The sequence below is a fragment of the Bradyrhizobium sp. Kon56 genome (assembly GCF_055807635.1).
Window position 1 is genome coordinate 1 of the sequence record NZ_JBVVOU010000030.1, and the last position, 57,052, is coordinate 57,052.

The window sequence follows — 57,052 nt, forward strand, 5'->3', positions numbered from 1 at the left end:
CCAAGCTCGCCGGCGGTGTCCACCGTCTCGACGGCCAGCTCATGGTCGTCCTCGACGTCGATCGCGTCCTCGAGCTCAAAACCGAAGTGCAAATGGCTGCGTGAGCCCCAAAAACATCGAAGCCGGAGAACCCAAATGAAGACGTGCTTGGTGGTCGATGATTCCAGCGTCGTGCGCAAGATCGCACGCCGGATCCTGGAAGGCCTGCAATTCGAAGTCACGGAGGCCGAGGACGGCTCCAAGGCGCTCGAGGTCTGTCAGCGCAAGCTGCCCGACGCGGTGCTGCTGGACTGGAACATGCCGGTGATGGACGGCTTCGAGTTCATGGGCCACATGCGCCGCCTGCCGGGCGGCGACCAGCCCAAGGTTGTATTCTGCACCACCGAAAATAACGTGGCTCATATCGCTCAGGCGCTCAGCGGCGGCGCCAACGAGTACATCATGAAGCCCTTCGATAAAGACATCATCGCCGACAAATTCGCAGAAGTCGGCTTGATTCCGGTCGGACAAGCCATGGTCTGAGTGTCTGGCGGAGTGTTCCAGCCAGAGTGTTCCCAGTACAGCTTCCGAGAGGCCTATCCGTGACCCCGACCGAGTATGAGTATCTGCGTAAGTTCCTGAGGGATCATTCCGGGCTCGATCTGTCCGCAGACAAGCAATATCTGATTGAAAGCCGGCTGTTGCCGCTGGCGCGCAAGGCCGGGATCTCCGGCATCGGCGAGCTCGTGCAGAAGCTGCAAGGCGCTGGCTCGGGCGCGCTCGTCACCAGCGTGGTCGAGGCGATGACCACCAACGAGACCTTCTTCTTTCGCGACAAGGTCCCGTTCGATCATTTCCGCGACACCATCATGCCGGAGATCATCAAGGCCCGCGCCGGCCGCCGCAGCGTCCGCATCTGGTGCGCCGCCGGCTCCACGGGGCAGGAGCCCTATTCGCTCGCGATGAGCCTAAAGGAGATGGGTGCGGCCCTAACCGGCTGGCGCGTCGAGATCATCGCGACCGACCTGTCGCAGGAGGTGCTCGAGAAGGCCAAGGCCGGCATCTACAGCCAGTTCGAAGTGCAGCGCGGACTGCCGATCCAGATGCTGATGAAATATTTCAAGCAGATCGGCGAGACCTGGCAGATCAATCCCGAGCTGCGGGCGATGATCCAGCACCGGCAGCTCAATCTGCTGCACGATTTCGCTCAGCTCGGCACCTTCGACGTCATCTTCTGCCGCAACGTGCTGATCTATTTCGATCAGGACACCAAGATCAACATCTTCAACCGGCTGGCTCGCCAGATCGAGGGAGACGGCTTCCTGGTGCTGGGCGCGGCCGAAACGGTGGTCGGACTGACCGACACGTTCAGGCCGATTCCGGAGAAGCGCGGTCTCTACAAGCCGAACGACCCGCGCGCGGCGGCCGCCAAGCCGGTTCTTGCCGGCGCAGCGCCGCGCCTAGCGGTCATGGCGGGACGATAGGCATGGCCGAGGATGGCAAAGGCGCGGAACGCGTGACGTTCAGTCGCGGCTATGATGTCTGCATCATGGCCATCGACGGCACTTGGCGCCGCGACTGCAAGCTCAACGCGATCTCCGACACCGACGCTATCCTGACGGTGGAAGGCTCGATTCAGGGCCTGAACCTCAAAGAGTTCTTCCTGCTGCTGTCGTCCACCGGCCTTGCCTACCGCCGCTGCGAATTGGTGCGCGTCAACGGCGTCGAAATGGACATTCAATTCCTGCGGGGCAAGAACCGGAAGAAGCGCGCCGTCGGTGGCCGTGACGAGGCGGCGTGATCTTCACGTGCGTCGCGTCGCCGTTTTCCGCGACGTTGGTTCGCATTTGCTGAAACATCCGACTGAATTTGCCGTCGCGGCTTTACGTCGCCTAAGCGCGAACGGTGTATCCATTGCCGGTCTCAATCTCAGGATACGGCAATGCCCAGAAGCTCTTTCTCCTCTCTCCCGTCAAACCTGCCCGACGGCGCCGAGCGGCGCGCGCTTCAGCTTCTGGTGGTCGATGATGACGGCACACAGCGCAGCCTGATCACGGTCGCGGCCAAGCAGGCCGGCCACGAAGTCACCGTGGCGCCGTCCGTGGCCGAAGCGATCGAGAAACTCCGCACCGCGCGCTTCGACTGCGTGACACTCGATCTCGTGCTCGAGGATGGCGACGGAATGGACGTGCTGGGCGAGATGGCCAAGGCGAAATTTGGCGGCGCCGTGATCGTCGTCAGCGGCATGGACGGCAAGCGCCGCAGCGCCGCCCGCAGCTTCGCCCGTTCCGTCGGGATCGAGCTCCAGAGCCTGCCCAAGCCGCTGGATCTGGCCGCGTTGCGCATCAGCCTCGCCAATCTCGGCAAGACCGCGATGGGCCTGCCGGCGATCCACACCTGGGGCGGTGTTGCCACCGACGCGATCGTGGAGCGGCACCGCGCCTGATCCGCGGCCGGCCATGCGATGAAAGAATGCGGTCGCCGCGTCGCAGCGATCGCGATCTACAGCGTACCGCTGGCCTCCGACAGGCATTCCAGGGCGTGGCCAAGGCCCGCCCGGCAGGCGTCGAGCGCGGCGATCGCCCTGGCATACCGGGGTGTGACATCGTCGAGCACGAAGACGTCGGCGGAACTTTCCGGATCGCTCCCGTGTTCTTGATCCATGGCTGTGGCGGTCCGGCGCATGCTGCTCTCGATCTGCGAGATCAGCACGCGAAGGTCGGCCGCAATCAGCTCACGGCTCTCGACTTCGGGCATTGCCACGAAAGGCGGTAGCGGCCAAAATTAGCATGGATATTCTCCGTCCTCTGCAATTAGGCGCCTCGCCGCTACTTGTGCGTCAAGTTCATGTCCCGTACAAATACGGTGGGCCGAATCCGCGCCGAACGCCATAACGGTTGGGGCGGACGCGAGTCCTTCATGCCAACCGGATGTGTGGCACATGGCCGAACAAAGCTCTCGCGGTGAAATCTTCGTGGTCGACGACGACGCTGCCGTTCGCGACACCTTGTCGATGGTGTTGAAGGCGGCGGGCTATGAGGTGATCTGTTTTGCGGACGGCGCAGCATTGCTCTCCGTCGCGCGAAGCCGCACACCTGCAGCGGTCCTGCTCGACGTGCACATTCCCGGCAAGTCCGGGCTCGATATTCTCAATGAGCTGCACGGCGAGGACTATCCGGCACCGATCTTCATGATCTCCGGACAGGGCGATATCGCGATGGCGGTCGGGGCCATCAAGAGCGGCGCGCTCGACTTCATCGAGAAGCCGTTCCGCGGCAGCGAGATCGTCGGCCGGCTCGACGAGGCGATCGGCGCCTATGCCCGCAGGCAGTCGGAGAACGCAGCGCCGAAGTTCGGCTCGCTGCATTTCCCCGGGCGCGAGCCGTTGACGCGCAGGGAGCGCGAGGTGCTTGAGCAGTTCGCCGCCGGCGCTTCCAACAAGGAGGCCGGCCGCACGCTCGGCATCAGCCCGCGCACCATCGAGGACCATCGCGCCAACATCATGAAGAAGCTCGGTGCGCGCAATGCCGCCGATCTGATCCGGATCGTGATGACCGCGGCGCAGCGCGCGTCGTAAATTCCGTGGGCGACATTTCGTAGCCCGGATGAGCGAAGCGACTTCCGGGACGTGGCTCGTGGTGTTCCCGGGTATCGCTTCGCTCACCCGGGCTGCGGGCTCTCACCCGACGCGCCATCAACTGTTCAACGCCTTGCGGATGGCCCGCGCCAGATCCGATTTGCGATAGGGCTTCGCCAGCAGCAGAACGCCCGAATCCAGCCGGCCGTGATGGATGATCGCGTTCTCGGTATAGCCGGACGTGTAGAGCACCCGGAGATCGGGACGCGTTCTCTGCAGTTCGTCGGCGAGCTGCCTTCCGTTCATCTTGCCGGGCATGATGACGTCGGTGAACAGGAGGTCGAACGGTTTTCCGGCGGCGACGATTGCGAGCGCCTCCGCGGCGTTCGCAGCCTGCAAGGTGACGTAGCCGAGCGAATGCAGCTGTGCCAGCACGTAGTCGCGCACCAGCCGGTCGTCCTCGACCACAAGGATCGTCTCGTGTCCGCCCTCGATGGTCGCCGGCGTCACGCCCTCGCCGACCGCCGTCGGCGTCTTGCCGGGCGGCAGGTACATCTTGATCGTGGTGCCGTGGCCTTCCTCGCTGTAGATCTTGATATGGCCCGCCGACTGCTTGATGAAGCCGTAGACCATCGAAAGCCCGAGTCCGGTGCCCTTGCCCGGTCCCTTCGAGGTGAAGAAGGGGTCGAACACCCTGGCCAGCATGTTGGCGGGAATTCCGCTGCCGGTGTCGCTCACGGCGATCAGCACGTAGTGTCCCGGCGGGACGTCGTTGACGCTGGCATAGACCTCGTCGAGATAGGCCGCGCCCGTCTCCACGATCAGCTTGCCGCCGCCCGGCATGGCATCGCGGGCATTGAGCGCGAGGTTGAGGATCGCGGTGGTGAGCTGGCTGGGATCGACGATCGCGACGCAGTTCTCGTCCTCGAACACCGATTCGATATGGATCTGCTCGCCCAGCGTCGGCCGCAATAATTTCGCCGTGTCGATGATCAGCGCGTTGACGTCGATCTCGCGCGGCTGGAGCGGCTGCTTGCGCGCAAACGCCAGCAGGTGCTGCGTCAGCTCGGCGCCACGCCCGGCGGCCTCGTCGATCATCTTCGTGATCGCCGCGAGCTCCGGCTCGTTGGCCACCGCGTCGGCCAGGATCTCGATCGTTCCGGTGATGACGGTGAGAATGTTGTTGAAGTCGTGCGCCACGCCGCCGGTGAGCTGGCCGACCGCCTCCATTTTCTCGGCCTGGCGGATGCGCTCGTCGGCCGCGATCTTGTCGGTCAGGTCGCGGTAGAACGAATTGAAGAGAACGCCTTCGCGTCGCTGGAGCGCCGTGACGCTGAGCTCGGCCCTGAACTCCTTACCGTCGCGTCGCCGCACCAAAAGTTCGCGCCGTGGATTAGCCAGCGATTGTTGCTCGGATTCGAGAAAGAGCTTCAGTCTGGCCCTGACGCTTTCGCGCTCACTGGGGGCGACGAAAAGCTCAATCGCATTCTTGCCGATCGCCTCCTCACGGGTCCATCCGAAGAGCTTCTCGGCCTGCGAGTTCCAACTCAGGATGGCCCCGGTGTGGTCCGTCTGGGTGAAAGCATCGAGCGAGGTCTCGACGATGTTGCGCGCAAGCTGTTCGCTCTCCCGCAAGGACTCCTGTGCAAGCCTCGCTTCTGTCATGTCGCGCCCGACAAAGAAGTAGCGCTGGGCGTGGTCGGACCAGCTGCCGAGCCAGGACAGCCAGACCTCACGACCGTCCTTGTGGAAGCAGCGGGTGTCCGCGAGCTTCAGCCGCTCGCCGCGCCTGAGCGCGCGCATCTCGTCGCGCGACTGGTCGAGATGGCCGGAATGAATGAAATCGGCGCCGCTGCGGCCGATCATCTCCTCCGGCCGGTAGCCGAGAATGGCCTCGCTGCTCGGACTGATCTGCGCGATGTGGCCGCGCGCGTCCATCACCATGATCAGATCCTGGGAGGTCTCGAAGATCTGTCGCCGTTCCTCGAGCTGCTGCTGCAGCGCCCGCTCGGCCCGTCGCGCCTCGGTCAGGCTGCGCGCGGTGCCGGAGGCGCCCACGATCTCGCCCGATGGGCCCCTGATCGGCGACAGGCTGAGTGAGAGTTCGACCGGCGTGCCATCCTTGCGCAGGCGCACCGTCTCGAACCGTTCCATCGGTTCACCTCCGGCGATCCGCCGCAAATAGTCCTTGCCTTGCTCGCGTCGGTCGGGTGGGACGATGATCGAGGTGGATTTCCCGATCGCCTCATTCGCCGAATAGCCGTAGAGGCGCTCGGCGGCGGCATTCCAGCCGGTGATGATGGCGTCGAGCGATTGCATCACGATCGCTTCGTCGGAGGATTCGACGGCGGCGCTGAACAAGCGCTCGCGCGCTTCATGATGGCTTCGCGCGGCCTCGGTGCGGCGATGCTCCTCGATCTCGCGTTCAAGCGCGGTCGTCTTCGCTCTCGTTTCTTCGACCATTTGCGCGAATGCCCGCGCCAGCACGCCTGTCTCTCCGCTCGCATCGACGGGAATCTCGGCGCGCCGTCCGCTGCCGATCGCTTCCACCGCCGCGGTCAGACGCCCGATCGGCCGCGTCAATGAGCGCGCCAGCAGTACCGCAAGCAAAGCTGCGGCAAGGACAGCAAGCAGGCCGACCAGTGAGGAGGCTTTTTGAATGGCCGCCGGAACGCTACTGAACACGGATGGTGGGGCCGTCTCGATGACTGCCAACCACTCCTTGCCGGCCAGCAGTGCCGGTGCGAGCGCCGCTCCACTCGGCCGGCCCGCTTGGTCGCTCGTAAGCTGCGTGGATCCTTGCGGCAGGCCGGCCCGGGCTGCAAAGAAAGGAAAGTCCCGGCGCCAATCGTTGGCGTTGCCAAGCAATGCACCGAATTCCCGCGCACGATCAGGGTGGACAAGATAGTCGCCACGCGAATTCACGACATAGATTTCTCCTCCTGCGCTCGTGGTCGAGCGGACGCGGTCGAGCGCAGGACGCATGTCGATATTGGCGATGACGATGCCGAACGGCTTGCTATCAGGCGTGAACAGCGGAGTCGCGACGCGCAACGTCGGAATGTGAGGGTCCGTGGTTCCTCCCTGCCGCGTGGCGAGATCGACGGGCGAAACATAGATGTCGCCCGGCGCCAATCGAATCGTCTCCTGGAAGTAGGTTCGGTCGCTCTTGCGTTCCAGTTCGCCGTCGGGGACGATCCGTGCTGTTCCGTTCGGGCCGGCGCGATCGACGCGGACCAGCTCGCGCTGGTCGTCGTCAAGGCCGATGATTCGAAATTGCCCGTAGCTCGGTTTCGCGTCGATCTCGGCTGCGAGCCGGGCTGCGATGCGCTCGCGCCAGGTTTGCTCGGAAACGCCGTCGACATCGTCGAGGCCTCCACCGATGTGGGCACGGATCAGGCCGTTGATGGCCGCGGCGGAGCGATAACCGAGCAGATCGCCGCGCGCGCCGGCAACGTAGGATTCAAGATGGGTGGCCAGCAGGCTCGACTGGGCTTCAATCCGTTCCAGGACCCGCGGAATGACGGCCTGGGTGATATTGCGATAGCCGAGCCAGCCGACTGCGGCCACGGTGACCGCCACCAGCAGGATCATCGCGATGGCGAGCCGCGTAGCGAGTGTCATGGGGAAATCTGCACCGCTTCCTGAATGGCCTTGCCCGCGCTCGGTTGGAACAGAATGAAGGTTCTTGTCATCGGCGGCCGGTGCTGACATCCGGATTCCTCACCGATGCCGTCCGCGCCGCGTCCAGGCAGCCAGCGACCGCGGCGAGCAGCGCGTCGGCCCGGAACGGCTTCTGCAAGCTCGCCACCGCGCCGAGCTTGGTCGCCATCTTGAGGAAGTCCGGCTCCGCATGGGCGTCCGGCGTGAACGAACGGCCGGAAATGACGACGATCGGAATCGCCGGCTGCAGCGCCCGGATGTGGCGCATCGTCTCCAGGCCGTCCATGCCGGGCATGAAGATGTCGAGAAAGAGAAGGTCGAACTGGCCGGCCTCGAACAGCGCAAGTCCCTTGCGGCCGTCTCCGGCGACGGTGATTTGATGACCGGCCCTCTCCAGGAGCAGCCGAATCATCATCTGCACGGCCGGATCGTCATCCACGATCAGGATGTTGACCACGTCTGGTATCCTCCCGGGCCGGATGGGGTGTCCCAGCGACCGCAAATCAAACCATCAACTCTGAAATTGTTGCGCGGATTGCATCTGGCCTGCAAGCACTTCGCCATCGATCCCAAGATTGCTCGCAAAAGGCGAACTCGGTTGCGTCAATTTATGCACGGTGACGTGCACAAGCGCTCGCGACAACCGCGCGCCATATGCCTAGTCGGTCAAATATTCCGGATAGTGGCTTCGGATCGTGTCGAGCTCGCTCAACGTGCCCGACAGGTGCTTGCGCAGATGCTGTTGCGCAGCATCGGCGTCGCCGGCCTCGATCGCGCGCGTGATCAGCTTGTGGTGGCGGACGATGTTCTGGGCCTTGCCGGGTGAGGGCAGATGCATCCGGCGCAGCCGGTCGATATGTCCGCTACGGCTGCGCACCAGCGTCCAGAGTTCCTGCTTGCCGGCCGCGGCATAAAGCTGCGCGTGAAAATCATTGTCGCCAGCGATGAAGCTCTCGAAGTCTCCGGCCTTGGCGAATTGCTGCTGGAGCGCGATCGTGTGGTCGAGGCGTATGACCAGGGCTTCGCCGTGCTGCTGCGCGAGCAGCCGGACGATTTCGAGCTCCAGCGCCTGGCGCAGGAAATGGGCCTGCTCGGCCCGACCGACGTCGACGCGGCTGACGACGGTGGCGTGCTGCGGAAACACGTCGACCAGCCCTTCTTCCTCAAGCCGCATCAAGGCGTCGCGGATCGGCGTCGAGCTGACGCCGAATTGTGCGGCGAGATCCGTGCGCGACAGCGGCGAGCCCGGCGGCAATTCGAGCGCGAGAATGGCATTGCGCAGCCGCTCGAATACTTGCGGTGCGGCCTGCCGGGCCCGGTCGAGCCGCGCGCCGGGGCGGGGGGCTACGCGGGGCGCGGGTTCGGCTGGTTCCATGCGAAGCCCTCCGGCCAGCTTGCCTTTGATACACTAATGCATTAGTGCATTAGCAAGATCGCTCGTCAATGGCGGCCGGAGGAAACGAACAACAATGATCAAGCAATTTCAGTGTGGCCTCACGGCCGTCGCCCTGATCGCCGCAGCGGCGCTGACGGCTTCGCCAGCAAAGGCGCAGCAGAAGTCCGAGATCTCGCTGTCTCGCCAGCCCGGCATTTTCTACATGCCGAGCCACATCATGGAAAAGCAGAAGCTGATCGAGAAGCACGCCGCTCAGCTCGGGGTGGCCGGCGTCACCACCAAATGGGTCACCTTCTCCGGCGGCGGTGCGCAGACCGATGCGCTGCTCGCGGGCGGGGTCGACATCCTCAACACCGGCACCGGCAATCTGCTGCTGCTGTGGGACCGCACCCGCGGCGGCGTCAAGGGCATCGTCGCGACCTCGGCGCAGCCGATGACGCTGATCAGCCGCGACGCCAACATCAAGTCGATCAAGGATTTCGGCCCCAACGACAAGATCGCCGTGCCGACCGTAAAAGTCTCGACCCAGGCGATCGTGCTCCAGATCGCCGCCGCCGAAGCCTTTGGTCCCGACCAATGGTCGAAGCTGGACGTCAACACGGTGCAGCTCGGCCATCCCGACGCCTATGCGGCGCTGTCCAACGCCAAGCACGAGGTGCACACCCATTTCTCGATTCCGCCGTTCACCTTCCTCGAGCTGAAGAACGTGCCGGGCGCGCATGTCGTGCTGTCGTCGCCTGACGTGATGGGCGGCCCGCTCAGCCAGGCGCAGTTCTTCACCACCACGAAGTTCGCTGATACCAACCCGAAAATCATCCAGGCCGTGCGCGATGCGACCAAGGAAGCTCAGGATCTGATCCGCAGCGACACCAGACAGGCGGTCGAGATCTACAAGGAGATCACCGGCGACAAGACCTCGGTGGAAGAGCTGCTCGATCTCCTCCAGGAGCCCGGCATGATGGAGTGGAATCTCGAACCGCAGGGCACGATGAAATTCGCCGCCCATCTGTTCAAGACCGGCACGCTGAAGACTCAGCCCAAGGCCTGGACTGACTATTATCTCCCCGTCGCCCACGATCTGAAGGGCAACTGATGGCGCTGCTCGACGTCAGCTCCGTGACGCTGCGCTACAAGACCTCCAGCGCCGTCGTCACGGCGACCGAACGGGTCAGCTTCACAGTCGACAGGTCCGACCGCTTCGTGCTGCTCGGGCCGTCCGGCTGCGGCAAGTCGACCCTGCTCAAGGCCGTCGGCGGCTACATGGCGCCGAGCGAAGGCCGCATGACCATCAACGACCGCGAGATTCACGGTCCCGGCGCCGATCGCATGATGATCTTCCAAGAGTTCGACCAGCTGCTGCCTTGGAAAAGCGTGCTGGCCAACGTGATGTTTCCGCTGCTGACCGCGCGAAAATTGTCGCGCAAGGATGCCGATGCGCGGGCGCGGGCCTATATCGAGAAAGTGGGCCTCACCCGCGTGGTCGACGCTTATCCGCACACGCTCTCCGGCGGCATGAAGCAGCGCGTCGCGATCGCGCGCGGCATGGCAATGGAGCCCGACATCCTACTGATGGACGAGCCGTTCGCCGCGCTCGACGCGCTGACGCGGCGAACCTGCCAGGACGAGCTGCTCCAGCTCTGGAGCGAGACCAAATTCACCGTGCTGTTCGTGACCCACTCGATCGCGGAAGCGATCCGCATCGGCAACCGCATCCTGCTGTTGTCGCCGCATCCCGGCCGCGTCAAGGCCGAGGTGGTCGACGTCGACAAGGTCTCCAATGACGATGGCAGTGCCGGCCGGCTGGAGAAGGAGATTCACGATCTCCTGTTCGCCTCCGAAGCAACGGCGCATTGAGGGAGCCTCTCATGGGCGAAGCGAGAATAATGCTGCGTGACGCGCCGGTCGTCGGCAGCGCAGCCGAGGTCGAGCGCAAGCTGAGCGTGCCCGAGCTGTTGTGGAACGACGGCTTTGTCCGCAAGACCGTCATCATCCTGTTCCTCGCGGCGGTCTGGGAGGCCTACGGCCTCGCCCTCGACAATCCCCTGCTGTTTCCGACGCTGCACGACACGATCCTCACGCTCTACGATCGCGTCAAGGACGGCACGATTCCCATGCGGGCCTGGGCTTCGCTAAAAGTGCTGTTCATGGGCTATTCAGCCGGCATCGCGCTCGCCGCGATCTTCACCGTGCTCGCGATCTCCACCCGCATCGGCACCGATTTCCTTGAGACGGTCACGGCGATGTTCAATCCGCTGCCGGCGATCGCGCTGTTGCCGCTCGCTTTGATCTGGTTCGGTCTCGGCAACGGCAGTCTGGTGTTTGTGCTGATCCATTCGGTGCTGTGGCCGGTCGCGCTCAACACCCATTCGGGCTTCAAGAGCGTGTCCAACACGCTGCGCATGGTCGGCCGCAATTACGGCCTTCGGGGATTGCCGTACGTGGCGAAAATCCTCATCCCCGCCGCGTTCGGCTCGATCCTGACCGGCCTCAAGATCGGCTGGGCCTTTGCCTGGCGCACGCTGATCGCGGCCGAGCTGGTGTTCGGCGTGTCGTCGGGGCAGGGCGGGCTCGGCTGGTTCATCTTCGAAAACCGCAACCTGCTCGACATACCTGCGGTCTTCGCCGGCCTCTTGACGGTGATCATCATCGGGCTTTTTGTCGAAAACCTGATCTTCCGCGCCATCGAGCGGAACACCGTGCAGAAATGGGGCACCCAATCATGACCAAGAAGAAACTAACGCCCGACCAGCTCCGCAGCGCGCGCTGGTTCGCACCCGACGATCTCCGCTCGTTCGGCCATCGCTCCCGCACCATGCAGATGGGCTACGCGCCGGAGGAGTGGAAGGACCGCCCGATCATCGCGATCCTCAACACCTGGTCGGACGCGCAGCCCTGCCACATGCACTTCAAGTCGCGCGTTGACGACGTCAAGCGCGGCATCCTGATGGCCGGCGGCCTGCCGCTGGAGCTGCCGGCACTGTCGCTGTCGGAATCGCTGCTCAAGCCGACCACCATGCTCTATCGCAATCTGCTGGCGATGGACGCCGAGGAGCTGTTGCGCAGCCATCCCGTCGACGGCGTGGTGCTGATGGGCGGCTGCGACAAGACCACGCCGGCGCTGCTGCTGGGTGCGACCTCGATGAACATCCCGGCGATCTATCTGCCGGCAGGTCCGATGCTGCGCGGCAATTGGAAGGGCAAGACGCTCGGCTCGGGCTCGGACGGCTGGAAATACTGGGACGAGCGGCGCGCCGGAAAAATCTCCGACAAGGACTGGCTCGACATCGAGGCCGGCATTGCGCGCAGCTACGGCACCTGCATGACCATGGGCACGGCTTCCACCATGACCGCGATTGCAGAGGCGATCGGCATGACGCTGCCGGGCGCGTCCTCGATTCCCGCCGCTGATGCCAACCATATCCGCATGGCCTCGGAATGCGGGCGCCGTATCGTCGAGATGGTCTGGGAAGATCTGACGCCGAAGACGATCCAGACCCGCAAGGCGTTTGAGAACGCGATCGCGGTGGCGATGGCCATGGGCTGTTCGACCAATGCGATCATCCATCTGATCGCGCAGGCCCGCCGCGCCGGTCTCGACATCGGCCTCGACGATTTCGAGATTGCGAGCCGCAAGGTGCCCGTCATCGCCAATGTGCGGCCGAGCGGCGATGCCTATCTGATGGAGGACTTCTTCTATGCCGGCGGCCTGCCGGCGCTGATGGGGCAGATCAAGCCGCATCTGCATCTCGACTGCATCACCGTCACCGGCCTGACGCTGGGCGAGAATATCGCGCATGCCGAGGTCCACAATGACGATGTGATCCGCTCGATCGACAATCCCATCTACAAGGAAGGCGCCCTCGCGGTGCTCAAGGGCAATCTCGCACCCGACGGCTGCGTCATCAAGCCGTCGGCCTGCGCGCCGCGCTTCCTCAAGCACACCGGGCCGGCGCTGGTGTTCGACGACTACCCTTCGATGAAGAAGGCGGTCGACGATCCCGATCTCGACGTCACCGAAGACCACATTCTCATTTTGCGCAATGCAGGGCCGCAGGGCGGGCCGGGCATGCCGGAATGGGGCATGCTGCCGATCCCGACCAAGCTCGTGAAGCAGGGCGTCCGCGACATGGTGCGGATCTCCGATGCGCGCATGAGCGGCACCAGCTACGGCGCCTGCATTTTGCATGTCGCTCCCGAATCCTATGTCGGCGGACCGCTCGCGCTGGTGCGGAACGGCGACCGCATCACGCTCGACGTCGGCGCCCGCACCATCAATCTCGACGTGTCGGAAGCCGAGCTCGACAAGCGCCGCGCCGCCTGGAAGCAGCCCGAGCGCCGCTTCGAGCGCGGCTATGGCTGGATGTTCACCAAGCACATCAAGCAGGCCAATGACGGCTGCGACTTCGACTTCCTCGAGACCGATTTCGGCGCGCCGATCGGCGAGCCCTCGATTTACTAGAGAGCGTGACATGACCAAACTTGCCGAAGCCACCCGCAACAAGCTCAAATCCGTCTCCACCGCCACCGTCGCAACCGCGTTGTTCAAGCGGGGCCTGCGCATCCAGATGATCCAGGATGTGCACCCGCTCAGTGCCGACCAGCCGACCATGGTCGGTGAAGCCTTCACGCTGCGCTATATGCCGGCGCGCGAGGATCTCAACACCATCGAGGTCTTCAAGGACCGCTCCCATCCGCAGCGCAAGGCAGTCGAGGATTGCCCGGCGGGCAGCGTGCTGGTGATGGACAGCCGCAAGGACGCGCGCGCCGCGTCCGCCGGTGCGATCCTGGTCACGCGCTTGATGAAGCGCGGTGTCGCCGGGGTCGTCACCGATGGCGGTTTTCGCGACTCGGCCGAGATCGCCAAGCTCGGTATCCCCGCCTACCACCACCGCCCAAGCGCGCCGACCAATCTGACGCTGCATCACGCCATCGAGATCAACGTGCCGATCGGCTGCGGGGATGCGCCGGTGTTTCCCGGCGACGTCATTCTCGGCGACAGGGACGGCGTGATCGTGATCCCTGCGCATCTCGCTGAGGAGATCGCCAACGAGACCTTCGAGATGACCGCGTTCGAGGACTTCGTCACCGAGGAAGTCAACAAGGGCCGCGGCATTTTCGGTCTCTATCCGGCAACGGACCCACAGACGCTGACCGACTTCGCCGCATGGCGGAAGGCGAACGGAAGGTAAAGGCCGCGCGCTGACACCAAGCATATCAAGAAACAGGCCGGCCGCAGCAAGCGCCGGCCTTAAATCACCCAGGGAGGACTCCATGAATTTCACGCGACGCAACCTCTTGGCCGGCGCCGGCGCTGCGGCCACTTCCGCGCTCCTCGCCCACGCCGCCGGTGCCCAGTCGTTTCCGTTCGCGCCGAACCAGCGCTACCCCGATCCCGCCGTTCAAATCCTCGATCCCAGTTTTGGAAAGTACCGGCTTTATTCCTCGACGCTCGAGCAGGTCGCGACCGGCATGCGCTGGGCCGAGGGCCCCGCCTATTTTCCCGAAGGCGGCTATCTGCTGTTCTCGGACATTCCCAACAACCGGATCATGAAGTTCGACGAGAAGACCGGGCAGACCAGCGTGTTCCGCGCCAACGCGAACTACGCCAACGGCAACGCGCGCGACCGCCAGGGTCGCCTCGTCAGCTGCGAGCACTCGGTGACCCGCCGCATCACCCGCACCGAGAAGGACGGCAAGATCACCGTGCTCGCCGACAAGTTCGAGGGCAAGCGGCTGAACGCGCCGAACGATATCGTGGTGAAGTCCGACGACAGTATCTGGTTCACCGACCCGCTATTCGGCATCAACGGCGAGTGGGAGGGCAAGAAGGAGAAGGCCGAGCAGGCCACCACCAATGTCTACCGCATCGCCAAGGACGGCAAGATTGCCGCTGTGCTCTCCGACCTCGTTAATCCGAACGGCCTCGCCTTCTCGCCGGACGAGAAGAAGCTCTACATCGTCGAGTGGAAGGGCACGCCCAACCGCAGCATCTGGAGCTACGATGTCGGTGACGACGGTTCGCTCAGCGGCAAGACCAAGCTGATCGACGCCGCCGACCAAGCCTCGCTCGACGGTTTTCGCGTCGACGGCGACGGCAATCTCTGGTGCGGCTGGGGCTCCAACGGCGCGCTGCAGTCCGAGCCGACCGAAATCGCCGGCCGCAAGGTGTTTCAGCTCAAGGCCAAGTCCGAGGATCTCGACGGCGTGATGGTGTTCAACGCGGACGCCAAGCCGCTAGCCTTTATCAAGCTGCCCGAACGCTGCGCCAATCTCTGCTTCGGCGGCCCGAAGAACAATCGCCTGTATATGGCAAGCAGCCACTCGGTGTATGCGCTGTATGTGGAGGCGCATGGGGCCGTGTGAGGCTTCGCCTCTCTCGAGGCCGTAGCCCGGATGGAGCGCAGCGCAATCCGGGGCTGTGATGTCGTCTGCACTAATCCCGGATTTCGCTGCGCTCCATCCGGGTTGCGAAGTCACGCCTCCGCCATCCCCGCCGCCCACAGCGCGAACGCATAGACGATCGCGACTTCATCGAGCCGGTTGAAGCGTCCCGATGCGCCGCCGTGGCCGGCGCCCATGTTGGTGCGGAGCAGGACCGGGCCGCCGCCGCTCATGGTCGCGCGCAGGCGCGCGATCCATTTGGCGGGCTCCCAATAGGTGACACGCGGATCGGTCAACCCGCCCATCGCCAGGATCGCCGGATAGTCTTTCGCCGCGACATTGTCGTAGGGCGAATAGGACAGGATGGTGCGGAAATCCTTCTCGCTCTCGATCGGGTTGCCCCATTCCGGCCATTCCGGCGGCGTCAGCGGCAGCGTGTCGTCGAGCATCGTGTTGAGCACGTCGACGAACGGCACTTCGGCGACGACGCCGGCGAACAATTCGCCGGCGCGGTTCGCCACCGCGCCCATCAGCATGCCGCCGGCCGAACCGCCGTGGCCGACAATGCGCTTTGCACTGGTGTACTTCGCATCGATCAGCGCGCGTGCGCTGGCGGCAAAATCGTCGAACGAATTGGTCTTCTTCTCGCGCTTGCCGTCGAGGTACCAGCCCCAGCCCTTGTCGGCGCCGCCGCGGATATGGGCGATGGCATAGACGAAGCCACGGTCGACCAGCGACAGGCGGTTGGCGCTGAACGAAGCCGGCATCGCCATGCCGTAGGAGCCGTAGCCGTAGAGCAGCAGCGGCGCCGCGCCGTCGAGCGTGAGTCCGCGGCGATGGAGGATCGAGACCGGCACCTCGGCGCCGTCATGCGCTTTCGCCATGATGCGGGTGGTGACGTAGTCGCTCGCATTGTGGCCGGACGGGATCTCCTGCCGCTTGCGAAGGGTGCGCGTGCGCTTGACCATGTCGTAATCGTAGACTTCCGACGGCGTCGTCATCGACGAATAGGCGAAGCGCAAATTGGTCGTCTCGAATTCGTAGGAGCCCATCGTATCCAGCGAATAGGCCGCTTCGTCGAACGCGATCGCGTGCTCCTCGTTCGAGGCGAGGTCGCGGATCACGATGGACGGCAGCGCGTTGGCGCGCTCCAGCCGCACCATGTGGCCGGCATAGAGATCGAGGTCGATGATGTAGATGCCCGGGCGATACGGGATCAGATCGCGCCAGTTCTTGCGCTCGGGTGAGGCGAGCGGCGCGGTGACGATCTTGAAGTCGATGGCATCGTCGGCGTTGGTTAGGATGAAGAGTTCGTCGCCACGGTCGGCCAGCGAATATTGCACGCCTTCCTTGCGTGCCGCGACCAGGCGCGGCGGTGCGTCGGGGTGGGCGAGGTCGATCAGCCGCTGCTCGGAGGTCTCGTGGTCGCCGCCCGCGATCACGCAGAAGCGGCCACTGGTGCTCTCTTGCAGATGGGTGAACCAGCCGGAATCCTGCTCCTCGTAGACCAGCGTGTCGTCGGCTTGCCCAGTGCCGAGCTTATGCCGCCACACCTGCATCGGGCGGTGGTTGTCGTCGAGCTTCACGTAGAAGAACGACGTCGCATCCTTGCTCCAGACCACGCCGCCGTCGGTCTCCTCGACGACGTCGTCGAGGTCCTTGCCGGTCGCCCAGTCGCGCACGCGGATGGAGAAATACTCCGAGCCCTTGGTGTCGGCGCTCCAGGCCTGCAGCCTGTGGTCGTTCGAGTGCCGGCTGCCGCCGAACTTGAAGTATTCATGGTCCTTGGCGAGCGCATCGCCGTCGAGCACGATGTGGCCCTCGCCGCCGTCGCGCGGCATACGGCCGAACAGCTCGTGCTGACCGCCCTCGCGGAATTTGCGGAAATAGGCGAAAGGACCATCCGGCGACGGCACGCTGGAATCGTCCTCCTTGATCCGCCCCCGCATCTCGCGCACCAGCGTTTTCTGGAGCGCCGCGGTATGGCCGAGCAGGCTCTCGGTGTAGCCATTTTCTGCGTCGAGATATTTGCGGATGTCGGGATCGAGCACCGCGGGGTCGCGCAGCACCTCCTGCCATTTCTCGTCCTTCAACCAGGCATATTCATCCGTCACGGTGATCCCGTGTCGCGTGAAGGAATGCGGCCGGCGCGGCGCGAGGGGGGGCAGGGAAGGTGTTTTGGCTTGTGTCACTCGATCCTCATTCAGATGCGTGTTTCACCTTATATCGTCCCGCTTCCGTGAATTGCCAGCGTCGCTGCGGGCGTCGTCGCCGGGTTGTTGACGGGCCGCTTGTATGCTTTAGGGGCCGGGTCTTTAGTCCTGCCGCCGGTCCAGCCTGATGTTGTTCAATTCCTACCCGTTCATCCTGCTGTTCCTGCCCGTCGCGCTGGCTGGCTATTTCTGGCTCGGGCGGCGCAGCAATCTGGCCCCGGTGATCTGGCTGGCGGCGGCCTCGCTCACCTTCTATGCCATTGGCAACTGGCAGTTCGTGGCCCTGTTGCTGCTATCGATCGCCTTCAACTACGGCATAGGCCACCTCCTCATCGTGGCCAAGCTTACTTCGTCGCAACGAAAGGTGGCACTGGCCCTCGGCGTCGCCGGCGATCTTCTCGTACTTGGCATCTTCAAATATGCCGGCTTCGTCACCGAGAACGTCAACGCGCTGGCCGGCACGCACTTTGCGGTCCACATCCTGCTGCCGGTCGGCATCTCCTTCTACACGTTCACCCAGATCGCGTTCCTGGTTGACGCCTGGCGCGGGCAGGTCGCGGCCTACGCGCTGCCACACTATGCGCTGTTCGTGACCTACTTTCCGCATCTGATCGCGGGGCCAATCCTTCACCACAAGGACATGATCCCGCAATTCGAGCGGGAGGAAACCAAGCATCCGCATGCGCATCTGATCCTGTGCGGCCTCATCATCTTCGCAATCGGCCTGTTCAAGAAGACCTGCCTTGCCGATGGCATCCAGCCGCTGGTCGCGCTCGCCTTCGATGCGCGCGCGCCGAGTTTTGATCAGGCCTGGCTCGGTGCACTCGCCTACACGTTCCAGCTCTATTTCGACTTTTCCGGCTATTCCGACATGGCGATCGGGATATCGCTGATGTTCGGCATCTTCCTGCCGGTCAATTTCAACTCGCCCTACAAGGCCACCAGCATCGTCGAGTTCTGGCGCCGCTGGCACATGACGCTGTCGCACTTCCTGCGCGACTATCTCTACATCCCGCTCGGGGGCAACAGGCGCGGGCGCGTGCTGCGCTACATCAACTTGCTGCTCACGATGCTGCTCGGCGGGCTCTGGCATGGCGCGGCCTGGACTTTTGTCATTTGGGGCGCCCTGCATGGCGCCTATCTCTGTATCAATCACGCTTTCAACGCGCTGGTGCCGAATGTTCCGAAGTGGCTCGCGCACACGACGCGTGTCGCCGGAGCCGTGCTGACATTCCTCGCCGTCGTTGTCGCCTGGGTCTTCTTCCGTGCCGAACGGGTCGATTGGGCAATGCGGATTGTGAATGCGATGGCCGATCCCTCCAACATCGTGTTCGGCCGCGAGGAGATTGCGGCGTCGGTGATGGTCACGATCTATGCCGCGCTGGTGTGGCTGGCGCCGAACACGCAAGGACTCATGGGGTACGACCACGCCAATCGCAGGGTCGGCGACGGCCTGATGTCCGGACGGATGCGACCGCTGGTCCTCTATGGTGCGTCTCTGGTGCTTGCGTTCGGGATTTTGGGTATCCAGAGCCACAGCGAATTCATCTATTTCCGGTTCTGATGCGCGGCGCGTTCACATATCCAGGGCGTCTTCTCCTTGCGAGCATCGCGTGCGTGCTGGGCGCGGCTGCGCTCACCTATGTCATCGATCCCCTGCAACTGTTTCGGCCCTCGCGTCTCGTCGCGCCGTTCTATTCCGATGACACGCGCGTGCAGAATGCCGGACTGATCCGCAGCCAGTCGTTCGATACCGCCTTCATGGGTACCTCGCTCGCGATCCATTTCCGCCAGAGCGACATCGACCATGCCCTCGGCGTGCACTCGCTCAAGTTGGCGATGACCGGCTCCAATTCGCGCCAGCAGGGTTTTGTGCTGGAGCAGGCCATCGACCGCGGCGCGAAGCGCGTGATCTGGGCGATGGACGATTTTATCTTTGTCGATGCTGCCGACATCGAGACCGATCCTTATCTCGCTGCCGATCTCTATCGCGGGACGGCAAAGGGGATCGCGTCCTATCTGTTCAGTGCGGCGATGGCGAAGGAATCCCTGTTCGCATTGCTGCGGTCGGTTCCGCCGCTGCGGGAGCCGCTGACCCGGGCGGCGCCTTTTCTGCCCGTCAAGTTTGCGCTTGAAGACGTCGACGACATTTATGCGTTGCCGCGCGATATCGACATCGCGCGCGCCTATAATGCGAAAAGGACGCTCGCGGCTTTCGCCTATATCACCGATCCCGTGCGCAGCCGTTTTCTCGGCGAAGGCTATCGTTACGACGCGATGGTCCGGCATTTCGAGCGTGACGCCGTCGGCCTGATCGCGCGCCATCCGGACGTGACCTTCGACATCTACTTCCCGCCCTATTCGATCCTGCAATTCGTCGCGATGCGCGACGCTTCGCCTGCGACGCTGAAAATCGTCACGGACCTCACGGCCGTCATTGCGCAGCGCCTGACGCAGCTTCCCAATGTGCGTCTGTACGATTTCCGGGCGATCAAGGACGTGACGCACGATTTCGACAATTACGGCGACGTCATCCACCATTCGCCGGTGATCGATGCGAAGGTGCTGTCGTGGCTGGCGCGTGGGGAGTATCGGGTCGATCCGACGGCGCCACTTGCCTCGCTGGACGCGTTGAAGGCGCAGGTCGCGGCGTATCGGTTCCCGCTGCTGCCGTAGCCCGCATGAGCGAAGCGACATGCGGGGACTCGCGCAAGAATCCCGGGTGTCGCTTCGCTCACCCGGGCTACAAGATTGCTCCCACAAGAGAAGGAAAAAAGGCGTCTACACCGCCACCTCTTCGCCGAGATACGCGACCGCTGCCTCAAGCCCGCCTTTGCCATGCGGGATCTTCAGCGCGTTCAGCCCGATCTCGATCACCCCCAACGTGCCGAGCAGCATCGGGGCGTTGACGTGGCCCATATGGGCGATGCGGAAGGCTTGTCCCGAGAGATCGCCGATGCCGGTGCCGAGCACGACGCCGCACTTCTCCTTGCAATAGCGTTGCAGGATTGCCGGATCGTGGCCGTTGCTCATGGTCACCGTGGTCACGGTGTTGGAGCGTTCGCTGGCTTCGGCGACGTTGAAGCCGAGCACCTGGCCTTCCGACCACGCGCCGACCGCGCGGCGTGCGGCCTCGCCGAGCAGGCTGTGACGTCGGAAGGCGTTCTCCAGTCCTTCCTCGTGCAGCAGGTCAATGGCCTGGCGCAGCGCGAACAGCAGATGCACCGGCGCGGTGCCGGCATATTTGCGATAGTGCTCGCTGCCCTCGCGCTCGCTCCAGCTCCAATAGGGCGTGCTCATGTTGGCGGTCTTCTGCACCTCGCGCGCGCGCGCGTTGGCCGCGACGAAGCCGAGGCCGGGCGGCGTCATCAGGCCCTTTTGCGAGCCCGACATCGCGACGTCGATGCCCCATTTGTCCATCTCGAACGGCATGCAGCCGAGCGAGGCCACAGTGTCGACCATGTACAGCGCCGGATGGCCGCTGGCCTTGATCGCCTTGCCGATCGCCTCGATGTCGTTCTGCACGCCTGAGGCGGTGTCGACCTGGACGACGACGACGGCCTTGATGGTGTGCTCCTTGTCGCGGCGCAGGCGCTCCTCGACCTCGTGCGGCCGCACCGCGCGGCGCCAGTCGCCCTTGAGCACCTCGACCTCGGCACCCATCAGCGCTGCGGCATGACCCCAGCCGATCGCGAACCGTCCGCTTTCGAGCACCAGCACCTTGTCGCCGCGCGACAGCACGTTGCTCAATGCTGCTTCCCAGGCGCCGTGACCGTTGGCGATGTAGATGTAGGACTTGCCCTTGGTGGCAAACAGTTTCGAGATGTCGCTGAGCAGGCTCTCGGTCAGATCGGTCATCTGTTTGGAGTAGATGTCGATCGCCGGACGATGCATCGCCCGCAGCACCTCGTCGGGCATATTGGTGGGCCCGGGGATGGCCAGAAATTCCCGGCCCGCGCGAACGGTCATTGCTGTTGGTCCTTGTTGCCTGAGAATAGGATGGTGGGTCGCTGATTCACACTTTTACGCGGCGCCGCGGTGCAAGAAAAGGCCGGAAAACGCAGGTCTGACGTGGGTTATCTCTTAGTCTCGCGGCAGCCCGCATCCTCGGCTTCCTCCACCGAGCAGAACCAGCGCGTGCCCTTGCTGATCTTCATCTTGATCTGCGCATACCAGCGGCTGGTCGGCCGGTGATAGATGCACTCGCCGGCGCTGTTGACGTTGCCCTTGATGGTGCAGTCCGGCGAGGGCGCGACCGGGCCCGAAGCCGAAGCGAGCAGGATCGCATGTGCGCCATCGGGCGGCTTGGTGGCGCCGAGGATGGTGGTCTTCTTGTTGCGCTCGCGCCAGTCCCAGGGCGCGATGAAGGCGCCTTGCCACATGCCGGCTTTTGCCTCCCGCGCGGCGGCATCATCGGCTTCGTAGTCGCGCGAGACGCGGGTGTAGGCCAGCGCCCAGCCTGCGCGCACCAGCCATTTCTGGATATCCTCGCCGCCGACGTCGCAGCGCGCCACGGTGCGGCCGCGCCGGTCGATCGACCGCGCATGGCAGACCCAGGTCTTGCCGTCGGCGTATTTGGCGAGCTCGTCGCGGGCCGCGATGCCGCAGGTCCAGCGCTCGCCCTTGTTGTTGAGGCAGAGCTGGTCGACCGCGGGGGCGTCGATGCCGCCGAGCCTGATCCGCGTGTTGCCGATCACCACCGCGTCGCCGGCGCGGACCTTCGCTGTGCCGGTGATGTCGGCGGCCCGCGCCGGCGATGGCAAGCCGGACAAGGAGAAGCCAAGCAATGACAGCGCAATCAGGGGTTTTCGCAACATGCCGGCCCGCGTGTGATGAAAACTGCGATAGACCTCGCAATTGTGGTCGGCTTTTGTCCGCTCGGCCAGCATATGCCTGGCAATTGGGCTTTCAACTTCCTGTCATCGGGCGAAGTTTAGTAGGGGTGGGTTAGCCGAAGGCGTAACCCACCTCTTTCGTCTCCACGGCGGCAGAAGTGGTGGGTTACGCTTCGCTAACCCACCCTGCGCGACCTCATCCCCGCGCCATCGCCCGCTTGGCCACCGCCAGCGCCATCAGCACGAACGCCGACGTGACCTCCGGACCGCCCACCAGGATCCGCGTCGGCGTCTTCATCTTGTTCCACTCATAGGCGCGGAACGGGCCGCGGCGGCCGCCTTCGCCGACGCTCGCGACGATCACGTTCAGCGCCGGCGCAAAGGCGCGCGGGTCGGCGCCGAGATGGCCGAGCGCGATCAGGGCGAGCGCTGCGTCGAACACGTTCATTTCGGCGGCCATCAACTCGCCCTTGACGTAGGAGAGCACGCGGTGGCGGATGAAATCGAAATCGCCGTCGGGATCGATGATCGCCTGCGCCGCCAGCGGCAGCGCCAGGAAGGCAGCATAGCAGCGACCGAAATAGGCGCTGTAAAGCTCAGGCAAATAGTAGATATGCGAGCGCGGATTGGCGAAGGCGCCGCTCGCCGCCAGCCGCTTCTGGAAGCCGAGGATGCGATGCACGGTGGCGAGCCGCGCCGGCGTCTCCAATACTTTCCAGCGCGCGAGGTTGCGAAAGCTGACCTCGAGAATGTCGAGATTGAGCGTCGGATCGAGATCATTGCCATAGGGCCGCTCGCCCTTGAGATTGTCGATCCAGGTCGCAACCCCGCCCTCGTAATCGATATTGTCGTTGATCGGCACGGTCACGCGCGGCTCGTTGACGCCGGCGCGCACCTGATAGCCGGCATAGAAATCCAGCAGCGGCTGGTCGAGGATCGGATCGGTGCAGCCGGCCTGCGTCGCCGCGGAGATCGAGCACGCCGTGGTGTCGCAATCCGGCACGTAGACGCCGAAGCCGAGGTCCTGCTTGATCTGGGCGAAGTAGCGTGAGAAGCGCGGATGCGGTGCCGGCGCGAGCGCGGTGATGACGTTGAACCGCGCCCCGTCGATGCCCTCGACCTCTTCGCGGCTGATGTTGACGCAGAAATCGACCATATCGGCAACCGCGCGCTCCGCCGCCATCTTGTCGGAGAGCGAGGCGAGACCGGTCTCAACGTAGCTCAACAGCGCCTCGATGAAGAACGCGTCGTAATAGGCCGAGCGGTGGCGGATCTGCACCGGCTCCCACATCGGTTCGGCAACCCCTCGCCAGGGCGGATTGACGACTGCGCGCGCCGGAGATCGCGCGATGAAGACACGGGCGAGGTTGAACAGCAGCGAGGAGTTCTTGTAGCCGCGCGCGTTGAGACCCGTGAGCGCCATGGTCAGCTCTCGGCCGCGGAAATCGGGATCGCCGATCAGGTTGAACGCGGCGTAGGTCGGCAGAAAGCCATTTTTGCGGTACGAGCCCAGCAGATGCTGCGCGCAGTCGCGGATCACGCCGTCGATCTGCGATTGTTGCGGCATGGCGCCGGTGAACATGGCCGGCGGCGGCTTGGGATGATCCAGCGCGATGCTGTCGACGAGATCGGCGACGGGCTGGCCGACCGCCGCCCAATTGGGCTCGGCCTCGTCGCGGGCGCGCACTAGGGCCTGGCGCAGCCGGGCCAGTTTGCCTTCGTCGCGCAGCTCGGGCAGCCCGGCCCGGCGGAGCAGCACCCGCAATGCGGGATTGCCGAGCGCGGTCTTGTAGAACTTAGGCAGATGCGGATCGCCGCTGGCCGCAACAGACAGTACGGGATCGCAGACGTCGTAAAGCGAGGGGCCGTCCTTCCGCGCCGTCAGCGCCCGGCAGGCGGCGCCGGCAAAATATTGAAAGCTCATGAAATAACCTGGTCGCGGGAATTGGCCGGGGGGCCGGCCGGCGCGCTCCCAGCCGCGCGCCACCCCCTGCAAGTCGTTGAAAAGCTACCCGGATTCGCAGGAAATACAAATGTGATGAGGGTCACAGAAAAAGCCGGCACGAAGCCTGCATAATCAGGCTCCGGAAGGCTACGGGGACGCAAAAAAATCACACATTGGGCAGTAAAAATTAGCTCATGTTTCCAGAGACTTAGCTCAAATTTTCGGCGATCTATTGCGGGGGAGGCGATATCCGGTTAAGGCTTTGTTTGGTGCGGCGCCGCAAATTGCGCGCAATTCGGGGGCACACCCCCGGCCAATCCCTCAAACCCAAAGACGCTATCGCGCTACTCAAACAGTGTGCGCGTGTTTGGCTGGTCTTTGGCACTGACAGGAATGACGCGAGATGAATGTAACGCAGCTCGACATTTCCCGACGCACGATCGCGGTGGCCGCAGCCCTCATCGGCACGGTCTCGCTCGTGATCGGCGCCCATGCTGCCCTCAACATGCGGGCGCTCGATGCCGCCAAGGCCGTCTCGACCGACCAGGTCACCGGCTCGATCGGCCAAGCCTCGCGTCTCGCCCTCGTCATCGGCAATGGACATTACCCCGACGCCAGCGCGCCGCTGACGCAGTCGATCAACGACGCCCGCGCGCTGTCCTCGTCGCTGCGCAAGAACGGTTTTGACGTCGACATGGTGGAAGACGCGACCAAGGACGACATGGTCCGCGCCGTCAATCGCCTGAAGTCCCGGATCAAGCCCGACACCGTCGTCATGCTGTTCTTCGGCGGCTACGGCGTGCAGGCCGGCCGCGAGAGCTACATGCTGCCGGTCGATGCCGTGATCTGGAAGGAAAGCGACGTCCGCCGTCACGGCGTCTCCATCGAGGGCGTGCTCGACATGATGAAGGAGCAGGGCGCCAAGGCCAAGCTCGTCGTGGTCGACGCCTCCCGCCGCAATCCCTATGAGCGCCGCTTCCGCTCCTACAGCCACGGCCTCGCGCCGATCAGCGCGACGGACAATGCGCTGATCCTCTCCTCGGCTTCGCCGGGCAAGGTCGTCGACGACGGCAAGGGCGAGCACAGCGTGCTGGTCAGCGAGTTCCTCAACAACCTCAATACGCAGGGCAGCGCCGAGAGCGTCTTCAACAAGACCCGCCTTGCCATCTCCCGCGCCAGCGAAGGCGACCAGGTCCCGACCGTCTCCTCCTCGCTGCTCGAGGACGTCCATTTCGGCGAAGCCGGCGGCTAGTTTTTCTTAGGTTCTGCGAAGTCTCGTGCCCCGGACGCGGCGCATCATGCAATGATGCGACGCAGAGCCGGGGCCTAGTTTTTAAGCTTATCGCTTGGACGAGAGATGGGTCCGGCTCTGCGCGGCAGCGTCACACGCTGCAGCGCGTCCGGGACACGAGCAATCCTACTTCGCCGCTTCCGTGGCCATCACCGTGCGCACCGGATCTCCTTCGCGCAGCAGCGCGCCGGCGCGGGCGACGACGATATCGCCCTCGTTGAGGCCGTCGCGAATCTCGATATTGCCGCCCGACATCAGTCCGACCTCGACGCGCTTGGTCTCGACGCGGTTGCGGCGGATCACCTGCACGACGGTGCCGGCGGAGGAATACTGCACCGAGGTCAGCGGCACCGCGACGTTGCAGCTCTGGCCCGACTTGATCAGTGCGCGCCCGCTCGCATTCAGCAACAGCCGCTTCTGCGAGGAGATGCCGATATAGACCATGCCCTGCTGGATGTTCGGCTCGACCGTCGGGCCGATGCGGCGCACCTTGCCGTCGATATCGCCGGCGCCGGCGATGCGCACGGTCGCCACCTGGTTGACCGCGAGCTTGCGCATATCGCTGGTCGCGACGAGGGCGACGAGATCGTACTCGCTGCGCGCCACGATCGTGAACAGCGCCTCGCCCTTGGCGGAGGCGAGGTTGCCGATCTGCGCGGTCGACGTCGCGATCACGCCTGCCACGGGGGCGGTAACCTGAAGTGTGCCGCCCTCGGGCAGTGCGAGCCGCGCCAGCACCTGGCCTGCGGTGGTGGTGTCGCCGGCTTCCGCCAGCACCTCTGTCACCTTCAAACCGGGCCGCTCCGGCCGCACCGAGCTTGCCTCGCGCGCGATGATGGTGCCGGTGCCCTCGACGATGTCGGAGAAACAGGATTTCGCGACCTTCAGCACCGTGACCGCCGGCCCCTTGGGCGCGTCGTCATCGGCGGCGGCAGCGGGCTGGGCCGACAGCAACAGCAGTCCGGCGAGCGCAACGAGATGTCTGGAAACAGAACGCGCAGGCAATGATCGCATGGGTCATTCCGGTTGGGGCCTTGACGGCCTCATCGTTAGCAGAAGCGATCGCTGCGAGCCAAGGGCACGTCAGGGCCGGCCGGATGAGAATGCCGCAGCAGCACGGGCGGCGCGATGCCGCCCGTTGAATTAGTCGCCGCACAAGCAAAGAGGTTCGTCGGCCGCCCAACAAACGCGTCATGCCCGGGCTTGTCCGGGCATCCACGTTCTTTGTGCCGCGTAGCTAGGCGTGGATGGCCGGGACAAGCCCGGCCATGACGACGAGGAGGTACCAGCGCCCGCTCACGGCAGGCTCAAAAACTCCACCCAGTTCGGCTTCTTGCCGGTGGCGTAGGATTTCAGCTTGGTCAGCACCCCGCTGCTCTGGTCGATGGCATAGACCGTCATGCTGTCGGAGAGCTCGCCCACGGCGGCAAGGTAGCGCCCGCCGGGATCGATATGGAAGCCGCGTGGCTGCTTCTCGGTCGGCACGCTGCCGATGGTGGTCAGCTTGCCGGTGGTCGCATCGACCTTGTAGGCGGTGAGCGTGCTGGTGGTGCGCTCGGAGGCGTAGAGGAAACGGCCGTCGGGGGTGATTTGGATGTCGGCTGCCCAGGGCTTTCCGGTAAATCCTTCGGGCAGCGCGCTGGTGCGCTGGATCTCGTCCCATGCGCCGCCCTTGGCCTCATAGGCGAACGCCGCGACGTCGCCGTTTAGCTCGTGCAGGAGATAGACGAACTTGCCGTTGGGGTGGAACACGAAATGCCGGGGTCCCGATTTCTCCGGCACCTTGTGGGCCGGCGGATCGCTCGGCGTGAGCGTGCCGGTCGTGGCATCGAACGTGAAGGCCAGGATCTGGTCGGAGCCGAGATTGGTCGCGAACGCGAAGCGGTTGTCGGGCGAGGGCAGGAAGGCGTGCGCGTTCAGCCCGGTCGGGATCACCTGCTTCGGTTCGCCTGCGACGCCGTTGGCGAGCAGCGGATTCAGCGCGACCTTGTTGCCGCCATAGGAGGCGCTGAACAGGAATTTGCCGCCGCGGTCGATGGCGATGTAGGCCATGCTGTCGGCGAGGGGGCCGTTGCCGATATGGCTGAGCTGGCCGGTCTTCGGATCGATCGCAAAGCTCACCGCGAGAAACGGCTGCGAGCGGACACCGGCGATCAGCACGCGATGGTCGGGCGTGATCGCGAGCGGCGTCGAGGAGCCGGGCTTTTCGACGCCGGTGAAGCCGGCCGTCTGCACGGGCGTCATCTCGCCGCTCTCGGCCATCTTGAACACGCTGATGTCGTTACTGTCGGCATTGCCGACATAGGCGAACGTCTCGGCCATGCCGGCGCGGACTCCAGAAATGAGAGTGAGGAAAGCAAGCGTGGTGGCGATCGCGGCGCGGGGTACGCCGGATCTGATGCGTCGGGTCGATCTCAACATGGGGTCCTCCTGGATGTCGGTGCGGCATTTGTCGTTTTGCCGGCGAGGATAGCGGCAGCCGCCCCGCCGCGCCAAACTCCAATGGGGATCGATCGATGCCGAAATGGTATCGGTGGAGGTCTACCATATGGCCGCTGTGCGCGAGGGCAGATGGGGCCCGGGCGGGGTGGGGGGCGGCCCGAGCACGGTCCACACGGTGACCGCGAGCAGCGCGCAGGTCAGGATCGTCCAGGCGACGAGTCGTTTCCGCATCAGGCCGAATCCGTCAGTCATATGAAGAGAATGCTCCCGGGGAGCGGGCCTGGCGATCGTGCACTGCAAATCGCGGCGATCCTATGAACTCGTTCACAGGCGAACCGAACCAATGCCGCGCGAGCGCATTGAACCGGCATGCCCCGTGAAAACGATCTCGAAGGTAAGCCCGACATGGGCGGCAAGCATGGCGGTCAGGCCGGCCAGCCCAAGTCGCCGCCGCGCCCGCGTCAGGGCGAGCGCGATGAGGACGTCGTGGCAAAGCGCCACACCGGCCAAACCGATCCCAACTCCGCGCCGACCAAACCAAAATAGCATCTCGCCCGCGCCGCACTCGCACCGGGAACGGCAGCCTCGTCTTGCCGTTACCCTGATCCCGCGGCGGAGCAGATCGAAACGGAGGCTGGCACGTGTTTTGGATTTATTGGGACACCGCCTGGTCGCTCATTATCAGCGGCATCATGTTCGCCACCATCGTCGCGCATCCCGATGCCGAGTTCGTCGAGATCCACACGGCCAAGCAGGTCAAGTGAGCCCGCACCGGCCGGTTTGACGGCGCATGATCGCATGCTGCGCCGAGCCGGGACGAAGGTTGAGACCTCAAATCATGCTGCCGGGCATGAAGCAGCGGATCATGGCGCGGCCGTTGACGTAATACGGCCAGACCATGGTGCGGCCGACGCGGTTTGGCTCGGTGATCACGGCGTCGTCGGGCACCTCGATCCAGTCGCCCAGGAGTCTCACGCGATAATGTCCGTTGCTGGTGTCCCAGTCGACATCGTCCAGCGCCGTGCCATCGGCATCGGCACAGCAGGGACCGCCGCCCTTGCTGCGCAGGCTCTCGAACCAGCCCTTGAGGGGCGAGTTCGCGTAGCGACCGTCGTCGCGGGCCTGCACGGATGGGCCGATCATGGCGGCAACCGCCACGAGAGTGATCATCCTGAATGCCGCGATCGCCATGTCGCCTCGCTCGATCTCGCGCGCGCACGAACGCAGACGAGGAGCCGCCTGCGCTGCACGGACGCAATGCTGGCTGGCGCCGCCGACCGGTTCCAGCCGTCTCAGCGGGGCGATAACCGCGAGGGTCGATGTTTGATCCTATTTTCAAGGGCGCGGACTTATCGAGTCCGCGCCCTGCTTCAGCTCCAACCCGGCAAGCGGTCAGTAGTCCCAGAACACCGGCACCCAACGGAAGGCGTCGCCGTCGGCTGCCACCCGGCCCACGGACGGGAACGGCAGGTGCGTGGCCACCAGCATTTCCCCGGTCTCGGCAAGCTGTCGCAACAGACGGATGCGAACGCGCGCGGCCTCCTCGGGGTCGTGTTCGAACCCATTAAACCAGTCGGGTTGCTCGAACCCGACGGCAAACACGGCGTCGCCGGCGAATGTCAGCGCATCATCGCCGGACGCCATGCGAACCACGCTATGTCCGGGGGTGTGACCGCCGGTGCGACGGGCGATGACGCCAGGTGCAATCTCGTGCTCGTCATCGAACAGCCTCAGCTGACTGCCGTACTCCTTCAGGAACTGCTTGGCGGTCGATCGAAGCGCGTCCGGAAAGCCTTCCGGCATGGCAGTGCGGGAGAAATCCGGCTTTTCCCAGAACTTGACCTCGGCGGCCGCGACGTGGATCCGCAGGTCCTTGCGCAGCTGCTGCTTCACGCCGTCGACCAGCAGGCCGCCAATGTGGTCCATGTGCAGATGAGTCAGCACCAGATCGGTCACCGCCGAAAGATCGATGCCGGCGGCCGCCAGTCGCCTGATCAACTGCCCGGCGCGCGGCAAGTTCAGGTTCGGATCCGAACCCAGTCCGGCGTCGATGAGGATGGTCTTGCCGCCGCTGCGAACCATGACGGCGTTCAGCGCCCAGTCGAAAGCGTCCTGCGGCAGGAACATGTCGTGCAGCCAGGTCGCCCGCACCGCCGGGTCGGCGTTGTGTGCGAGCATCTTGGTCGGCAGCGGCAGCACGCCGTCGCTGACCACCAGCACGTCGATCTCGCCGATCTTCAGTGCGTAGCGCGACGGAACGAGCTCTTCAGGTCCCGATGACACGGGATATGAGGTGTTGTGCAGATTCATGTTGGTCTCCTGTTTCAAGGTTGAGGCACTTGGTTGGTGTTGACTCTGGCTGGTCCTGGTTGAGCAGGCCGCGCCGCCAGCGAGAGCGCGGCCGTCATCGCTTGGTGAGTTAGAGGTTCGTCACGCGCTCATTGCGCGGTCCAGCCGCCATCGACGGAGATCGTCGTCCCCGTGATCTGGTCGGCCGCGGCCGAGCACAAGAAGGCGACGGTGCCACCGATCTGCTTAGGGGAGGCGAAGTCCAGCGATGGCTGTTTTTCGGAGAGAAGCTCTTCGGCCGCTTGCTTCTGGCTGATGCCTTTCTCCGCCGCGATGTCGCTAATCTGTTTCTCCACGAGCGGCGTGCGCACCCAGCCGGGACAGACCGCGTTGCAAGTGACGCCGCTGCCGGCGGTTTCGAGGCCTACCACCTTGGTGAGGCCGACGAGGCCATGCTTGGCCGCGACATAGGCTGCCTTGTGGGTGGATGCGACGAGACCATGCGTGGAAGCGATGTTGACGATGCGACCCCATCGCTGCTTTTTCATCTGGGGCACGGCCGAAGCGATGCCGTGAAATGCGGCCGACAGGTTGATGTCGAGAATGGCCTTCCACTTGGCGGGCGGAAACGCCTCGACCGGTGCGGTGAACTGGATGCCGGCATTGTTGACGAGGATGTCGAGCCGTCCAAAGTTCTCGATGGTTGCCGCGATCATTCCGCGCACGGCCTCACCATCAGACATGTCGGCGCCGTCATACGCGACGCGGACGCCGTCCTCGCGTTCGATGCCGCTGCGGATCTTCTCGATCTCCGCCGGATCTCCAAAACCGTTCAGGACGATATCGGCGCCGAGCCTGGCCAGCTCTCTTGCGATCCCGAGGCCAATGCCGCTGGTCGATCCGGTGACGATCGCTACTTTGCCTTTCAACATGAAAAACTCCTTTCGATGATGGTTGCCGGCGAGGTCAATCGCGGCGGTGAATGTCGTGGGTGACGATGCCGAGTTCGGAAGGCGGCGGCTCGAGGCGCCGTCCGTCGGCCAACGTGCGGCGGATGTCGTCCCGTCCACTTTGCCAGTGCGCGCGCATCGCTTTCGGTCCGAACTCGTAATCCTTGGAGTGACCTTCGTGGAGCTTGGACTGGTAGATCAGGTGGATGATGTTGTGGGAGCGGTGACGGGCGAGCTCGGCGATGGCGCGCATTTCGGGATCGTTTCTTGCGGCGTCCGGCAATCTGTCGATCGTCCGCTGCAGCGCCTGCCGCATCTCCTGCATCCGTAGCGCCTGGTCGGTGACGGCGCGGGTACGACTGGAATACTGAATGTCCTTCTGCCGGCTCGACACCTCCATCATGTCGTGCGGCACGCGGCCCCGCGCCGACCAGAGATCGATCTGGAACGTCAGCGTGTCTTTCGCATCGCCCGACAGGACGCGAGAGAGAGGCGTGTTGGAGACCACGCCACCATCCCAGTAGTGCTCGGAGTCGATTTCGACGGCGGGAAATCCGGGCGGCAGCGCGCCCGAAGCCATGAAGTGTTTCGGACCGAGCCGCCGCTCGGCTGTGTCGAAATAGGTGAGATTGCCGGTGCGGACGTTGACCGCGCCGACGCTGACACGCACTTCGCCCGAGTTCAGCCGGTCGAAATCGACGAGCTGTTCCAGCGTCCGTTGCAACGGCGCCGTGTCATAGAAGCTGGTCGACGCGTCGCCGGAGAAGGGCGACCACAGGGGCGAGGGGAAGCGCGGCCTGAAGAAGCCGGGCTGGCCCTGGAACAGCGCGCGCATCGCGGCAAGCGTGTTGTGCAGTGAGTTGAAGTCGAACGCGAACGGTAGCGCACCGGCCAGTCCCTCGCCGGCAGGCCATTCCACCGGGGTTGCGCAGATCGTCTCCCAGAACTCGCGCAGCCGTGCCACGCGCTCGTCTTCCGGGGAGCCCGCGATGATCGCGGCGTTGAGCGCGCCGATCGAGATGCCCGCCAGCCAGTTCGGCCGGATCCCGGCCTCGTGCAAGCCTTCGTAGACGCCGGCCTGGTAGGCCCCGAGCGCGCCGCCGCCCTGCAGCACCAGCGCAACGACATCGTAGGGCAGCGGATTGATCGGTCGTGCGGAATCGATTTGTTCGCGTGTCACGTTGAACATGGTGACTACTCCTTGCAATGCGACCTGTTCGGTCAGCCCGCGTGTGTTTCGGTCAGGATTTCAGCTCCGGCTCCAGGGGATCGCGCCGCCGCGGACCGCTCCAGATAGTCGTGCACCACGGTGCCCAATCCGAGCGTCAGATCGGCAACGATATGCTTGGCCGAGAGCACCTGAAGAACCGGCAGCTCGGCGACCGGTGCGAGCGCGTGGGAGAAGAGATCGAGCGCGGCGGGCCCCGTCCATGCGCCCTTCACCGTCACGTCCTCGAGATGGAAGCGCACCAGTTCGCAAATGCGCGCGGTGCCGTCGACATGCGGAATGATCTTCAGCAGGAAATTGGGCGCGATGAGCTTTCGTGCTTCGGTGGAAAGATCGAGGGCGCGATGCTTGTAGCCCATGGTGCCGGTGGCGATGCGCACCGAGCCGTAGTCCAGCGTGCCGACCAGCGTATCGGTCTCGACGGCCAGCTTCGGCTGAGCCAGCTTCTTGGGAAAGCCCCACAGCTCGCGGCCGCCGGCGATCGGCGGATGATCGTTGAGGAACATCTGGTGGACGAAGCTGCCGGTCTGGCCGCGGAAGGACACCGGGATGATCTGGCCGCTTTCCGTGTAGTCGCCGAAGCCGGTGGAATCAGGCATGCGAATGAATTCGTAATTCACCACAGGCTCGGTCAGCTCCAGCGGCTCCGGCACGATCCGGCGCAACGCCTCCGGGTCGGTCCGGTACTGGATGATGAAATATTCGCGGTTGATGAAGCGATACGGGCCGGGCGGGAAAGCCGGGTTCGTCAGCGGCATCGCGAACGCGACGTTGCGGATCTGCTGGTTCATGCTGTGGGCTCCTGAATGGTCGGTCTGCAGTGGCGGGCCGCGCGCCCCGCGGGAGCGCGGCCATCATCACGTGAGGCGGCTAGACTTCGGTCACGCGTTCCGGATCGGCCGAAGCGAGCGCCAGGGCGCGCTCCGCCTTCGGCGGATAGATCCAGACGGTGTTGATCTCACGCTTGGTCTTCTTGGCGACATCGCCGACCATCTCGACCTTGCGCTCCCAGCCGCGTGTGAACAGCGCGCCGGCTTCGCCGAGGTCGAGGCAGGTGACGTAGGCCTTCTGGTGGTAGGGTCTGGTCGGAACGCCGAGCAATTCGGCCGCGGCATTGTTGCCGGCAAAGGCGCCCATCCGCGTGGCGTGCTGGCACGACATCAGTGCGTAATTGCCCTCGTCGTCGCAGGCGGCGCGTGCCGCGTCGCCGGCCGCGAAGACACCTTGAACGCCTGGCACCTGCAAGCAGCGATCGACCAGCAACCGTCCGAAATTGTCGCGCTCGGCGGGAATCTGCCCGGTCAGCGGCGCTGCACGAATGCCCGCTGCCCAAATCACTGTCTCGGTTTCAATGTGCTCACCGCTGGACAAGGTGACGCCGGTGTCGTCAAGCGCGGCGACGCCGGCGCCGAGCCGTGTCTCTACGCCAACCTTGCGCAAGGCTTCCTCGATGACGGAGCGTGCGCCTGCACCCATGTCGGGTGCGATCGCAGTGTTGCGATCGACGATGACGACGCGAGTCTTGGCATCGGGGCCCAGGATTTCGCGCAGCCGCGTCGGCATTTCGGTGGCCGCCTCGATCCCGGTGAAGCCGCCGCCAGCGACGACGACCGTGTCGCGTCCGTTCGCGGCGGGCCGCTCCGCGAGGCCATGCAGATGCTTGTCGAGCGCTACGGCATCGTCGAGCGAATCGACGCTGAAGCCGTGCTCGGCGAGGCCCGGAATGTTCGGACGGAATAGCCGGCTGCCGGTGGTCACGACGAGGCGGTCGTAGGACAGCGTCTTTCGCGGGCCCTTCGCGGGCGTGATCTGCACCGTTCTGGCCTCGGTGTTGATCGTCTCGGCGCTGCCCTGGATGTAGTCGACGTCGATCGCCTCGAGGACGTCGAGCAGCGGGGCCGTCACGGTTTCCGGCTTCGACTCGTAGAGCCGCGGACGGACCACCAGCGTCGGCTCCGGTGAAACGAGCGCGATCTGCAGATCTTGCGGCGAGGCGCCCCGGATGTCGCGCAGCCGGGCTGCGGAAAGCGCGGCGTACATGCCGGCGAAGCCGGCCCCGATGATGACGAGTCGCATGGGTTTTCTCCTTGGTTGCTGTTCGAAAGACCGCGCGCGACCGCGCTGCTGCGTTGAGAACAGCGTCCGGCGTCGGCGCGTGGGGTGGGTTGGATCGCTGGCCTCAGGGCGCGATGCAGCGTGCCTGCAGATTCGGCGGCCGGCCGTAACCTAAGACGACGGGCTGAAGCTCACTTCGACTCCAGTCCTGATAGGGAAGGCCGGCGCCATTTCGGATCATGATGGAAACGGGCGGTTGTGCCGGGTGCATGGTGTAAGCCGGAATTTCCACTTCCTCGCCCGTCGCCGACGTGAAGCGAACGGCCAGCGAGAGTCCGTACAGGGTTGCGGTCGCGAGGCTTCGGCGGCGTGAGGCAATCAGCCGTCGGCTGACGAAGTTTTTCCAGGTCATCTTTGGTCTCCCTCGATTGGTCTGGACATGGAGATGATGTAGCTGACCCGATTTGCCGTTGCCCCAGCGCGATTGCCGTCGCTGTCGAGAGATTGCTGCTAACGCATACGCCTGCGCCAATCGCTCGGCGTCTCGCCCGTCAGCTTCTTGAATGCTGCGGCGAAGGCCGTTTGCGAGGAGTAACCAAGCGCCGCGGCGACCGAGACGATCGATTCGTCGCTCTCCCGCAACATGTTCATGGCCTGCTCGAGCCGGTGCTGACGCAGCCAGGCATGCGGCGATAGCCCGGTGCTCTCCTTGAAGGACCGGCAGAAATGGAAGCGCGACAGTCCGGCATCGGACGCCAGCGCATCGAGCGAGACGTCCGCTTCGCTGTCGCAGCGCAATCGTTCGATCGCACGGAGCAGGACCTTCGGCGCCAGCCCGCCCATGGTCGGCTGGAACGTGGTTGGCGAGCCTGCATGCGCAGCCAAAAGGCGCGTGGCCAGAAGATCCGTGAGCTGATGCCGGAACAGCGCATCAAGGACGCCATGGCCCCCCAGCGAATCCGCGGCGCTCAGGAGCAGTCGGGACGTGATGGTGTCGGGATGCGCCGTTCGCTCAATCAATTCGGCGGTCCCGGCGGTCCCGGCCTCGCCAGCGACGCGCTGCAGCGTTGCGTCGGGAAGGTAAAGCTGCACGACGTCGACGGGCTTCGGAATGTCCCATCGGGAGCTCGACCCTTCCGGAACGATGTTCACGACCCCCGGACGAAACGTGCCGATCGCGATCGATTTTCCCGAGCGCCGCTCCATGCGCTGCATCACGCCTTTATGCGCCATGATCACGTGGTGGCGCATGGGCTCGACGACGTCGTGCAGCGCATCATGTTTCCAATGCGCGATCCCCGCGCCGGAGGAGTCCAAGGCCGTGCGAAACGGCTCGGTTCTGAGCACGCGCGCCATCTCCGCGTCGGCGGCGCGCCGCTCGGACGTCGAGCGATCGTCAGGCTGTACGTCGGGTGCGGGCGGCAAGCCCTTGTGCGAGGGATTGCGCATAAGTGCAGTGTTCCCGGTCATGATGTGGCTCCTGCTGATCAGCTCGGGCTTTCGATCAGTCGTCCGTATTTGTACGGAACGGCGCGTGTTCTAGGCGCCGTGGCTGCCGGGCGTATTTCCTGAACCCGCCATGTTTTGTCCGATCCTGCTCCAAGCCGGCCGGCGCTTTCGCGAACGCACGGCGGGCGGGAGTGGACAGAGATGTTGATGACAAAGCGTGCGGCAGTGCGCCGCTAGGCCGCGGCCGCCTGCGCCGACAACAGCTGCTTCAGTTTCGCGGCCGGCACGGCCGGGCTGAACAGCCAGCCCTGCATCTGGCTGCATCCGAGCTGGAGCAGCACCGCGCGCTGCGCTTCGGTCTCGACGCCTTCCGCGGTCGTCGCCATGTGACGGGCGGCGGCCATGTGCACCACCGCCTGCACGATCGGCGAGGAATCTTCCGACTGACCGATGTCGCTGATGAAGCTGCGGTCGATCTTGATCTTGTCGAACGGGAAACGATGCAAATAGCTCAGCGACGAATAACCAGTGCCGAAATCGTCGAGCGCGATGCGCACGCCGAGCTCGCGCAGCTGCTGCAGGATCGTCAGCGCCTCCTGGTCGTCGCGGATCAGGACCGTCTCGGTGATCTCGAGCTCGAGCCGTCCGGGCGCGAGACCCGACTCGGCGAGTGCGGCTGCGACCTTCAGCGCCAGCGTCCGCGAGCGGAACTGCACCGGTGAGACGTTGACCGCGATGTGGATGTCGCCGGGCCAGGAGGCCGCCTCGAGGCAGGCCTGCCTCAGCACCCATTCGCCGATCTCGCCGATCAATCCGGTCTCTTCCGCAACCGGGATGAAGTCGGCGGGCGAGACCATGCCGCGTTCCGGATGGTGCCAGCGCAGCAGCGCTTCGCAGCCGGTGACGACATTGGCCGCGAGATCGACCAGCGGCTGGTAGTGCACCTCGAACTCGCCGCGGGCCAGCGCCTGCCGCAGATCGAACTCGAGCTGGCGGCGCAGCCGCGCCTTGGCGTCGTATTCGGGCGCGAAGATACGGAACGTGCGGCGGCCCTCGGATTTCGCCGCATACATCGCGAGATCGGCGCGCTTGAGCAGATCGTCGAGATTGTCGCCGTGGTCGGGGGCGATCGCGATGCCGATGCTGGCATCGGTCGGGATTTCCTGGCCGTTGCAGTCCACGGGGGCGCGCAGCGCCTTCAGGATCTGCTCGGCCAGCGCCGTCAGTTCGGCCTCGTCGCGGCTGCCGGCCTTGACGATGGCGAATTCGTCGCCGCCCAGCCGTGCGACCATGTCGCTGCCGCTGACGCAGGCGCGCAGGCGGTTCGCGACCTGGCGCAGCAGCTCGTCGCCGACCTCGTGGCCCAGCGAATCGTTGACGCCCTTGAACTCGTCGACGTCGATATAGAGGATCGCGAACGGCTTGCCCTGGGCAAGCTCGGCGACGCGCCGCTCCAGATGGCCGCGCATCAGCACGCGGTTGGGCAGGTCGGTGAGGGCGTCGTAATGCGCCATATGCGCGATGCGCTCGTCGGCCCGGATGCGCTCGGTGACGTCGTCATGGGTCGCGAGCCAGCCGCCGCCGGCGCCGGGCTGGTTCTTGATCTCGATCAGGCGGCCATCGGAGGTCTCGACTATCGCGCTGTGGGTCTGGCCGACGCTGCCCAGAATGCCGTCGCAATAGGAATCGACGTCGCCGTCGAACGAGCCGGTGTCATGGCGATGCTGAATCACGTCGCGGAAATACGCGCCGGGCTTCACCAATTCGGCCGACAGCCCGTACATCTCGATGTAGCGGCGGTTGCAGACGATCAGCCGCTGGTCCTGGTCGAACATCAGCAAGCCCTGCGTCATCGTGTTCATCGCGGTATCGAGCTGCTGCTTCTCCACGGCGAGCCGGCGCGTCATCTGGCGGAAGATGGAATAAAGCGTCAGCACGAGCAGGCCGATCGACAGCACGGCGACGGTCACGAAGAATTTGGTCTGCGTGTGCCATGTTGCCAGCGTCGCATCCAGCGACTTGGTCGCAACCACCACCAGCGGCTCGCCGGTCAGGAGGCGTGCGGCGACGATGCGATCCTTGCCGTCGATCGGGCTTGCGAGCTGGGTCGTGACGAAGGTGCGCTCGAACACCGCCATCTGCTCGCGCGTGCCGTTGCGGAAATTCTGCCCGATCATCGCCTCCACATGCGGAATGCGCGCCAGCAGCTGGCCGTTCTGGTGGTGCATCGCGATCGAGGAATCCTCGCCGAGCCCGCTCGAGGCGAAGAAGGATTCGAGCTGGTCGGGCGTGATCGCGCGCGAGACCAGCCCAAGGAATTCGCCGTGGGGACCGGAGACGCGGCGCGCGAACACGATCGCCGGTCCGCTGCCCAACCGTCCCGGCACGACCTCGATCTCTTCCTGCGACGCCGGATCGTTCTTGAGGCGATTGAAATAGCCGCGGTCGGCAACCGAAACATCGGCGACCGGCCAGCGCCGCGACGAGTTGATCAGCACGCCCTTGGCGTCGAACACGTTGGCGCCGGCGACGTCCGACCAGCCGCTGGCTTTGGCGCGCAGCGCCTCGTGCACAGCGAGCGTGCCCATCTCGCTGCGGAAGACGTCGGCGGAGTCGATACCATGGCTTTCGAGCTCGGCGATGATGCTCTTCTGCAGCACCGCGAAGTCCTCGAACTCGCGGTCGAAATGGCGCGCGAGCAACCGGACCGCGCTCTCCACGCTGTCGCGGCCGCTTTCGATCGCATTCTGCCGGAAGCGGTCGACGGTGAGCGCGGTGCCGATCGCCATTGCGGCCATCAGCACGAAGCCCCCTGCGATCAGCCATGTCAGCGGCGCGCCGCGCCAACGGCGCAGCAACGCGCGCATGCGCGCGCTCCATCGGATCGATGTGCCCATCCAGCCCTCCCGTGGGATGCAAGATGCGGCAAAACCGACAAGACCACGTTACCAGTGAGGGTTAGGAAAACATGAATCGGAATGGAATCAGAGGGTTGGTTCCATCGCTTGTCTGAAGGTGCGGGGCCATGGTTCCCTCAGCGTCGGATTTCCCATCGCAACGCTTCCGCATTGGTCTTGGCGAACATCGCCGGCACGTCGAAGGTCCCGGTCTTGAGATCATAGCGGCAGCGCCAGTCGGCCAATCCCTTCACGGCGACGTTCTTCGGGTGCTTGTCCATTTCGCCCGACAGCGAGATCACGAGGTAACGGTTGTCCGGCCAGTGCACGCCAAGCCCGCGATAGGCCTCTTCGGTGCCTTTCACGAGATTGGCCGAGATGTGGTAGTCGAGCTTCATCTTCCCCGTGTCCGGCCGGCTGTGGAAATAGGCCCAGGCCAGGTCGCTGAACGAGGTCTTCGTCGCGCTGACGAAGGCGCCTTTGTCGACATGGTAGAGATAGAGGTCCTGCTCGCCGGAGCCGGTCTTCTGCATCCGCACCAGCCATTGCGAGTCGGGGGTGAAGCGGAAGCCGGCGCCGTAGCCCTGCTCGGGCTTCAGCTCCGTCATCTGGTCGCCACGCCTCGCCCAGGCCTGCCATTTGACGTCGAAATCTCCGCTGTCCTTCATGTACTGCTCGATCTTGGTGGCTTTGTCGGGCGAGGTGAAGGCTAGATCGGCATCGTCAGTGAGAGCGAAGCCAGACGGCGGGCCGGAAGCGGCGAGCGCCGGAGTTGCGGCCAGGATGAGGGCAACCACCAGCCATTGTGCGGGACGGCAAAATGCGGTCACGGAAAAAATTCCTCAAGAAAAATGCCGCGATGCGGCCTCGATCATTTGACGCCGGCGGGGGTGCGCCGGTTCATCCCGGCGTGCCGGCGCATCATCCCATCGACCGTCTTGCTGCCGTGGCCAAAACGGCGCACCTTGCCGGCTCGATTGATTTGCTAGGTTCTTCCTGATCAAGGTTCGTTTCCGATGGTGACCGCGACCAAGGCCTTCATTGCATTCTGTCTGCTCGCGGTGGGCGGCACCGTGCTGGTGATCGGCCCCACCGAGCTGCGTCGCATGCTGCCGATCGGGGCCAAGACCGATTCCGTGGTCGCCGCCAAGCCGGAGGCCAAGGTCGAACAGAAGGTCGAACTCAAGCCGGAACTCAAGCCGGAAGAGCCCAAGCTGGCCGCAAGCGCGCCGCCGGTGCCGGCCGCGTCCCCCGCTGAAACGAAGGCGGGTGCGCTGGCCGAGACGCAAAAGCAGGTCACGGCCGCGCTTGCCGATCTTGCACCGGTCAAGCCGCCGCCGGCGATTGCGGATACCGGCCCCCGCTTCGACGTTGCACGCGTCGACGATCACGGCGAGGCGGCGGTGATCGCGGGCCGGGCGACGCCGGGTGCCAAGGTCGAGCTGCTGCGCGACGGCAAGCCGATCGACACAGTCGTGGCGGATGCGTCGGGCCAATTCGTGATGACGCCGCCGCAGCTTCCCGCCGGTTCCTACGAGCTGACCTTGCGGGCGAAATCGCCTGACGGCACCGTCACCCAATCCGGCCGCAGCATGCCGGTCGTGATCGCCGAAGCCGCACCGCCGCCCGCTCGCCCTGCACCGGTCGCGCGGCAAGAGGCGAAACAAGAGGCGAAGGCCGAGAAGCCCGACGACAAGTCGGATGTCGTGGCATCGGTGTCGGACAGGCCCGCGGCCCGGCCGAGATTGATGGGCGCACCGAAACCGAAGGGCGGATCGGGGGTCATGGCGCGGGCGCCCGCGGCCACGACCGTTGCATCGGCCTCGCCGGCGGACGCCGTCAGCGGAGCAGCGGCGGAAACAGGCGGCAGCCGGGTGATCTCCCGCGGCGACAGCCTGTGGGCGCTCAGCCGGCTCGCTTACGGCAACGGCGCCCGCTTTGCCGTGATCTACAACGCCAACCGCGCCAAGATCCACAATCCCAATCTGATCTATCCCGGCCAAACCTTCGTGCTGCCGCAAAAGGCGGAGTGACACCGCATCGCGCTGCCGCGCGTTGCGGCGCTTTGCCCTGTGCGCTTCCGGAACATTTGGTTCCCTCGCGCGTCATGGTGATGCGACGCAATGTGCGTTTGGCACCGGAGGAGGGCCAAGGTGGACAGGTCAGTGGTCATGTCGAGATCACGCTTGGGGCCAAAATTGCGACCCAGGCTGGGGCTGGCGCTATCAGGCGTAACCCTCGTGATTCTGGCGGTGCTGTTGCCAAATCGCGCCGAGGCGCAGTTCGGCTTCCGCGGCGGCCCGCTCGGTGTTGCGCGCTTTGCCGTCGGCCACATGATCGGCATGTCTCGCTTGCGCCATGCCCGCATGGCGGTGCGGGGCAGCCGATACCGCTCCGCAGCGTTGAGGTCGCAAGATCCTCGCGGCGCAGAGCGCGGCCAGCCTGCGAATCCTTACGTCCTCCGTGCCGCAATGACGGCGCAAGCTGCGCTGTCGGGCTGGCGCGGCGGCCGCCGTCCGCAGGGCTGGTGGCGCCACCCTGACGGCAGCTACGGCTGGGTTGGTCCGGTGTTCTGGCCGTTCGCGCATGACGATCTCACCACCGCGATCATCCTCGGCGATACGACCAGCCTCTCGCTCTATGGCTATGGCGACATCTATGCCGCGATCTTCGCGCCCTATGCGGCCACCGAGCTTGCCGCCTACACCACGCCGCACGGCCGGCGCGGACGGCGAGTCCCGACCGCGGAGACGGTCTGCGATGCCAGCGACACCGGCGGCCTGCCGGTCGATCGTATCGCCGCTATCGTGCAGCCGAATGAATTGCAGCGCACAGCGCTCGACGAACTCGCCACCGCGTGGGCATCCGCGCGCGACACTATCCGCGCCGCCTGTCCGACGCAGGTCCCCGCGACGGCCATCGAGCGCCTCGGCCTGATGCGCGAGCGCATCGAGGCCATGATCAAGGCAACGGACGCCGTCGCACCTTCGCTCGCAAAATTCCTCGACCTCCTCGACGACGACCAGAAGGCCAAGCTCGATGGCCTGGCCAAGGAGCGCCGCGCCGCGCTCGCGTCGATCCAGCAAAAGAATCCCGAGGCGGCGTCGGCCTGCCAGGCGGACAGCGATCCCCGCTACGACGAGAAGCTGCAGCGCCAATACGAGCAGCTCGTGCAGCAGCAATGGCCCGCGGCCGAGATCGCCTCCACGCTCAAGCTCGACGACACCGGCCGCGCCCGCCTCGACGTGCTCCAGGACACCACGCTGCGCACCATGGAAACGCTCAGCGCCTGTCCGTCACAGGCAGCAGCGACACCGCAGGCACGCCTCACGGCCGTGAAGGCGCGGCTGCAGACGATGCTGCAAGCGGTGAACGGGGTCAGTGACGCGCTCGACGATTTCGAAGCTGACTTAAGCGACGAGCAGAAGGCCGGCTTCGAGGCGATCGGGCCGAAGCGCGGGGTGTGATCAACCGCACCGCTTCTAGCCAATTCCGTGCCCGCGTAACCCATTGATCTTGCAGGCCCCGGCTACTGTGCATGGGGTTGTTTTCGCAGTTTTTTGTTTGGGCTACCCTCTTCGCCTTGCCGCGGCGGCATCCAACACGTTCTCCACCTCCTCGCGCCACGACAGAATCTCCATCGCGAGCACGGGGTGGTTGAAGCCCTTGAGCACGAGATCGTCGAGCGCGCGGGCTTCGACCCAGGGCTCGACCATGCCGTAGACGCGGCGGCTGACGACGACCTGGCCGGCCTTGGCTTCGTCGCAGAGGCGGGAGGAGAGATTGGTGACGCTGCCGATCGCGGCATATTCGAGCCGCTGCTCGAAGCCGATCTGGCCGAGCGTGGCGTAGCCCATGGCGACGCCGACGCCGAAGCCGAGCGAGTGGCCGCGGTTCTTCCATTTCTCGGTCAGCTTGCCGATCGTGTCGCGCATCTCGACCGCCATCTTCACGGCGCGCTTGGTATGGTCGGCGAACTGAATCGGCGCATTGAACAGGATCATCACGCCGTCGCCGGCAAAGCGGTCGAGCGTGCCTTCATAGCGGTGGATCAGCTCGCCGAGCGCGGCGTGATATTCGCGCAGCACGTTCATCGCCTCTTCCGGCTCGGTCGCCTCGGTGAACGAGGTGAAGCCGCGCAAATCGCAGAACACGACGGTGACCTCGCGGCGATGGCTGTCGAGCAGCGCATCGTGGCCGTCGGACGAGGCGATCAGTTGCGCGACTTGCGGCGCGAGGAAACGTTCGAGCCGCTTGATGCGGCCGATCTCCCCCAACTGCTTCTCGACCCGCTCTTCCAGGGAGCGATTCCAGTTGCGCAGCTGCTCGGTCTGCTCCTGGAGCTTTGCGGCCTGCTGCTGCACGGTTTCGTGCGCAGCCGCGAGTTCGCGGCCCTTGTGGTCGACCTCGGTGAACAGCCGCGCATTGCGCATCGCCAGCACGGCCTGGTTGGCGAACGTGCGCATCAGGCCGATGATGCTGGCGGCGAACTCGCCGCTGGCGCGGCGCAGCACCACCAGCGAGCCGAGCGTGCCCTGCTGGTCGACCAGCGGCACCACCAGCACCGAATGGAAGCCGGCTTCGATCGCGACGTCGCGCAGCGGCTGCTCGGAGGCCTGGTCGAGATCGGGTAGCGCGATCGGTTCGCCGCTCCCGGCCGCATCGCTCAGGATATCCTGGCCTTCGTCGATCGTGACATGGGCGCCGTCGGCGGATTTGTCGATGCCGTTGGCCTCGACCAGATTGAAGCGGCGCGCCTGCGCGTCATAGCCGTAGATCAGCACCGCGTCGGCATGGGTGATCTCGATCGCGCGCGCGGCGATTGTCGGCAGCACGGCGTTGAGATCGAGCGAGGCTGCGACCGCGCGGCCGACCTCTTCCAGCACCTTGAGCTCGTTGATCGACTGCGCGAGATCGCGGGTGCGCTCCTCGACCTTGGTCTCCAAGTCCGAATAGGTCTCCTGGATCTGGTCGGCCATGCGGTTGAACTGGCCGGCGAGATCTTCCAGCTCGTCCGCGGTGTGCACCTCGATGCGATGGCTGAAATCGCCCTCGCCGAGCTTGTGCGCGCCGTCGCGTAGCGCCGTGATCGGGATGATCATGCGGCGCGCCAGAAGCGTGCCGGCAAGGATTGCGACCAGCAGGCCCATGCCGATCAAAAGCGCAATGCGCACCAGCTGGTCGCGGATCGGCATCAAGGCCTGCGTGGCCGGCTGCTCGAACATCACGCTCCAGCCGAGCTTCGGCACGGTGCTCGCGGCGCTCATCACCGCATGGCCGTTGAAGTCGGTGCCCGAATTGTCGGGCTCGTGGCCCGGTGCGACCGCGGCCGCAACCTGCGGCAGCTTCGACAAATCCTTACCGATCTCGGGGCCTTTCGAGGACGTCGCCAGCACGCGGCCGCGCGGATCAACCACATAGGCGAAGGCGGCTTTGCCGACCTGGGCGTCGGTGAGGTACTCGGAGAGAAAGCTGAGGTCGAGCTCGGCCACGGTGACGCCGGCGTTGAAACCGGAATGCGCCACCGAGATCGACATGAACGGCGTCCGGTCGGAGAACCAGGCCGGCGCGTAGCTGACGCCGCGGGCGACGGTGTCGGTGAAGCGCATGTCGCGGGAGAGGTCGGCATTGCTGCCGGTCGTGGTCGACTGGCGCGAGACGCGCAGCACCTCGCGGCCGTCGCCGTTGAGCTGGAACAGCTGAGTGACGACCGAGACCTGGTGCAGCAGTTGGGCGTAGTCGGCGCGGCGCTTCTCGAGTGTGTCCTGGCTCGCCCGGGTTACCCAGCTGATCTGGCGCTCGAGCTCCGAGATCGACTGCTCGATCCGCCGCGCGGCAGCCTGCGCCTTGTCCTCGAGACCGTCGGTCAGCTGTGTCTTGGTGGCGCGGTAGGAGATCCAGCTCTCCATCGCGCCGTTGACGGCGAGCACGAACACGACGAGGCCGACGAGAGAGACGACGTATTTGGCGAACAGACCCTCGCGCAGAAACCGTGTCTTGTCGTTCGCTCCTGCCATCCCGATCCTCTCGCGCCGCCATCGGCGCCGGCGCTACGGGCCGCACGGACCCTGCGAGCCTTCTAGCACAATTTGGTCCCAGGGGACTGTGAAGGGACTGGTCAACGGACGGCCGAGCACCCGGCGTGGTTACCGGCCTCGGTTACTCCCTTGGATGCTGGCAGGCGGAAGCATGGTGAATTGTCGCAGTCTCATCCGTTTGGAGGAAGCCGCGGCCGGGGACGCCGATGTAAGGGGATCGCCTTGGCAAAGGAGGGCTGGAGTCCAGCGCTTTGGTCCTGCAATCATCGATTAAAGAGCTGCCGCAGCACGTCGTTCATCGGCTGGCTGTCCTGCTGCGCCGCCGGCGGGTCCTCCAGGGCGGGGGACGCCGGCGAGGCTTGCGGCATCAGTGCGGATGGCGCTGCAGGCAGGCTGCGGCTGCGGCCGGTGGCAGTCCCGGTCCCGGTGCCGTTTCCCGCGCCACCGGAAAGTCCCTGCTGGATCAGATTGCCGAGCGCCTCCCCCAGGGGGCCGCCGAGCAAATTGTTCTGTCCGGCGGGCTGCTGGCTTTGCGGATTGGCAGTGCCGGCGGCATTACCGCCACCCGGCGCGGTGGCTCCCCCGAGACCAAGGCTGCCCAAAATATTGCCGAGCCCGGCCCCATCAGCGCCGAACAGCCCCCTGCCCATCTCGCGCAGCTTGGCATAGGCGGCGTCCGGATTGTCCAGCATGCCGGCCATGTCGGGATAGATTCGCGGCTGCGACCAGGTGCCCTGGATCATCACGGGAATGCCGAAGCCGACCGGCTCGGCGGCGCGGCCCTGGCCTTCGGTCGTCATCACCAGTTTCGGCTCGACGCGAAAGCCCATCATCTTGGTGTCGAGTGCGATCGTGCCGGCACCGGTCACGCGGACGAGCGGTCCGGTCAAGTTGAGATCGGTGGTCACCGCCTGGCCCTTGTCGATCCGGAACGACGCCGAGAGCTGCGACAAATCCGTGCTCTGCTCCCGACTGCTGTCTCCGTTTTCCTGCCAGCCGGACAGCGTGCCCGATGTCAGCGAGCGGATCATCTGTGCGACGTTGATGCCGCGAATGGCGCCGTCCTGGAAATTGACGAAGGCCGTGCCCTGCATGTTCGCCATCAGCGCGCGCTGGCTGCTGCCGGCGCTGCGCAGCGCGAGCTTGGCCTGCAGCTTGCCGTCGATCCGGTCGAATTCGGCGAGGCCCTGCAGCAGCGGCAGCGCGCGCACGCCGGCGAGGTCGGAATGCATGGCAAAGCTCGGCGCGCCGCTGGTCGCATCCAGGATCAATTCGCCCGTAACCTGGCCGCCATAGGCGCCGAGATTGGCGGTGCCGGCCTTCAGCACGCCGCCGGCGAGTTTTGCATCGACCGCCAGCGGCGCGAGGCGTGCCTCGCCGATCACCGCCTCATGCGCGGAGATCCTGATCTGCGCATCGACATAGTTGAGCCCGGAGACGTCGATCGGCGCATCGCTCCAGGGCTGCCCGGAGGCGCCTTCCGGCGATTTCGCCAGCGGGATCGCGAGCCGCTGGAAGTCGAGATCGAGCTTGACCAAAGGCTTGCTCGCGATATCGACCGAGGCCCAGCCATTGAACGCGCCATCGCCGAGCGTGCCATTCAGGCCGTTGATCATCACGACATCGCCGCTCAGCCGCATCTCGGCATGGCCCGCGAGCCGGGACTTCAGCACGTCCGGCATGTCGATGGCGAAATCCACCGGAATGGTCGGTCGGTCGGCCGGCGGCGCTGGCGTGGTCGCCTTGATGTCGAATTTGGTCGGATGCTCGCCGACCCGTGCGGTGCCGGTGATGTTGATCTTGCGGTCGCGGCCGACGATCGCATCGGCATTGACGGCGCTGATGCGGCTCTCGACGCGATCGCGCACGCGCGCGAATGCGATCTCGCCATCGGTGACCTTGATGCGATCGATGGCGGCGCCGTCGAGATCGAGCGCGACCGGCTTCGACGTGCCGCCGGCATTCGGCAGGCGCTCACGCAGCAGCGGCTGGTAGAGCACGGGATGGGTGACGACGAGCTCGCTGATCTTCGGGCGGCCCGACCAGACGCTTGAGAGCGACATGTCGGCCTGCACGCTGTCGATGGACAGGCGCGTGATGCCGCTGCGGTCCTTGGGGTCGGCAAGCGTGAGGTCGTTCAGCGTCACGTTCAGCGTCGGCCACAAACTGATTCTGGTGGTGCCGTCGACCGACAGGCGATAGCCGGTCGCGCTCTCGACACGCGAGGCAATCGTCGAACTCAGGAAGCCCGAGGGGATCCCGACCACCAGCAGGAGTGCGATCACGATGACGATTGCGGCCACCGCCGCGCCGGCGAATTTCACGGCTCTCATATCGACTTTCCAGCGGCGGACGATCGGCGTCGAATCCGGCACATGACCGTCATTTGCACCCGTCCTTGGCTCCTGAGTTTATCCCGGGACGGGAAGCGGCTCCAAGCACGTAAAAATAGTCTGGGGGTGCTGCAAAGTTATGTGACTTATGGCACACTTCCCGGGCGCGGTTTTACGCGATCTTGATGTTGATGGTTCCAAGCGATTTGCCAACGAAATTCACAAGGATATTGAAATGAGCAAGCAGGCCGAATTTGCGGTCATCCTCAAGATGAATGCGATGTTCGCCGATCTCGGCGCAGACGAACTCCAGCGGCTGGCGAATCTCTGCCACACCCAGCATCTGGGGAATGGCGAGGTGCTGTTCCAGAAGGGCGATCCAGGCGATGCGCTGTTCGGCGTGCGCCGAGGCCAGGTCCGTATCGAGACCGGCGCCTCCGACGGCAGCCGCCTGACGCTGAACTTCATGGGGCCCGGCGACCTGTTCGGCGAGGTTGCGGTGCTGGATGGCCAGAGCCGCACTGCGGACGCCACCGCGGGCGAAGCCAGCGAGCTGTTCGTGCTGCGGCGCGAAGACTTTCTCGCCTTCCTCGAACGCGAGCCGAAAGTCGGGATCAAGATCATCGCGCTGCTCTGCCAGCGCATCCGCTGGCAGAGCGAGCGCATGGAAGAGTCCATGCTCCAGCCGCTGCCGGTTCGCCTCGCGCGGCGCCTCTGCGCGCTCGCCGCCGATTTCGGCTCGGAGGTGCACATCTCGCAGGAGCAACTCGGCGTCTTCGTCGGCGCCGCCCGCGAGAGCGTCAACCGCCAGCTTCAGGCCTGGCGCAAGGAAGCGATCCTCGATCTCCAGCGCGGCCGCATCCTGCTGCGGAACATGACCAAGCTGACGGCGATCGCGCGCAACGAGTAGGGGGGCCGTTAGGCTGGGTCGCTACAATCGGGGCGAAGGAGTTCGTCAGAAGAGTCCCAACTCGCGACCCACGCTTTAACGACCTTGATCGGCACAGCACGACCGGTACGTCTGAATGCCTGGTAGCGAAGACGATCCTCCGCTATGTCGGGTTCTCGGATGGCGCTCGCTGAACTGCCTCGTGTGCTTGACGCTGGTGCCACATCTACTCCGCCGCAGGGTGCACGATATTCTTCGGCCGCGGCATCGCTTCGGCCGGCGCAGCTCCGTGATGACTTGCGCCCTCCGCATCTTCGCTGTGCACGACCAGCCGCTTGGCGAAGCGCCAGATCAGGGCGCCGAGATCGTCCATCACCATGAACATCGCGGGCACGAACACCAGCGACAGGATGGTCGAGAAGATTAGGCCACCGATCACCGCGAGCGCCATCGGCGAGCGGAACTCGCCGCCCGCGCCGACCGCGAGCGCGCTGGGCATCATGCCCGCGGCCATCGCGATCGTGGTCATCACGATCGGGCGAGCGCGTTTCATGCCTGCGTCGATCATGGCTTCTTCGCGCGGTGTGCCGGCGTGAATGGATTCGATGGCGAATTCCACCAGCATGATCGCGTTCTTGGTGACGATGCCCATCAGCATCAGGATGCCGATCCACACTGGAGTCGTGAGCTGCTTGCCGGTGATCAGCAGGGCCGCGATCGCGCCGCCGATCGAGAGCGGAAGCGAGAACAGGATGGTGATCGGCTGCAGGAAAGTGCCGAACAGCAGCACCAGCACGGCGTAGACCATCATCAGGCCCGCCGTGATCGCGGTGGCAAAGCCTTCGGACAGTTCGTTCAGGCTTTCGGCGTCGCCGGAGGGGGAGACCTTCACGCCCTTCGGTCGGCTCTTCATGACCGGCAGATCGTAGATCTTCTTGGTGGCGTCGCCGAGCGCGGCGGAGCCGACGAGATCGGCCGCGACGGTCGCCTGTCGCTCGCGATCGTAACGGTTGATGCTGGTCGGACCCTGGTCGAGCTTGACGTCGGCGATGACGGACAGCGGCACGCCGCCCTTCTCGCCGTGCTCGCCGAGCGGCACGCGCAACTGTTCGAGCGTCTTCAGATTGCCGCGCGCGGCATCCTCGAGCTGCACTCGGATCGGCACCAGACGGTCGCCAACGTCGAACTTGGCAAGCGCGGGGCCGACGTCGCCGATGGTGGCGACGCGGATGGTCTGCGATAGGCTTTCGGTTGAGACGCCGAGCCGTGCGGCGAGATCGGCGCGCGGTTCGACGCGCAGCTCGGGCCGCTCCAGCGTGGTTTCCGAGATCACGTTGGAGATGGTGGGAATCCGCTTCATCTGCGTCGCGAGTTCGCTGGCGACGTTGTTGACGATGTTGGCGTCTGCGCCGGTCACGACCAGCGAGATGGCGCGCAGGCCGTTCTCGTCGAGGAACCAGAAGCGGATGTCTGGAATGTTCTCCAGCTCCTGGCTGATCGAGAATTCGAGCTCGCGCTGGGTGATGTCGCGGCTGTCCTTGGGCGTGTAATTGATGATCAATGCGGCGCGCCGGACTTCCTGGGTCCCCGGTGGAACGCGGCCGCCGTCGACGAAGATGCTCTTCACCTCGGGCCGCTTGCGCAGGCGCGCCACGATGTCTTCGGTGACTTTTTCGGTGTAGGCGAGCTGCGTGCCCGGCGGCAGCTCGAGCGCAACCAACGAGCGCGAGCTGTCCTGCGCCGGCAGGAAACCCTGCGGCAGCAGCGTAATGCTCCAGATCGAGGCGGCGAAGACGCCGAAGCCGACCAGCACCGTAATGAAATAGTGCTTCACCGACCAGGCCACGAGCCTGTGATAGGACCGCAGCACGCGGCCGGGCGGCGGCTCTTGGTGATTGCTATGTTTGAGGAAGTAGGCGGCGAGCACCGGCGTGACGAAGCGCGCCGCGAGCAGCGAGAAGAACACCTGTACCGAGACGGTGATGCCGAACTGCTTGAAGAACTGTCCGGCGATGCCCGACATGAAGCTCGCGGGCGCGAAGATTGCGATGATCGTCAGCGAGATCGCGATCACCGCGAGGCCGATCTCGTCGGCGGCTTCCAGGGCGGCACGATAGGGCGACTTGCCCATGTTCATGTGCCTGACGATGTTCTCGATCTCGACGATGGCGTCGTCGACCAGAATACCCGTCGACAGCGTGATGGCGAGGAAGCTGACGAGGTTGAGCGAGAAGCCGAGCAGGTCCATCGCCCAGAATGCCGGGAAGATCGACAACGGCAGCGAGATCGCGGCGATGATGGTGGCGCGCAGGTCGCGCAGGAACAACAGCACGATGACGACGGCGAGGATGGCGCCTTCGAACAGGGTCGAGATCGCCGCGTGGTAATTGCCATTGGTATATTCGACCGAGGTGTCGATCACCTTCAGGTCGACGTCGGGATAGGTGGCCTTGAGCGTGTCGATGCGCTTCTGCACGGCCTCGGCGACCTTCACGTCGCTGGCACCCTTGGAGCGCTTGATGCCGAGCGCGACGATCGGCTCGCCGTTGAAGCGGGCGAAGGTGCGGCGGTCTGCGATGGTGTCGGTCACGGTGCCGAGATCGTCGAGCCGGACCTCGCCGCCGCCGAACAGCGGAATCATGGTGCCGGCGAGATCGCTCAGTGTCTTGGCGCCGGCGAGGGTGCGGATCGCCTGGTCGTTCTTGCCGATCTCGGCGCGGCCGCCGGCGACGTCGACATTGGTGCCGCGCAGGCTCTGGCTGACGTTGACGGCCGTCAGCCCCATCGACTGCAGGCGGTCGGGATCGAGCGAGACCAGGATCTCGCGCTCGACACCGCCGATGCGCTCGACCTGGGCGACGCCGCGCACGCCTTGCAGCGCGCGCTTGACCACGTCGTCGACGAAATAGGAGAGCTGCTCCGGCGTCTTGCCGGGCGAGATCGCGGCGTAGGTGACGATCGGCAGGCCGATGACATCGACGCGCTGGATCAGCGGCTCGGTGACGTTCTGCGGCAGGTTCGAGCGCACGCGCGTCACCGCGTCCTTGACGTCGTTGAGCGCGCGGTCGGTGTTGGTTTCCAGCGCGAACTGGATTGTCGTCACCGACAGGCCGTCGGTGATCTGCGAGGTGATGTGCCTGACCCCTTCGACACCGGAGACGGCGTCTTCAACCGTCTTGGTGACCTGGGATTCGAGCTCGGCGGGTGCCGCGCCGAACTGCGATACCGCGACCGAGATCACGGGAATGTCGGCCGAGGGTAGCCGCGTCACCGCGAGCTTGGTGAAGGACACCCAGCCGAGGATCAGGAGGATGATGGAAAATACGACCGACGGCAGCGGATTGCGGATCGACCATGCCGAGATATTGAGAGCCATCAGCGTACCCGCGTGCGATCGAGTTCATCAGCGAACATGGTCTTGATCTGGTCGCCGTCATGCAGCGAAGAGCCGGCGTCGGCGACGACGATCTCGCCGACATTGAGGCCTTCCAGGATTTCCGTCGCGCTGTCCGAAGACAGCCCGACCCGTACCTTGCGCGTCTCGACAATGTTGCTCTTGACGACCTGCACGGTGAGATGGTCGATCGCGGTCTTGGGAACCGCGACGCCGCAGCTTCGCTTGGCGTCGATCGAGGCGCGGGCGAACACGCCGACTTTCAGCGAGGGATTGTTGGTGACGCTGATGCGCACGCGGCCGAGCTGGGTGGCGCGATCGATTTCGGGCGCGACCAGCCTGACCCGCCCGATCAAATCGGGCGCGTCGTCGCGGCTGATGCGCACGGTCGCGCCGGAGCTGAGCTTTGCCATGTGCACCGCAGGCACCTGCGCGTCCAGCTCGATCTCGTTGTTGACGGCGATACGGAACATCGGGCCGGCCTGCGGCGAGGCCGGCGCGCCGACGATGGTGCGGACCTCGGTGACGAGGCCCGGCGCAGAGGCCTTCAGCGAGACCGGACCTTGCGGGCCGGGCCGCGGCGGCTGGCCCGGAATCTGGGGCGGTGCGGTCAGGCGCGCCAGCTCCTGATTGTCGGTGACGAGGGTGCCTTCGGTGACGAAGAGGTCGGTGACCCTGGATCCCTCCTGGTCGGCGACGACCACGGCTTCGCGGCGCGGCACGAAGAAGCCGGTCACCCGGACCAGGTCGGAGAAGCAGGCATTGGTCGACTTGGTCACGATGACCAGCGCCTCGCTCGGCGTTTCCTTGGGCTCGGCGCGGTGCCGGTGCTCGAACAGATAATAGCCGACGCCGAGCGCGACGACGAAGATCACCGTTCCGGCTGGCTTGAGATATTGGGAGAGGTTCATTGCCGGATCGTCCTGGCCTGGCTCACGGCCATCCGCGCGCGGCCCATGGAGAGCGTTTCCCTGAAATAAAGCAGCGTCCCGCAAGGCTGCGGGACGCGCACTGGAAGCGAGACTTTACACCACATCACGACTTGTCACTTCAAAGGATTACGTCGTGGTCACTTCGATGCGGTAGTCTTGTTTTCCATGTTGACGACCTGCACGCGACGATTGACTTCCGCCATCGGCTGGGCCGGGTCCTTCAGCTTGCTCTTGCCGTAGCCGACCGTGACGAGGTCGGTCGCGGAGATGCTGTATTTGTCGACCAAATAGCGCTTGATCGAATCCGCGCGGCGCTCCGACAGATCCTGATTATAGCTCTCGCTTCCGGCGGCGTCAGTATGGCCGGCGACCACGAAGGTCGAGCCTTTCAGGTCGGGGCTGGTCAGCGCGCGGCCGAGCGCCTGGACCGAGGCAAGCGATTTGGCGCTGATATTGGCCGAGTTGTAGTCGAACGTGATTTCCAGATCGATGTTCGGCTTGTCCTTGGCCGCCGACGCGATTTCTTCACGCTCGGTCGACGACAGCGACCGTGTCGAGCGGCCGCGCACGGACTGGATCAGCTTGGTCTCCGTGGCACTCGGTGCGGGATCGGCCTGCGGAGCGATCGAGAGGCCGCGGGTCAGCGGCTTCTTCGGCGGCGGCGCCAGCGCGCGGACGATCTCGTCCTCGGTGACGTTCTTGCTGTTGCCGTCGTCGGCTGCGAATGCCAGCGGGATCGTCAGCGACAGCGCGGCGCCGACGGTGATGATGGACAGGATTGCGGTAAGTCCCTTTGCAGCCAATCTCATAGCCAGTCCCTCCTGCGCAGCCAGCTGGTGCGGTTCGAAAATCCTGCAATAAGCCCCCGAAAGGACGGCCTGCGGCATCCGTTCGATTAGTCTTCGCCGGGCCGTCGCGGGTTCGAGGCACATCGGCCCCGATTCAAAAAAATATCAACGCACTCCGTAGCTTGCGAATTCCTGAACAATGTTCGGGTCCATCGCCTTGGCATTGGCGATGTCGAGCGCGCCCTCTTGGGCCGAGCCGTTGCGCTGCTTGGCGATCCCGCGTCCGAACAGCGAGGAGGTCAAGCGCGGATTGATCCTCAGGGCGGCCTCGAAATCGGCGATGGCGTTCTTGACCGCCCCCGATTTCAGATTGACGAGCCCCCGGCTGTCCAGCGCGTCGACGAAGTTCGGTCGCAGCCGCAGGGCCTCGTTGCAATCCTTCAGCGCGCCCTGGAGGTCGCCGACCACGGTGCGGGTCCAGCAGCGATTGTTCAGCGCCTCGACGTCCTTCGGGTTGATCCGGAGCGTCTCGTCAAAATCCTTGATGGCCAGGCTGTAGGCGCCCTTGCTGGCATAGACCTGACCGCGCCGGTAAAGCGCGTTCACGTCATCCGGATTGGCCGCGATCTTGGCGGTCAGCCCCTTGATGGTGGGGTCCTCGGCCAGGGCGGCCGCACTCGGCCCGCTCTCCATGGTCGGAGCGGTGGCGGGATCGGCCGGAATCACAGGCGGAGGCGGCGGCGGTGCCGGCGGCAAGGCAGCCTCGACCTGCGGCTTCGGTGACGGAGCGGGCGCAGCCACCGTCTCGGCCGGTTTCGGCGGCGGAGGCGGTGAAGGTGCGGGTGGAGTCGGCGGCGGGTTGTTGGCGACGACCGGCGGCGGGGGAGGCGCAGGTGGCGGCGTGGTGGTCGGGCGCGACCCGCCGGCCCCTGGAATGAAGGAGAAATCCTCGGCCAGCGACGAGGATATCCACGGCACCTGCTCGCCCCGGGAGGCGCGGGTGACGCCCATCTTGGTGCGGTTCAGCGTCTCCTCGGCCATCAGGTCGGGGACGCGGATTTCCTTGAGGAGTTCCTGGACGAACAGGCTGTGCTCGCCGCCGGCGTCCGAGACCACCGAGGCCAGTGCCGCCGAATACATCACCAGCGTGCCGTTCGGCGCGATGACGGGCGTGAGGCCGGCCGAGAAGCTGCGGAACCGGCGCTCGAACGGGTTGCGCCTGGAGGCATCGACCAGCGCGATCTTGACGCCGGCGCCGCGGGTGTTGAGCTCGCCGAGCACGGTTTCGAGGCTGATGCCGTCGCGCCGCACGTCGGATTCGGTCCAGATCTGCGCATCGATCGGCAGCAAATAGCTCTGCCGCGCGGACTGGATGCCGAAGCCGCTGAAGAACACCAGTGCCACCGACCCCGGCTTGATCTTGCCGTAGAGCTTGTCGAAGGCGCGGCGCATGCCGTCGCCGGTCAGGTTCTCACCGATCTCGACGGAAAAGCCGTCGCGCTTGAGCTCGTCGGCGACGTCGCGCGCGTCGTTGAGCGGTTCCTTCAGGGGAGCGTCGGCGTCCGGATATTTGGCATTGCCGATGACCAGCGCAAAGCGATCGCCGGCCGCAAGTGACGGAGCGGTCGGGATGAGCGACACGAGCAAGGATAGAACGAAAAGCAGGCGAATTTTCATAATTAGCGCGATCCAGCCAAAAAGGCGCCGTTTCCAGCTTGCGCCGCGGCGACCTTAACTTACGCAATGTGCATTATCAAACCGGGGGAGGGGGGCGTCAACCGCTTGCGGATTCGGCGCTATCGCGACAATTGACCGCGACGCATGGGCATGTTGCGGGGGAATAAACGGGCGGTCATGATCGCACGCGATGCATTTTGGTTGTCATGCTGGTTGTCATTGCGGCTGCAAATTAGGGCAGCCATGGCGACAACAATGTGATTGGTCTCACATTGCGGACGGGCCTCCTTCAACCTGCGGTGTTTGACCTTTGCGGTGGACGATGGCTTGGTGCGGTCGATCGCCGCTGAAGGTGCATCCACAAAAAGAGCAAGATCAAAACCATGGGAAACGCCTACGAAATCTACGCACTGCGCTATGCGACGATGTCGCCGCGCACGCCCCACATGAACTTCCTCGCGCCCGACCCGCATGACAGCGCGGCGCAGGATCTCGACTATTTCGTCTGGCTGATCCGCGGCAACGGCCGCGACATCCTGGTCGATACCGGCTTCAATGCCGAGGAAGCGTCCGCGCGGGCGCGCAAGCTGACGCTCAATCCGGTCGACGCGCTGGAGCGCTTTGGTGTCGCGGCAGCGAGCATTCGCGACATCATCGTGACGCATCTGCATTACGACCATGCCGGCAATCTCGACCGCTTCCCGAACGCCCGCTTCCATCTCCAGGAGCGCGAGATGGCCTACGCGACGGGGCGCTGCATGTGCAACGGACTGCTGCGACATCCGTTCTCAGTCGAGCACGTCACCCAGATGGTCCGCCATGTCTATGGCGAGCGCGTCAATTTCTATTCCGGCGACGGCGAGGTCGCGCCCGGCGTCACCTTGCACCGCGTCGGCGGCCATTCGGACGGCTTGCAGGTGGTCAGAGTCGAGACCGCGCGCGGACCGGTGGTGCTGGCGTCCGATGCCGCGCATTATTACGCCAATCTCCAGCGCAGAAGCCCATTCCCGATCGTCTACAATGTCGGCGACATGGCGGTTGGCTGGGAGACCATCGAGCGCCTCGCCGGCCATCCTGACCGGTTCATTCCCGGCCATGATCCGATCGTGACGGAGATCTATCCGCGCGCCAGCGACAAGGTCGATGTCTGGGCGCTGCATTTGCCGCCGTCGCGATCATTTGCGAAGTGATCAATACGCCTGCTTGGCGTCGGCCTCTTCGCTGGTCTGGATCAAATCGAGGCTCTGTTCGATCTTGCCGAGCAGCGTCGATAGCTGTTTGCGCTCCTGCGCGGTGAGGCAGGCGAGGATCTCGTCTTCCCGCCGCAGCAATTGCGGAAACAGCTCCTCGTAGAGCGTGCGGCCTTTCCTGGTCAGTCGCAGACGGAATTCGCGGCGGTCGGCTTCGTTCTCGACGCGCTCGATCAAACCCTGATGCAGCAACATGGTCACCGCGCGGCTGATCGTGGATTTGTGCGTGCGGGTGCATTGCGCGACGTACTGCGCGCTGCAGGCATCGTTGCGGAAGCCGAGCGTCGCGATCACGCGCCAGGCGGGGATGTCGAGGCCGTGACGCTCCTGATATTCGACGGCGAGTGCGGAACTCACCTCCGCGGCGAGCCGGTTGAGGCGGAACGGCACGAACCTGAACAGGTCGAGCCGTGTTTTTGGCCGCGGTGAAGCCTCATCGGCCTCGCGTGTCTTCAGCGCGATGTCGCTGGATGTCCTCGCCAAGGAGAGCGCTCCGAATTCCAGTTGACGGCCGGCCGGCTCCGGTCCAAAATAGTTGCACGTGAGACTATTAGCAGATCAGGCCTCTCCTGACCAGAGCCGAGGTTAGCGCATGGCGAAGGCCAATACGCATCAGGCCAAAACCCAGTTCGGCTATCGCCGCCACCCCGATCAGGATCGTCCCGGCCAGAGCTCGGCCGAGCATCCCGTGGTGATCGTGGGCGCTGGCCCGGTCGGGCTGTCGCTTGCGATCGACCTTGCCCAACGCGGCCAGCGCGTCGTTCTTCTGGATGACGCCGACCGCATCGGAGAGGGCTCCCGCGCGATCTGCTTCTCGAAACGCTCGCTGGAATATTGGGACCGGCTCGGCGTCGGCGACCGCATGGTCGACAAGGGCGTGGTCTGGAGCGTCGGCCGCATCTTCCACGGCGAGCAGCAGCTCTACCAGTTCAATCTACTGCCGGAGGACGGTCACAAGCGGCCGGCCTTCATCAATCTCCAGCAATATTACGCCGAAGCCTATCTGGTCGACCGCATCAGCGAGCTGCCCGAGATCAATCTGCGCTGGCGCAACAAGGTGACGGCGCTGGAGAGCCGCAACGCTTCCGTCGCGCTGACGATCGAGACGCCGGAGGGCGCCTATCGCCTGCACGCGCAATATGTCGTCGCCTGCGACGGCGC

General features: G+C 64.8%; 49 protein-coding genes and 1 pseudogene (1 of these 50 cut by a window edge). 22 read left to right on the forward strand and 28 right to left on the reverse strand.

Going from position 1 to position 57,052, the window contains the following annotated elements; translation table 11 throughout:
* From AC0L3B_RS31765 to AC0L3B_RS31785, 5 genes and pseudogenes are all read left to right on the forward strand, one after another.
* Positions 1-104 (forward strand): annotated as a pseudogene (locus tag AC0L3B_RS31765) (chemotaxis protein CheW); the annotation flags it as partial.
* A gap of 31 nt (positions 105-135) precedes the next feature.
* The gene (locus AC0L3B_RS31770; RefSeq protein ID WP_018456638.1) at positions 136-522 is read left to right on the forward strand and encodes a response regulator; all 387 of its coding nucleotides are present in this window, start codon (positions 136-138) and stop codon (positions 520-522) included.
* Positions 523-581: 59 nt separating this feature from the next.
* Positions 582-1,463 (forward strand): CheR family methyltransferase, encoded by an 882-nt coding sequence (locus tag AC0L3B_RS31775; RefSeq protein WP_085358468.1) that lies wholly within the window; start codon positions 582-584, stop codon positions 1,461-1,463.
* Positions 1,464-1,465: 2 nt separating this feature from the next.
* On the forward strand, positions 1,466-1,780 hold the full coding sequence (locus tag AC0L3B_RS31780) for a hypothetical protein (protein ID WP_018456636.1): 315 nt from the start codon (positions 1,466-1,468) through the stop codon (positions 1,778-1,780).
* A 141-nt stretch (positions 1,781-1,921) separates the two neighbouring features.
* Complete coding sequence (locus AC0L3B_RS31785; protein ID WP_085348855.1) at positions 1,922-2,425, forward strand: response regulator; 504 nt, start codon at positions 1,922-1,924, stop codon at positions 2,423-2,425.
* 56 nt (positions 2,426-2,481) lie between these two features.
* On the opposite strand, the gene AC0L3B_RS31790 is transcribed toward AC0L3B_RS31785, so the two are convergent.
* Positions 2,482-2,736, reverse strand: a complete 255-nt coding sequence (locus AC0L3B_RS31790; protein WP_085348856.1) for a hypothetical protein — start codon at positions 2,734-2,736, stop codon at positions 2,482-2,484.
* Positions 2,737-2,920: 184 nt separating this feature from the next.
* Between AC0L3B_RS31790 and AC0L3B_RS31795 the strand changes: the two genes are divergently transcribed.
* Complete coding sequence (locus tag AC0L3B_RS31795) at positions 2,921-3,556, forward strand: response regulator transcription factor (RefSeq protein WP_007604420.1); 636 nt, start codon at positions 2,921-2,923, stop codon at positions 3,554-3,556.
* A 117-nt stretch (positions 3,557-3,673) separates the two neighbouring features.
* Here AC0L3B_RS31795 and AC0L3B_RS31800 read toward each other — a convergent pair whose 3' ends face one another.
* The 3 genes from AC0L3B_RS31800 to AC0L3B_RS31810 all read right to left on the reverse strand — a co-directional run bounded on the left by AC0L3B_RS31800 (position 3,674) and on the right by AC0L3B_RS31810 (position 8,594).
* Entirely contained in the window at positions 3,674-7,270 is a 3,597-nt protein-coding gene (locus tag AC0L3B_RS31800) for a PAS domain S-box protein (RefSeq protein WP_473381658.1), read from the reverse strand.
* Positions 7,248-7,676, reverse strand: coding sequence for a response regulator (locus tag AC0L3B_RS31805; RefSeq protein ID WP_473381659.1), 429 nt, complete (start codon positions 7,674-7,676; stop codon positions 7,248-7,250). The genes AC0L3B_RS31800 and AC0L3B_RS31805 overlap by 23 nt, the downstream gene beginning before the upstream one ends.
* 201 nt (positions 7,677-7,877) lie before the next feature.
* Entirely contained in the window at positions 7,878-8,594 is a 717-nt protein-coding gene (locus tag AC0L3B_RS31810; RefSeq protein ID WP_018456630.1) for a GntR family transcriptional regulator, read from the reverse strand.
* Between the two features lie 94 nt (positions 8,595-8,688).
* Between AC0L3B_RS31810 and AC0L3B_RS31815 the strand changes: the two genes are divergently transcribed.
* The 6 genes from AC0L3B_RS31815 to AC0L3B_RS31840 all read left to right on the forward strand — a co-directional run bounded on the left by AC0L3B_RS31815 (position 8,689) and on the right by AC0L3B_RS31840 (position 14,978).
* Positions 8,689-9,708, forward strand: a complete 1,020-nt coding sequence (locus tag AC0L3B_RS31815; RefSeq protein WP_085348859.1) for an ABC transporter substrate-binding protein — start codon at positions 8,689-8,691, stop codon at positions 9,706-9,708.
* Complete coding sequence (locus AC0L3B_RS31820) at positions 9,708-10,469, forward strand: ABC transporter ATP-binding protein (RefSeq protein ID WP_027568369.1); 762 nt, start codon at positions 9,708-9,710, stop codon at positions 10,467-10,469. Before AC0L3B_RS31815 ends, AC0L3B_RS31820 begins: the two co-directional genes overlap by 1 nt.
* Positions 10,470-10,480: 11 nt before the next feature.
* The gene (locus AC0L3B_RS31825; RefSeq protein ID WP_085348860.1) at positions 10,481-11,338 is read left to right on the forward strand and encodes an ABC transporter permease; all 858 of its coding nucleotides are present in this window, start codon (positions 10,481-10,483) and stop codon (positions 11,336-11,338) included.
* Positions 11,335-13,074, forward strand: a complete 1,740-nt coding sequence (gene araD / locus AC0L3B_RS31830; RefSeq protein ID WP_368506864.1) for an L-arabinonate dehydratase — start codon at positions 11,335-11,337, stop codon at positions 13,072-13,074. Before AC0L3B_RS31825 ends, araD begins: the two co-directional genes overlap by 4 nt.
* Before the next feature lie 10 nt (positions 13,075-13,084).
* Positions 13,085-13,804 (forward strand): ribonuclease activity regulator RraA, encoded by a 720-nt coding sequence (locus tag AC0L3B_RS31835; RefSeq protein WP_368506865.1) that lies wholly within the window; start codon positions 13,085-13,087, stop codon positions 13,802-13,804.
* A gap of 82 nt (positions 13,805-13,886) precedes the next feature.
* Positions 13,887-14,978 carry an SMP-30/gluconolactonase/LRE family protein gene (locus tag AC0L3B_RS31840; protein ID WP_473381660.1) on the forward strand — a complete coding sequence of 364 codons (1,092 nt, stop codon included), beginning with the start codon at positions 13,887-13,889 and terminating at the stop codon, positions 14,976-14,978.
* A 110-nt stretch (positions 14,979-15,088) separates the two neighbouring features.
* Here the strand turns inward: AC0L3B_RS31840 and AC0L3B_RS31845 are convergent, their stop codons facing one another.
* Complete coding sequence (locus tag AC0L3B_RS31845; RefSeq protein WP_085348864.1) at positions 15,089-17,188, reverse strand: S9 family peptidase; 2,100 nt, start codon at positions 17,186-17,188, stop codon at positions 15,089-15,091.
* Positions 17,189-17,336: 148 nt separating this feature from the next.
* On the opposite strand from AC0L3B_RS31845, the gene AC0L3B_RS31850 reads away from it, so the two are divergent.
* Positions 17,337-18,773 carry an MBOAT family O-acyltransferase gene (locus AC0L3B_RS31850; RefSeq protein ID WP_231189627.1) on the forward strand — a complete coding sequence of 479 codons (1,437 nt, stop codon included), beginning with the start codon at positions 17,337-17,339 and terminating at the stop codon, positions 18,771-18,773.
* Entirely contained in the window at positions 18,773-19,885 is a 1,113-nt protein-coding gene (locus AC0L3B_RS31855) for a hypothetical protein (RefSeq protein WP_473381661.1), read from the forward strand. Before AC0L3B_RS31850 ends, AC0L3B_RS31855 begins: the two co-directional genes overlap by 1 nt.
* Before the next feature lie 105 nt (positions 19,886-19,990).
* Here the strand turns inward: AC0L3B_RS31855 and AC0L3B_RS31860 are convergent, their stop codons facing one another.
* From AC0L3B_RS31860 to AC0L3B_RS31870, 3 genes are all read right to left on the reverse strand, one after another.
* The gene (locus AC0L3B_RS31860; protein ID WP_018456620.1) at positions 19,991-21,178 is read right to left on the reverse strand and encodes a pyridoxal-phosphate-dependent aminotransferase family protein; all 1,188 of its coding nucleotides are present in this window, start codon (positions 21,176-21,178) and stop codon (positions 19,991-19,993) included.
* A gap of 107 nt (positions 21,179-21,285) precedes the next feature.
* Positions 21,286-22,026: a thermonuclease family protein gene (locus tag AC0L3B_RS31865; protein WP_026233211.1), complete on the reverse strand. Its 741-nt coding sequence runs from the start codon at positions 22,024-22,026 to the stop codon at positions 21,286-21,288.
* A gap of 214 nt (positions 22,027-22,240) precedes the next feature.
* Complete coding sequence (locus AC0L3B_RS31870; RefSeq protein ID WP_085358483.1) at positions 22,241-23,968, reverse strand: hypothetical protein; 1,728 nt, start codon at positions 23,966-23,968, stop codon at positions 22,241-22,243.
* Positions 23,969-24,392: 424 nt separating this feature from the next.
* Here AC0L3B_RS31870 and AC0L3B_RS31875 point away from each other — a divergent pair, with 424 nt between their 5' ends.
* Positions 24,393-25,241 (forward strand): caspase family protein, encoded by an 849-nt coding sequence (locus AC0L3B_RS31875; RefSeq protein WP_018456617.1) that lies wholly within the window; start codon positions 24,393-24,395, stop codon positions 25,239-25,241.
* Positions 25,242-25,406: 165 nt separating this feature from the next.
* Here the strand turns inward: AC0L3B_RS31875 and AC0L3B_RS31880 are convergent, their stop codons facing one another.
* The 3 genes from AC0L3B_RS31880 to AC0L3B_RS31890 all read right to left on the reverse strand — a co-directional run bounded on the left by AC0L3B_RS31880 (position 25,407) and on the right by AC0L3B_RS31890 (position 27,953).
* Positions 25,407-26,294, reverse strand: a complete 888-nt coding sequence (locus tag AC0L3B_RS31880) for an efflux RND transporter periplasmic adaptor subunit (protein WP_026233210.1) — start codon at positions 26,292-26,294, stop codon at positions 25,407-25,409.
* A gap of 282 nt (positions 26,295-26,576) precedes the next feature.
* Entirely contained in the window at positions 26,577-27,701 is a 1,125-nt protein-coding gene (locus tag AC0L3B_RS31885) for a lactonase family protein (RefSeq protein WP_026233209.1), read from the reverse strand.
* A 120-nt stretch (positions 27,702-27,821) separates the two neighbouring features.
* Complete coding sequence (locus AC0L3B_RS31890; protein ID WP_283842367.1) at positions 27,822-27,953, reverse strand: hypothetical protein; 132 nt, start codon at positions 27,951-27,953, stop codon at positions 27,822-27,824.
* A gap of 138 nt (positions 27,954-28,091) precedes the next feature.
* Between AC0L3B_RS31890 and AC0L3B_RS31895 the strand changes: the two genes are divergently transcribed.
* Positions 28,092-28,268 carry a hypothetical protein gene (locus tag AC0L3B_RS31895; RefSeq protein ID WP_157642977.1) on the forward strand — a complete coding sequence of 59 codons (177 nt, stop codon included), beginning with the start codon at positions 28,092-28,094 and terminating at the stop codon, positions 28,266-28,268.
* Between the two features lie 95 nt (positions 28,269-28,363).
* On the forward strand, positions 28,364-28,486 hold the full coding sequence (locus tag AC0L3B_RS31900) for a hypothetical protein (RefSeq protein ID WP_268738921.1): 123 nt from the start codon (positions 28,364-28,366) through the stop codon (positions 28,484-28,486).
* Between the two features lie 67 nt (positions 28,487-28,553).
* Here AC0L3B_RS31900 and AC0L3B_RS31905 read toward each other — a convergent pair whose 3' ends face one another.
* The 10 genes from AC0L3B_RS31905 to AC0L3B_RS31950 all read right to left on the reverse strand — a co-directional run bounded on the left by AC0L3B_RS31905 (position 28,554) and on the right by AC0L3B_RS31950 (position 39,420).
* On the reverse strand, positions 28,554-28,913 hold the full coding sequence (locus AC0L3B_RS31905) for a hypothetical protein (protein WP_018456611.1): 360 nt from the start codon (positions 28,911-28,913) through the stop codon (positions 28,554-28,556).
* 201 nt (positions 28,914-29,114) lie between these two features.
* Positions 29,115-30,032, reverse strand: coding sequence for an MBL fold metallo-hydrolase (locus AC0L3B_RS31910; protein WP_204512833.1), 918 nt, complete (start codon positions 30,030-30,032; stop codon positions 29,115-29,117).
* Between the two features lie 128 nt (positions 30,033-30,160).
* Positions 30,161-30,943 (reverse strand): 3-hydroxybutyrate dehydrogenase, encoded by a 783-nt coding sequence (locus AC0L3B_RS31915; protein WP_204512832.1) that lies wholly within the window; start codon positions 30,941-30,943, stop codon positions 30,161-30,163.
* Between the two features lie 34 nt (positions 30,944-30,977).
* Positions 30,978-32,150, reverse strand: coding sequence for a patatin-like phospholipase family protein (locus tag AC0L3B_RS31920; protein ID WP_204512831.1), 1,173 nt, complete (start codon positions 32,148-32,150; stop codon positions 30,978-30,980).
* Between the two features lie 32 nt (positions 32,151-32,182).
* The gene (locus AC0L3B_RS31925; protein WP_204512830.1) at positions 32,183-32,980 is read right to left on the reverse strand and encodes an acetoacetate decarboxylase; all 798 of its coding nucleotides are present in this window, start codon (positions 32,978-32,980) and stop codon (positions 32,183-32,185) included.
* Positions 32,981-33,059: 79 nt separating this feature from the next.
* Positions 33,060-34,265 carry an NAD(P)/FAD-dependent oxidoreductase gene (locus AC0L3B_RS31930; RefSeq protein ID WP_204512829.1) on the reverse strand — a complete coding sequence of 402 codons (1,206 nt, stop codon included), beginning with the start codon at positions 34,263-34,265 and terminating at the stop codon, positions 33,060-33,062.
* A gap of 103 nt (positions 34,266-34,368) precedes the next feature.
* Positions 34,369-34,656 carry a hypothetical protein gene (locus AC0L3B_RS31935; protein ID WP_018456605.1) on the reverse strand — a complete coding sequence of 96 codons (288 nt, stop codon included), beginning with the start codon at positions 34,654-34,656 and terminating at the stop codon, positions 34,369-34,371.
* A gap of 98 nt (positions 34,657-34,754) precedes the next feature.
* Complete coding sequence (locus AC0L3B_RS31940) at positions 34,755-35,714, reverse strand: helix-turn-helix domain-containing protein (RefSeq protein ID WP_204512828.1); 960 nt, start codon at positions 35,712-35,714, stop codon at positions 34,755-34,757.
* 212 nt (positions 35,715-35,926) lie between these two features.
* Positions 35,927-38,590 (reverse strand): bifunctional diguanylate cyclase/phosphodiesterase, encoded by a 2,664-nt coding sequence (locus AC0L3B_RS31945; RefSeq protein WP_204512827.1) that lies wholly within the window; start codon positions 38,588-38,590, stop codon positions 35,927-35,929.
* Between the two features lie 137 nt (positions 38,591-38,727).
* A complete protein-coding gene (locus AC0L3B_RS31950; protein ID WP_473381662.1) occupies positions 38,728-39,420 on the reverse strand; it encodes a TolB-like translocation protein in 693 nt (230 codons plus the stop codon).
* Positions 39,421-39,606: 186 nt separating this feature from the next.
* Here AC0L3B_RS31950 and AC0L3B_RS31955 point away from each other — a divergent pair, with 186 nt between their 5' ends.
* Entirely contained in the window at positions 39,607-40,623 is a 1,017-nt protein-coding gene (locus AC0L3B_RS31955) for a LysM peptidoglycan-binding domain-containing protein (RefSeq protein ID WP_473381663.1), read from the forward strand.
* Between the two features lie 138 nt (positions 40,624-40,761).
* Complete coding sequence (locus tag AC0L3B_RS31960; protein WP_473381664.1) at positions 40,762-42,057, forward strand: Spy/CpxP family protein refolding chaperone; 1,296 nt, start codon at positions 40,762-40,764, stop codon at positions 42,055-42,057.
* 102 nt (positions 42,058-42,159) lie between these two features.
* Here the strand turns inward: AC0L3B_RS31960 and AC0L3B_RS31965 are convergent, their stop codons facing one another.
* Both AC0L3B_RS31965 and AC0L3B_RS31970 read right to left on the reverse strand, forming a co-directional pair.
* The gene (locus AC0L3B_RS31965) at positions 42,160-44,607 is read right to left on the reverse strand and encodes an adenylate/guanylate cyclase domain-containing protein (RefSeq protein ID WP_204512822.1); all 2,448 of its coding nucleotides are present in this window, start codon (positions 44,605-44,607) and stop codon (positions 42,160-42,162) included.
* A 284-nt stretch (positions 44,608-44,891) separates the two neighbouring features.
* Entirely contained in the window at positions 44,892-46,961 is a 2,070-nt protein-coding gene (locus AC0L3B_RS31970; protein ID WP_473381665.1) for an AsmA family protein, read from the reverse strand.
* A gap of 235 nt (positions 46,962-47,196) precedes the next feature.
* Here AC0L3B_RS31970 and AC0L3B_RS31975 point away from each other — a divergent pair, with 235 nt between their 5' ends.
* Positions 47,197-47,871 (forward strand): Crp/Fnr family transcriptional regulator, encoded by a 675-nt coding sequence (locus tag AC0L3B_RS31975; RefSeq protein WP_018456597.1) that lies wholly within the window; start codon positions 47,197-47,199, stop codon positions 47,869-47,871.
* 205 nt (positions 47,872-48,076) lie between these two features.
* Here the strand turns inward: AC0L3B_RS31975 and AC0L3B_RS31980 are convergent, their stop codons facing one another.
* From AC0L3B_RS31980 to AC0L3B_RS31995, 4 genes are all read right to left on the reverse strand, one after another.
* Positions 48,077-51,226 carry an efflux RND transporter permease subunit gene (locus AC0L3B_RS31980; protein WP_085348880.1) on the reverse strand — a complete coding sequence of 1,050 codons (3,150 nt, stop codon included), beginning with the start codon at positions 51,224-51,226 and terminating at the stop codon, positions 48,077-48,079.
* Positions 51,226-52,155 (reverse strand): RND family efflux transporter, encoded by a 930-nt coding sequence (locus AC0L3B_RS31985; protein ID WP_018456595.1) that lies wholly within the window; start codon positions 52,153-52,155, stop codon positions 51,226-51,228. The genes AC0L3B_RS31980 and AC0L3B_RS31985 overlap by 1 nt, the downstream gene beginning before the upstream one ends.
* Positions 52,156-52,313: 158 nt before the next feature.
* A complete protein-coding gene (locus tag AC0L3B_RS31990; protein ID WP_026233202.1) occupies positions 52,314-52,985 on the reverse strand; it encodes an OmpA family protein in 672 nt (223 codons plus the stop codon).
* A 144-nt stretch (positions 52,986-53,129) separates the two neighbouring features.
* A complete protein-coding gene (locus AC0L3B_RS31995; RefSeq protein ID WP_018456593.1) occupies positions 53,130-54,641 on the reverse strand; it encodes a caspase family protein in 1,512 nt (503 codons plus the stop codon).
* A 383-nt stretch (positions 54,642-55,024) separates the two neighbouring features.
* On the opposite strand from AC0L3B_RS31995, the gene AC0L3B_RS32000 reads away from it, so the two are divergent.
* On the forward strand, positions 55,025-55,831 hold the full coding sequence (locus AC0L3B_RS32000) for an N-acyl homoserine lactonase family protein (RefSeq protein WP_085348882.1): 807 nt from the start codon (positions 55,025-55,027) through the stop codon (positions 55,829-55,831).
* Here the strand turns inward: AC0L3B_RS32000 and AC0L3B_RS32005 are convergent, their stop codons facing one another.
* A complete protein-coding gene (locus tag AC0L3B_RS32005) occupies positions 55,832-56,374 on the reverse strand; it encodes a MarR family winged helix-turn-helix transcriptional regulator (protein ID WP_018456591.1) in 543 nt (180 codons plus the stop codon).
* A gap of 109 nt (positions 56,375-56,483) precedes the next feature.
* On the opposite strand from AC0L3B_RS32005, the gene AC0L3B_RS32010 reads away from it, so the two are divergent.
* On the forward strand, positions 56,484-57,052 hold the 5' portion of the coding sequence (locus AC0L3B_RS32010; RefSeq protein WP_473381666.1) for an FAD-dependent oxidoreductase. It continues 1,072 nt past the right edge of the window; only the first 569 of its 1,641 coding nucleotides appear in the window; the start codon lies at positions 56,484-56,486; its stop codon lies off the right edge, out of view.

Excerpts from the sequence above, each read along its gene's own strand:
- AC0L3B_RS31965 (WP_204512822.1), bottom strand. The coding sequence starts at position 44,607 with ATGGCAGGAGCGAACGACAAGACACGGTTTCTGCGCGAGGGTCTGTTC.
- AC0L3B_RS31815 (WP_085348859.1), top strand. The coding sequence starts at position 8,689 with ATGATCAAGCAATTTCAGTGTGGCCTCACGGCCGTCGCCCTGATCGCC.
- AC0L3B_RS31925 (WP_204512830.1), bottom strand. The coding sequence starts at position 32,980 with ATGAACCAGCAGATCCGCAACGTCGCGTTCGCGATGCCGCTGACGAAC.
- AC0L3B_RS31865 (WP_026233211.1), bottom strand. The coding sequence starts at position 22,026 with ATGTTGCGAAAACCCCTGATTGCGCTGTCATTGCTTGGCTTCTCCTTG.
- AC0L3B_RS31920 (WP_204512831.1), bottom strand. The coding sequence starts at position 32,150 with ATGTTCAACGTGACACGCGAACAAATCGATTCCGCACGACCGATCAAT.
- AC0L3B_RS31850 (WP_231189627.1), top strand. The coding sequence starts at position 17,337 with ATGTTGTTCAATTCCTACCCGTTCATCCTGCTGTTCCTGCCCGTCGCG.
- AC0L3B_RS31980 (WP_085348880.1), bottom strand. The coding sequence starts at position 51,226 with ATGGCTCTCAATATCTCGGCATGGTCGATCCGCAATCCGCTGCCGTCG.
- AC0L3B_RS31875 (WP_018456617.1), top strand. The coding sequence starts at position 24,393 with ATGAATGTAACGCAGCTCGACATTTCCCGACGCACGATCGCGGTGGCC.
- AC0L3B_RS31990 (WP_026233202.1), bottom strand. The coding sequence starts at position 52,985 with ATGAGATTGGCTGCAAAGGGACTTACCGCAATCCTGTCCATCATCACC.
- AC0L3B_RS31955 (WP_473381663.1), top strand. The coding sequence starts at position 39,607 with ATGGTGACCGCGACCAAGGCCTTCATTGCATTCTGTCTGCTCGCGGTG.
- AC0L3B_RS31800 (WP_473381658.1), bottom strand. The coding sequence starts at position 7,270 with ATGTCAGCACCGGCCGCCGATGACAAGAACCTTCATTCTGTTCCAACC.
- AC0L3B_RS31885 (WP_026233209.1), bottom strand. The coding sequence starts at position 27,701 with ATGTTGAGATCGACCCGACGCATCAGATCCGGCGTACCCCGCGCCGCG.
- AC0L3B_RS31790 (WP_085348856.1), bottom strand. The coding sequence starts at position 2,736 with ATGCCCGAAGTCGAGAGCCGTGAGCTGATTGCGGCCGACCTTCGCGTG.
- araD (WP_368506864.1), top strand. The coding sequence starts at position 11,335 with ATGACCAAGAAGAAACTAACGCCCGACCAGCTCCGCAGCGCGCGCTGG.
- AC0L3B_RS31940 (WP_204512828.1), bottom strand. The coding sequence starts at position 35,714 with ATGACCGGGAACACTGCACTTATGCGCAATCCCTCGCACAAGGGCTTG.
- AC0L3B_RS31820 (WP_027568369.1), top strand. The coding sequence starts at position 9,708 with ATGGCGCTGCTCGACGTCAGCTCCGTGACGCTGCGCTACAAGACCTCC.
- AC0L3B_RS31810 (WP_018456630.1), bottom strand. The coding sequence starts at position 8,594 with ATGGAACCAGCCGAACCCGCGCCCCGCGTAGCCCCCCGCCCCGGCGCG.
- AC0L3B_RS31825 (WP_085348860.1), top strand. The coding sequence starts at position 10,481 with ATGGGCGAAGCGAGAATAATGCTGCGTGACGCGCCGGTCGTCGGCAGC.
- AC0L3B_RS31895 (WP_157642977.1), top strand. The coding sequence starts at position 28,092 with ATGCCCCGTGAAAACGATCTCGAAGGTAAGCCCGACATGGGCGGCAAG.
- AC0L3B_RS31785 (WP_085348855.1), top strand. The coding sequence starts at position 1,922 with ATGCCCAGAAGCTCTTTCTCCTCTCTCCCGTCAAACCTGCCCGACGGC.
- AC0L3B_RS31840 (WP_473381660.1), top strand. The coding sequence starts at position 13,887 with ATGAATTTCACGCGACGCAACCTCTTGGCCGGCGCCGGCGCTGCGGCC.
- AC0L3B_RS31910 (WP_204512833.1), bottom strand. The coding sequence starts at position 30,032 with ATGAATCTGCACAACACCTCATATCCCGTGTCATCGGGACCTGAAGAG.
- AC0L3B_RS31945 (WP_204512827.1), bottom strand. The coding sequence starts at position 38,590 with ATGGGCACATCGATCCGATGGAGCGCGCGCATGCGCGCGTTGCTGCGC.
- AC0L3B_RS31985 (WP_018456595.1), bottom strand. The coding sequence starts at position 52,155 with ATGAACCTCTCCCAATATCTCAAGCCAGCCGGAACGGTGATCTTCGTC.
- AC0L3B_RS31770 (WP_018456638.1), top strand. The coding sequence starts at position 136 with ATGAAGACGTGCTTGGTGGTCGATGATTCCAGCGTCGTGCGCAAGATC.
- AC0L3B_RS31930 (WP_204512829.1), bottom strand. The coding sequence starts at position 34,265 with ATGCGACTCGTCATCATCGGGGCCGGCTTCGCCGGCATGTACGCCGCG.
- AC0L3B_RS32000 (WP_085348882.1), top strand. The coding sequence starts at position 55,025 with ATGGGAAACGCCTACGAAATCTACGCACTGCGCTATGCGACGATGTCG.
- AC0L3B_RS31795 (WP_007604420.1), top strand. The coding sequence starts at position 2,921 with ATGGCCGAACAAAGCTCTCGCGGTGAAATCTTCGTGGTCGACGACGAC.
- AC0L3B_RS31880 (WP_026233210.1), bottom strand. The coding sequence starts at position 26,294 with ATGCGATCATTGCCTGCGCGTTCTGTTTCCAGACATCTCGTTGCGCTC.
- AC0L3B_RS31860 (WP_018456620.1), bottom strand. The coding sequence starts at position 21,178 with ATGACCGTTCGCGCGGGCCGGGAATTTCTGGCCATCCCCGGGCCCACC.
- AC0L3B_RS31935 (WP_018456605.1), bottom strand. The coding sequence starts at position 34,656 with ATGACCTGGAAAAACTTCGTCAGCCGACGGCTGATTGCCTCACGCCGC.
- AC0L3B_RS31890 (WP_283842367.1), bottom strand. The coding sequence starts at position 27,953 with ATGCGGAAACGACTCGTCGCCTGGACGATCCTGACCTGCGCGCTGCTC.
- AC0L3B_RS31975 (WP_018456597.1), top strand. The coding sequence starts at position 47,197 with ATGAGCAAGCAGGCCGAATTTGCGGTCATCCTCAAGATGAATGCGATG.
- AC0L3B_RS31870 (WP_085358483.1), bottom strand. The coding sequence starts at position 23,968 with ATGAGCTTTCAATATTTTGCCGGCGCCGCCTGCCGGGCGCTGACGGCG.
- AC0L3B_RS31915 (WP_204512832.1), bottom strand. The coding sequence starts at position 30,943 with ATGTTGAAAGGCAAAGTAGCGATCGTCACCGGATCGACCAGCGGCATT.
- AC0L3B_RS31855 (WP_473381661.1), top strand. The coding sequence starts at position 18,773 with ATGCGCGGCGCGTTCACATATCCAGGGCGTCTTCTCCTTGCGAGCATC.
- AC0L3B_RS31970 (WP_473381665.1), bottom strand. The coding sequence starts at position 46,961 with ATGAGAGCCGTGAAATTCGCCGGCGCGGCGGTGGCCGCAATCGTCATC.
- AC0L3B_RS31835 (WP_368506865.1), top strand. The coding sequence starts at position 13,085 with ATGACCAAACTTGCCGAAGCCACCCGCAACAAGCTCAAATCCGTCTCC.
- AC0L3B_RS31905 (WP_018456611.1), bottom strand. The coding sequence starts at position 28,913 with ATGGCGATCGCGGCATTCAGGATGATCACTCTCGTGGCGGTTGCCGCC.
- AC0L3B_RS31995 (WP_018456593.1), bottom strand. The coding sequence starts at position 54,641 with ATGAAAATTCGCCTGCTTTTCGTTCTATCCTTGCTCGTGTCGCTCATC.
- AC0L3B_RS31780 (WP_018456636.1), top strand. The coding sequence starts at position 1,466 with ATGGCCGAGGATGGCAAAGGCGCGGAACGCGTGACGTTCAGTCGCGGC.
- AC0L3B_RS31960 (WP_473381664.1), top strand. The coding sequence starts at position 40,762 with ATGTCGAGATCACGCTTGGGGCCAAAATTGCGACCCAGGCTGGGGCTG.